At 58.3% G+C, this 57,301-nt stretch carries 51 protein-coding genes and 1 pseudogene (2 of these 52 cut by a window edge); 29 read left to right on the forward strand and 23 right to left on the reverse strand.

Translation table 11 applies throughout. The features are described from left to right. The 3 genes from AADW57_RS09090 to fmdA all read right to left on the reverse strand — a co-directional run. Window positions 1–84, reverse strand: the 5' end (the start) of a protein-coding gene (locus AADW57_RS09090; RefSeq protein ID WP_341666575.1) for a TonB-dependent siderophore receptor. The gene continues 2,208 nt to the left of window position 1, outside the view; the window shows 84 of its 2,292 coding nt (coding positions 1–84); the start codon lies at window positions 82–84; its stop codon lies beyond the left edge, outside the window. 173 nt (window positions 85–257) lie between these two features. Further along, a complete protein-coding gene (locus AADW57_RS09095) occupies window positions 258–545 on the reverse strand; it encodes an FmdB family zinc ribbon protein (protein ID WP_341666576.1) in 288 nt (95 codons plus the stop codon). A 54-nt stretch (window positions 546–599) separates the two neighbouring features. Continuing rightward, window positions 600–1,799, reverse strand: a complete 1,200-nt coding sequence (gene fmdA, locus AADW57_RS09100) for a formamidase (protein ID WP_341666577.1) — start codon at window positions 1,797–1,799, stop codon at window positions 600–602. A 410-nt stretch (window positions 1,800–2,209) separates the two neighbouring features. Here fmdA and AADW57_RS09105 point away from each other — a divergent pair, with 410 nt between their 5' ends. After that, window positions 2,210–2,386, forward strand: coding sequence for a hypothetical protein (locus AADW57_RS09105; RefSeq protein WP_341666578.1), 177 nt, complete (start codon window positions 2,210–2,212; stop codon window positions 2,384–2,386). 137 nt (window positions 2,387–2,523) lie between these two features. Continuing rightward, window positions 2,524–2,973 (forward strand): Hsp20/alpha crystallin family protein, encoded by a 450-nt coding sequence (locus AADW57_RS09110; RefSeq protein ID WP_341666579.1) that lies wholly within the window; start codon window positions 2,524–2,526, stop codon window positions 2,971–2,973. Window positions 2,974–3,090: 117 nt separating this feature from the next. Here AADW57_RS09110 and AADW57_RS09115 read toward each other — a convergent pair. From AADW57_RS09115 to AADW57_RS09125, 3 genes and pseudogenes are all read right to left on the reverse strand, one after another. Then, a pseudogene (locus tag AADW57_RS09115) lies at window positions 3,091–4,288 on the reverse strand (alpha-hydroxy acid oxidase). Window positions 4,289–4,615: 327 nt separating this feature from the next. Next, entirely contained in the window at window positions 4,616–5,245 is a 630-nt protein-coding gene (locus AADW57_RS09120) for a Bug family tripartite tricarboxylate transporter substrate binding protein (RefSeq protein ID WP_341666580.1), read from the reverse strand. Window positions 5,246–5,279: 34 nt separating this feature from the next. Then, window positions 5,280–5,645: a Bug family tripartite tricarboxylate transporter substrate binding protein gene (locus AADW57_RS09125; RefSeq protein WP_341666581.1), complete on the reverse strand. Its 366-nt coding sequence runs from the start codon at window positions 5,643–5,645 to the stop codon at window positions 5,280–5,282. Between the two features lie 230 nt (window positions 5,646–5,875). Between AADW57_RS09125 and AADW57_RS09130 the strand changes: the two genes are divergently transcribed. Further along, window positions 5,876–6,934 carry a DUF1176 domain-containing protein gene (locus AADW57_RS09130; RefSeq protein WP_341666582.1) on the forward strand — a complete coding sequence of 353 codons (1,059 nt, stop codon included), beginning with the start codon at window positions 5,876–5,878 and terminating at the stop codon, window positions 6,932–6,934. 77 nt (window positions 6,935–7,011) lie between these two features. Here the strand turns inward: AADW57_RS09130 and AADW57_RS09135 are convergent, their stop codons facing one another. Further along, window positions 7,012–7,941, reverse strand: a complete 930-nt coding sequence (locus AADW57_RS09135; RefSeq protein ID WP_341666583.1) for a YicC/YloC family endoribonuclease — start codon at window positions 7,939–7,941, stop codon at window positions 7,012–7,014. A 133-nt stretch (window positions 7,942–8,074) separates the two neighbouring features. On the opposite strand from AADW57_RS09135, the gene AADW57_RS09140 reads away from it, so the two are divergent. The 6 genes from AADW57_RS09140 (at window position 8,075) to glnA (ending at window position 16,184) form a co-directional block, all read left to right on the forward strand. Next, window positions 8,075–9,193, forward strand: coding sequence for a metallophosphoesterase family protein (locus AADW57_RS09140; protein WP_341666584.1), 1,119 nt, complete (start codon window positions 8,075–8,077; stop codon window positions 9,191–9,193). Then, window positions 9,183–11,804: an AAA family ATPase gene (locus tag AADW57_RS09145; RefSeq protein WP_341666585.1), complete on the forward strand. Its 2,622-nt coding sequence runs from the start codon at window positions 9,183–9,185 to the stop codon at window positions 11,802–11,804. The genes AADW57_RS09140 and AADW57_RS09145 overlap by 11 nt, the downstream gene beginning before the upstream one ends. Before the next feature lie 30 nt (window positions 11,805–11,834). Then, window positions 11,835–12,572, forward strand: a complete 738-nt coding sequence (gene rph, locus AADW57_RS09150) for a ribonuclease PH (RefSeq protein ID WP_341666586.1) — start codon at window positions 11,835–11,837, stop codon at window positions 12,570–12,572. Window positions 12,573–12,616: 44 nt separating this feature from the next. Beyond that, window positions 12,617–13,228, forward strand: a complete 612-nt coding sequence (gene rdgB, locus AADW57_RS09155) for an RdgB/HAM1 family non-canonical purine NTP pyrophosphatase (RefSeq protein ID WP_341666587.1) — start codon at window positions 12,617–12,619, stop codon at window positions 13,226–13,228. After that, window positions 13,225–14,448, forward strand: coding sequence for a radical SAM family heme chaperone HemW (gene hemW / locus AADW57_RS09160; protein ID WP_341666588.1), 1,224 nt, complete (start codon window positions 13,225–13,227; stop codon window positions 14,446–14,448). The genes rdgB and hemW overlap by 4 nt, the downstream gene beginning before the upstream one ends. 323 nt (window positions 14,449–14,771) lie before the next feature. After that, window positions 14,772–16,184: a type I glutamate--ammonia ligase gene (gene glnA, locus AADW57_RS09165; protein WP_341666589.1), complete on the forward strand. Its 1,413-nt coding sequence runs from the start codon at window positions 14,772–14,774 to the stop codon at window positions 16,182–16,184. A gap of 860 nt (window positions 16,185–17,044) precedes the next feature. Here the strand turns inward: glnA and AADW57_RS09170 are convergent. The 3 genes from AADW57_RS09170 to AADW57_RS09180 all read right to left on the reverse strand — a co-directional run bounded on the left by AADW57_RS09170 (window position 17,045) and on the right by AADW57_RS09180 (window position 20,653). Beyond that, entirely contained in the window at window positions 17,045–17,851 is an 807-nt protein-coding gene (locus tag AADW57_RS09170; protein ID WP_341666590.1) for an ABC transporter ATP-binding protein, read from the reverse strand. A 2-nt stretch (window positions 17,852–17,853) separates the two neighbouring features. Next, window positions 17,854–19,512, reverse strand: a complete 1,659-nt coding sequence (locus tag AADW57_RS09175; protein ID WP_341666591.1) for an ABC transporter permease — start codon at window positions 19,510–19,512, stop codon at window positions 17,854–17,856. Window positions 19,513–19,609: 97 nt separating this feature from the next. Next, window positions 19,610–20,653, reverse strand: a complete 1,044-nt coding sequence (locus AADW57_RS09180) for a Fe(3+) ABC transporter substrate-binding protein (protein ID WP_341669681.1) — start codon at window positions 20,651–20,653, stop codon at window positions 19,610–19,612. Window positions 20,654–20,976: 323 nt separating this feature from the next. Between AADW57_RS09180 and AADW57_RS09185 the strand changes: the two genes are divergently transcribed. The 6 genes from AADW57_RS09185 (at window position 20,977) to AADW57_RS09210 (ending at window position 27,324) form a co-directional block, all read left to right on the forward strand. Further along, window positions 20,977–21,753 (forward strand): ferredoxin--NADP reductase, encoded by a 777-nt coding sequence (locus AADW57_RS09185; protein WP_341666592.1) that lies wholly within the window; start codon window positions 20,977–20,979, stop codon window positions 21,751–21,753. A gap of 75 nt (window positions 21,754–21,828) precedes the next feature. Continuing rightward, window positions 21,829–22,215, forward strand: a complete 387-nt coding sequence (locus AADW57_RS09190) for a Rid family detoxifying hydrolase (RefSeq protein WP_341666593.1) — start codon at window positions 21,829–21,831, stop codon at window positions 22,213–22,215. 13 nt (window positions 22,216–22,228) lie between these two features. Beyond that, entirely contained in the window at window positions 22,229–24,310 is a 2,082-nt protein-coding gene (recG, locus tag AADW57_RS09195; protein WP_341666594.1) for an ATP-dependent DNA helicase RecG, read from the forward strand. A gap of 34 nt (window positions 24,311–24,344) precedes the next feature. After that, the gene (locus tag AADW57_RS09200) at window positions 24,345–25,310 is read left to right on the forward strand and encodes a LysR substrate-binding domain-containing protein (RefSeq protein WP_341666595.1); all 966 of its coding nucleotides are present in this window, start codon (window positions 24,345–24,347) and stop codon (window positions 25,308–25,310) included. 260 nt (window positions 25,311–25,570) lie between these two features. Next, window positions 25,571–26,068, forward strand: coding sequence for a Dps family protein (locus tag AADW57_RS09205; RefSeq protein WP_341669682.1), 498 nt, complete (start codon window positions 25,571–25,573; stop codon window positions 26,066–26,068). Between the two features lie 128 nt (window positions 26,069–26,196). After that, complete coding sequence (locus AADW57_RS09210) at window positions 26,197–27,324, forward strand: branched-chain amino acid ABC transporter substrate-binding protein (RefSeq protein ID WP_341666596.1); 1,128 nt, start codon at window positions 26,197–26,199, stop codon at window positions 27,322–27,324. A gap of 164 nt (window positions 27,325–27,488) precedes the next feature. On the opposite strand, the gene AADW57_RS09215 is transcribed toward AADW57_RS09210, so the two are convergent. The 4 genes from AADW57_RS09215 to ugpB form a co-directional block, all read right to left on the reverse strand. Continuing rightward, window positions 27,489–28,574 carry a sn-glycerol-3-phosphate import ATP-binding protein UgpC gene (locus tag AADW57_RS09215; protein WP_341666597.1) on the reverse strand — a complete coding sequence of 362 codons (1,086 nt, stop codon included), beginning with the start codon at window positions 28,572–28,574 and terminating at the stop codon, window positions 27,489–27,491. Window positions 28,575–28,592: 18 nt separating this feature from the next. After that, window positions 28,593–29,435, reverse strand: a complete 843-nt coding sequence (gene ugpE / locus AADW57_RS09220; RefSeq protein ID WP_341666598.1) for a sn-glycerol-3-phosphate ABC transporter permease UgpE — start codon at window positions 29,433–29,435, stop codon at window positions 28,593–28,595. A 21-nt stretch (window positions 29,436–29,456) separates the two neighbouring features. Then, entirely contained in the window at window positions 29,457–30,341 is an 885-nt protein-coding gene (ugpA, locus tag AADW57_RS09225) for a sn-glycerol-3-phosphate ABC transporter permease UgpA (RefSeq protein WP_341666599.1), read from the reverse strand. Window positions 30,342–30,519: 178 nt separating this feature from the next. Then, window positions 30,520–31,827, reverse strand: coding sequence for a sn-glycerol-3-phosphate ABC transporter substrate-binding protein UgpB (gene ugpB, locus AADW57_RS09230; protein WP_341666600.1), 1,308 nt, complete (start codon window positions 31,825–31,827; stop codon window positions 30,520–30,522). Between the two features lie 172 nt (window positions 31,828–31,999). Between ugpB and proC the strand changes: the two genes are divergently transcribed. The 6 genes from proC to AADW57_RS09260 all read left to right on the forward strand — a co-directional run bounded on the left by proC (window position 32,000) and on the right by AADW57_RS09260 (window position 38,564). Beyond that, window positions 32,000–32,842, forward strand: coding sequence for a pyrroline-5-carboxylate reductase (gene proC / locus AADW57_RS09235; protein ID WP_341666601.1), 843 nt, complete (start codon window positions 32,000–32,002; stop codon window positions 32,840–32,842). Window positions 32,843–33,721: 879 nt separating this feature from the next. After that, window positions 33,722–34,843 carry a high-affinity branched-chain amino acid ABC transporter substrate-binding protein gene (locus tag AADW57_RS09240; RefSeq protein ID WP_341666602.1) on the forward strand — a complete coding sequence of 374 codons (1,122 nt, stop codon included), beginning with the start codon at window positions 33,722–33,724 and terminating at the stop codon, window positions 34,841–34,843. Between the two features lie 105 nt (window positions 34,844–34,948). After that, the gene (gene livH / locus AADW57_RS09245) at window positions 34,949–35,878 is read left to right on the forward strand and encodes a high-affinity branched-chain amino acid ABC transporter permease LivH (protein WP_341666603.1); all 930 of its coding nucleotides are present in this window, start codon (window positions 34,949–34,951) and stop codon (window positions 35,876–35,878) included. Continuing rightward, window positions 35,878–37,101, forward strand: a complete 1,224-nt coding sequence (gene livM, locus AADW57_RS09250; protein ID WP_341666604.1) for a high-affinity branched-chain amino acid ABC transporter permease LivM — start codon at window positions 35,878–35,880, stop codon at window positions 37,099–37,101. Before livH ends, livM begins: the two co-directional genes overlap by 1 nt. Next, window positions 37,098–37,862 (forward strand): high-affinity branched-chain amino acid ABC transporter ATP-binding protein LivG, encoded by a 765-nt coding sequence (gene livG, locus AADW57_RS09255; RefSeq protein ID WP_341666605.1) that lies wholly within the window; start codon window positions 37,098–37,100, stop codon window positions 37,860–37,862. Before livM ends, livG begins: the two co-directional genes overlap by 4 nt. After that, window positions 37,863–38,564 (forward strand): ABC transporter ATP-binding protein, encoded by a 702-nt coding sequence (locus AADW57_RS09260; protein ID WP_341666606.1) that lies wholly within the window; start codon window positions 37,863–37,865, stop codon window positions 38,562–38,564. Between the two features lie 197 nt (window positions 38,565–38,761). Here the strand turns inward: AADW57_RS09260 and AADW57_RS09265 are convergent, their stop codons facing one another. Both AADW57_RS09265 and AADW57_RS09270 read right to left on the reverse strand, forming a co-directional pair. Then, window positions 38,762–39,376, reverse strand: coding sequence for a glutathione S-transferase family protein (locus tag AADW57_RS09265; protein ID WP_341666607.1), 615 nt, complete (start codon window positions 39,374–39,376; stop codon window positions 38,762–38,764). A gap of 60 nt (window positions 39,377–39,436) precedes the next feature. Further along, a complete protein-coding gene (locus tag AADW57_RS09270) occupies window positions 39,437–41,335 on the reverse strand; it encodes an alpha/beta hydrolase family protein (RefSeq protein ID WP_341669683.1) in 1,899 nt (632 codons plus the stop codon). A gap of 191 nt (window positions 41,336–41,526) precedes the next feature. Here AADW57_RS09270 and AADW57_RS09275 point away from each other — a divergent pair, with 191 nt between their 5' ends. Genes AADW57_RS09275 through AADW57_RS09305 form a run of 7 tightly spaced genes read left to right on the forward strand, consistent with a single transcriptional unit; the run spans window position 41,527 to window position 48,302 of the window. After that, complete coding sequence (locus AADW57_RS09275) at window positions 41,527–42,498, forward strand: D-2-hydroxyacid dehydrogenase (RefSeq protein WP_341666608.1); 972 nt, start codon at window positions 41,527–41,529, stop codon at window positions 42,496–42,498. A 3-nt stretch (window positions 42,499–42,501) separates the two neighbouring features. Further along, window positions 42,502–43,290, forward strand: coding sequence for an SDR family oxidoreductase (locus AADW57_RS09280; protein ID WP_341666609.1), 789 nt, complete (start codon window positions 42,502–42,504; stop codon window positions 43,288–43,290). Between the two features lie 11 nt (window positions 43,291–43,301). Further along, a complete protein-coding gene (locus AADW57_RS09285; protein WP_341666610.1) occupies window positions 43,302–44,345 on the forward strand; it encodes a type I glyceraldehyde-3-phosphate dehydrogenase in 1,044 nt (347 codons plus the stop codon). A 51-nt stretch (window positions 44,346–44,396) separates the two neighbouring features. Then, a complete protein-coding gene (fumC, locus tag AADW57_RS09290; RefSeq protein ID WP_341666611.1) occupies window positions 44,397–45,794 on the forward strand; it encodes a class II fumarate hydratase in 1,398 nt (465 codons plus the stop codon). A 38-nt stretch (window positions 45,795–45,832) separates the two neighbouring features. Continuing rightward, window positions 45,833–46,282: an NfeD family protein gene (locus tag AADW57_RS09295; protein ID WP_341666612.1), complete on the forward strand. Its 450-nt coding sequence runs from the start codon at window positions 45,833–45,835 to the stop codon at window positions 46,280–46,282. Between the two features lie 18 nt (window positions 46,283–46,300). Further along, a complete protein-coding gene (locus AADW57_RS09300; protein WP_341666613.1) occupies window positions 46,301–47,122 on the forward strand; it encodes a slipin family protein in 822 nt (273 codons plus the stop codon). A gap of 4 nt (window positions 47,123–47,126) precedes the next feature. Then, on the forward strand, window positions 47,127–48,302 hold the full coding sequence (locus AADW57_RS09305) for a PQQ-dependent sugar dehydrogenase (protein ID WP_341666614.1): 1,176 nt from the start codon (window positions 47,127–47,129) through the stop codon (window positions 48,300–48,302). Window positions 48,303–48,324: 22 nt separating this feature from the next. Here AADW57_RS09305 and AADW57_RS09310 read toward each other — a convergent pair whose 3' ends face one another. The 5 genes from AADW57_RS09310 to AADW57_RS09330 form a co-directional block, all read right to left on the reverse strand. Then, window positions 48,325–49,401 (reverse strand): FecCD family ABC transporter permease, encoded by a 1,077-nt coding sequence (locus AADW57_RS09310; RefSeq protein WP_341666615.1) that lies wholly within the window; start codon window positions 49,399–49,401, stop codon window positions 48,325–48,327. After that, a complete protein-coding gene (locus AADW57_RS09315; protein WP_341666616.1) occupies window positions 49,398–50,633 on the reverse strand; it encodes an ABC transporter substrate-binding protein in 1,236 nt (411 codons plus the stop codon). Before AADW57_RS09315 ends, AADW57_RS09310 begins: the two co-directional genes overlap by 4 nt. Beyond that, entirely contained in the window at window positions 50,630–51,634 is a 1,005-nt protein-coding gene (locus AADW57_RS09320) for an ABC transporter ATP-binding protein (protein ID WP_341666617.1), read from the reverse strand. Before AADW57_RS09320 ends, AADW57_RS09315 begins: the two co-directional genes overlap by 4 nt. Then, window positions 51,631–53,751, reverse strand: a complete 2,121-nt coding sequence (locus AADW57_RS09325; RefSeq protein ID WP_341666618.1) for a TonB-dependent siderophore receptor — start codon at window positions 53,749–53,751, stop codon at window positions 51,631–51,633. Before AADW57_RS09325 ends, AADW57_RS09320 begins: the two co-directional genes overlap by 4 nt. Window positions 53,752–54,079: 328 nt before the next feature. Further along, window positions 54,080–54,505 (reverse strand): universal stress protein, encoded by a 426-nt coding sequence (locus tag AADW57_RS09330; RefSeq protein ID WP_341666619.1) that lies wholly within the window; start codon window positions 54,503–54,505, stop codon window positions 54,080–54,082. Between the two features lie 253 nt (window positions 54,506–54,758). On the opposite strand from AADW57_RS09330, the gene AADW57_RS09335 reads away from it, so the two are divergent. Continuing rightward, complete coding sequence (locus tag AADW57_RS09335) at window positions 54,759–55,094, forward strand: c-type cytochrome (protein ID WP_341666620.1); 336 nt, start codon at window positions 54,759–54,761, stop codon at window positions 55,092–55,094. Window positions 55,095–55,612: 518 nt separating this feature from the next. Here AADW57_RS09335 and AADW57_RS09340 read toward each other — a convergent pair. Continuing rightward, window positions 55,613–56,857 (reverse strand): cyanate transporter, encoded by a 1,245-nt coding sequence (locus AADW57_RS09340; protein WP_341666621.1) that lies wholly within the window; start codon window positions 56,855–56,857, stop codon window positions 55,613–55,615. Between the two features lie 52 nt (window positions 56,858–56,909). Further along, a protein-coding gene (locus AADW57_RS09345) for an ankyrin repeat domain-containing protein (protein WP_341666622.1) crosses the window boundary here: on the reverse strand, window positions 56,910–57,301 show its 3' portion. Its footprint extends 283 nt past the window's final position; only the last 392 of its 675 coding nucleotides appear in the window; its start codon lies beyond the right edge, outside the window — the gene reads right to left on this strand; it ends in the stop codon at window positions 56,910–56,912.

The raw sequence follows: 57,301 nt of genomic DNA on the forward strand, positions 1-57,301 counted from the left end.
CCAGAGGGCTGCAGCGCCGCGTGTCAGGAGAGACAGACGGTTAGGCTTGAATCGCGCTGCAGCATACAGCAAGAAAGACGACATGAAACCACCTTGTTAATAATGAGATTGATTCTCGATTATAAACAGGGTTTTTTCATTTTGTTTCTTGAGGGCGGGCATTTTGACCCGAGGATCAATACCCGACAAACTGGATGCCTGGATGCCTGGATGCCTGGATGCCATCGGGTTGATCGCAGGCAATCCGACGAGCGGTGTTAGGCGCAGACGCTACAGCCTGGTCCCATACAGGTATGCAAGACAGAATTGCGACTGCTGGAGCGTGTGCCAGGGCCGGTGACGCGGGTGCCGGCCAGCGCTTGCTGGGGCGTCAAGGCGCGCGCAGGTCCATCTTTGCTGAACAGGCGGCGGGGTGCGCTCAGTTGCAGCAGCAAGGTGCCTTTCTGGCAGGACGGGCAGGGCTGTTCCTGGTTGCGGGCGGCGATGCTGCGCAATTGGCTGCTGCGTGTCAGGCAATGATTGCAAAGGTAGTCGTACAAAGGCATAAGACAATCCGGATGAAACAGGCAACAGGGCCGGGTAGTCCGGCCTTGTTGCGTTTAGGACAATGTGCAGCGCGTGCCGGGACGACCGAACTGAGCGGCTTGATTGAGCGCGCCCTGCGGCAGGATGTCCGTGTCGAAGATGCCGGTAGGCAGGGCTAACGAGGCCGAGCTGTTGGGCAGATCCACCACGCCACCGTAACGGCCTTCGACTGGCGCGGCCGTCAGCAGCATATAGGCCTGGGCGCGGGACAATTCTGTGACCCGCGTGATGTAGTCAATGGCCGCCAGACAAGCCTGACGATACGCAACAGTGGAGTCCAGATAGTAGTTGACACTGTCCTCGACGCTGATGCCGGTAAAGTGTAGCCATTGGTCGTAACGTGGATCGTGACGGCCGGGCACGTAAATAGGGGCGGTCAGATTGTATTTGGCCATGCCGCCCTTGATCAGATCAAAACCCAGGTGCGCCGCGCCATCCATCTCGATAGCACCGCAAAACGAGATTTCGCCATCGCCTTGCGAGAAGTGCAGATCCCCCATGGACAGGCCTGCGCCTTTTACATAGACCGGGAAATAGATGCGTGAACCGATAGTCAGGTTCTTGATGTCCAGGTTGCCGCCGTGTTCGCGCGGCGGGACGGTGCGGGCGGCTTCGGCGGCCATGCGATCAAACTCGGGGCCTTGTACGCCGCGCAGTACGGCGGTCCGGGCGTCGGGCGGGTTGGCATGGCCTTTGGGAACCAGCAATGCTTCGCGGCGGTTCCATTCGCGCAGCAGATCGTGCGAAGGCAGGGTGCCGATCAGGCCAGGGTGCATCATGCCAGCAATACGCACGCCCGGAATATGGCGCGAGGTGGCGTACACGCCATGCAGGTCCCAAATGGCTTTGTCGGCCTCTGGAAAATGCTCGGCCAGAAATCCACCGCCGTTTTCCTTGGCAAAAATACCCGAAAACCCGACCGGGGTAATACAGCGAATGTCCAGCAGGTCCACCACCAGAATATCGCCTGGTTCGGCACCCTCGACATGAATGGGACCGGTCAGCGGGTGGGCGCGTGTCAGGTCCACATCGCGCACATCATTGGCGCTGTCGGTGTTCTTGATCTGCGCATCCAGAAAGTCCAGACATTCCAGGATCATTTCCTCGCCAGGTTTTACGCTGGTCAGGTCGGGGATATCGGGGTGCCAGCGGTTGTGGCCGATTTCGGCCTGTTCGGCCAGAGGCGCGCCCGGTTTGATTTTGATGTGCTGCATGTGTTCTCCTGATTATTGTTGCTGGGTCTAGCTGCACGATCACGTCGTATTGACGTTGCAAAACACGTTACACGAGGCCTTGTGGAGGGTCAAAATAAAGCGATGACGCTTGGTTTAAGTATTAATAATTTGGAAATTATCAATTCCTTTATGGGCCAATGGTTTATAAGCTAAGTAAAAAAATAAAAATCAGAATAAAACCTTTGTCCAGAGGATAAATCCCAAGTCGATTCCTGTTTTTTCAGCAACATTAGAGCTTAGGGTCTGCATATGAAAATTCGCATATTCACTGTTCGGAGACATTACCGTAACCCACGCTCAAACTGCGGGCCGCGCACCTGCGCCGCGCCCTGAATACGAAAATCTGAGCCTGGGGCCCAATCTGCCGTACCCGGCTTAAAAGCCGTTGTGTGGTGACTTTCGGCGGCCTGATCCTGATTGCCCTGAACCTTCTGTTCAACCATCTGCGGGCCGGCAATCCCGATCAACCTGGACCAGACCGTAGCGCCGCCGCGCATGGGGGCTGTGGGCGAGTTTCCGACTTGGCCGGCATCGCCAAACGATACGCCCAGGACCTGTCCATATAGGGCAAGCCCTTGATGTATCGGGATTGTCTTGAAATATTCTGCTTGGGCGTCATATGCTTTTCTGGAGGCGGATAGAGCCCGACGCTTTCACTGTCTGAACTCAGGGCTTGGCATCAATGGCAAATAGGAGATGAGCAATGGCAAATAATCTGACCCGCTTCAATCCGTTTGGCGAGCTGGCAGGATTGGACGCGTTTCGTGATTTTGAAGATATGTTCCGGCGCATGCCGGTCGTCGGATCACTGGCCGGGCAAGGCGCGCAAAGTATTCGCTTGGATGTGCACGAAGATGACCAGGCCTATCAGGTCACGGCCGATATACCCGGCGTTGACAAGGAAGATGTGCATGTCACGGTGGATGGTAACGTCGTATCCATCCGTGTAGAGACGCGGCGCAAACACGAAGAAAAGCAGGGTGAAACCGTGCTGCGCAGTGAACGCTACTACGGCGTGCAAACGCGCAGCTTCAGTCTGGCGCATGACATCGACGATGCCCAAGCCCAGGCCAAGTGTGAAAACGGCGTGCTGGAGCTGACTCTGCCCAAGAAGAAAGGCGGTGCCGGCGCTAAAAAGCTGGAAATCCGTTGATGGGTGTTTGTTTGTGGAAACCGCGCCGAAAGGCGCGGTTGTCGCCATGACTTTGTTTTTGTGACCGACCTGTCTGTTGACGTATTTGTAATGAGCCAGTTGTCCGCCATGCCGGTTTCATGCAGCCCGTAAATTTGAAACATGCCGCACCAGGGTATCGTCCAACTCATCCAGTCGGTTGATTCCCAGCAGTGCCATGTTCCGATGTATCTCCGTTTGCAAGATCCGAATGGCGTGATTGACGCCGGACGCGCCATCGGCGGCGGCCGCGTAATTGAAGGGGCGGCCCGCGAATACGCATTTTGCCCCTAGCGATAAGGCCTTCAATACATCGCTGCCTCGGCGAATGCCGCTATCCATCATGACAACAAGGTCAGGCACGGCCTTGACGATCTCGGGTAAGACCTGCAGGGGTGATGCGGAGCCGTCGATCTGACGGCCTCCGTGGTTGGACGATGATGCCGTCAACTCCTGCATCACGAGCCAGGACCGCATCTTGCCAACGCATCAATCCTTTAACAATCAGCGTGCCTTTCCAGATGTCTCGGACCTGCCGGACATGGCTCCAGTCAAAATGATCTTGGGCCTGGAAATCACGTTCTGCCGTAGACGACAGAATGGCATTACCACGTTCGGCACGCCAATTCTCGAAATGCGGCATGCCGTGGCGCAGCACGGTGCGCGCAAATGTGCCTAAGAGCCAGCGAGGGTGGCTGATGCCGTCCCAGGCCAGACGCGCGCTGGGTCGCAGCGGGGAACTGAAACCATTGCGCAAATAGGCTTCGGGGTTAACTTTGACCGGAAGGTCAACAGTCAGCACCAGGGTCTTGAAGCCTGCTGCGCTGATGCGTGCCATGAGCGCATCAACACGGGCAGTGTCGCCAGGCATATACGCCTGAAACCAGGTTTGTGGAGCCGCGCGAGCCACGTCCTCCATCGGAATGAGTGATGCACCACTCATAATGGCTGGAATATTGGCCTGTGCTGCCGCGCGGGCCAGCAAGATGTCTCCTCGATAGGCCCACATGGCACAAAGGCCAACGGGCGAGATACCGAACGGGGAATCAAATGTCTGGCCAAACAGTTCGATGGTTTGTGTGCGCTGTGAAACACCTGCCAGCATGCGAGGCACAATCATGTACTCATTGAATGCGGCGCGATTGTGCGTCAGTGAAACCTCATCCTCCGCTCCGTTATAAATATAGCTAAATAATTGGCGCGGCAGTTTTTTACGAGCCAGCCGCTCAAAATCGTTTAACGAGTAAATTTTTTTTAGTAGACGAGACGGCTTTGAGTAAGTCACGATGAGATCCATTTTTTACTGTTCCCTCGCAAGCAATGTGCGTGAGGCCTGTAAATTGAAGCAGTACATGCGCCCGCACAGCCAGGTTCACCATAACCAAGTGCTGCCGCGCCAGCCTCTGGGCAGGTCACCAAGACTGCGCAAGTAGGTGAGACGGATGAATCGACTCGCAGCGATTGTCCGGATGAACGGACGCCGGTACAGGCGAAGGTAGTATGCGCAGCACCGTGGGCTGCTGCACATACACGAGCCCATGTAAAAACTCGCAAGGGTAATTGGGAGCGATTGACGTAAGGCAACAGGCCGGGTGGCGGACTGTTAGCGTTCATGCAAGGCTGTCTAGTTATTTACCTTGATATTCGCTTTGCGAATAAGCGCAGCCCATTTGGCGATCTTGGCCTTTTGGAAGGTGGCCAGCTCTTCGGGGCCTGCCCCGGAGATGGTCATGCCCATACCCTTGAGGCGATCTTGGGCAGCGGGTTTTTGCATGGCGGCGTGCAAGACCGTGTACAGCTTATCAACGATAGCTTGGGGCGTTCCAGCCGGCACATAGACAGCCTGCCACGATACGACTTCGTAGTCTTTCAGTCCAAGGTCTTTCAGTGGTTTGATATTTGGAAGCGCCTCGGAAGGCGTGCTGGAGGTAATGGCCAAGGCGCGCAAGCGTCCCGATTCGACCAAGGGGACAGCAGAGGTCAGGTTATCGAACAGGATGTCTATGTCGCCGGCCACTAAGGCTTGTAGCGCCGGCGCACTGCCTTTGTAAGGGATATGCAGCATCTGGCTGCCGATGGTATCCGTGAAAAGGGCTCCTGCCAGATGGTGGGATGAACCAACACCGGCAGACCCGTACGTGACGCCATCCTGCTTTTCCCGTGCTTTAGCGATCAAGTCGTCTACCGATTTGATCGTGCTGTCTGCACGCACCAATAGCACATTTGGAACCGACGCCGTCATGATGACAGGCATGAACGAGGTCAAGGGGTCGTAGCCGATATTAGGGTCAGAGACTGACGTTGACGGCTTGGGAGCTGATTGAGCCGCCCAACAATGTATATCCGTCCGGTTTGGCCCGGGATGCATAAGCTGCGCCTAAACTTCCGCCCATGCCGGGCTTGTTTTCTACGACCACAGGCACGCCCAGATCTGCGCCGATGGCTTGCGCATAGGTGCGGCCCACAATGTCTGTTGAACCGCCCGGGGAGAAGGGCACGACGTAAGTGATTGGCTTGTTGGGCCAGTTTTCAGTTGCATTGGCGGGTGTGGTGGAGACTATGCCGAATGTAAAGGCGGCTGCGAGTGAAAGCAGGAATGATTTTTCTGTGGTTTTCATTAAATGGTGCTCCTCATTTTGTGTTGTTGTATCCATAACCCGGCATCTTCCTTTTGGGTAAGGGCAATTCCGGTTGGCGATCACGGCTATGTTCTGAAAAATAGAATGCATAGAAGCCGACTGCTTCTTTTGGCCGTGATGAAGATCATCTTAGCATTAACTTAACATGTTAATCAATTTGTTGTCTTATGCGATTGCAGTTAGCCTGGCTAAAATACTGACAAATAAGCCGTAAGCCATAAATAACAATAGGAAGCAGAGCGCATATGAAACGACAGAAACGATCTTGCAGCACGTTCTTGTCAGTCCCGGCAAGCTGTGTGTTGCTGGCGATGTCGATGGGAAGTGCGGCGGCGCAAAGTGCTGCGGCGACATTTTCCCATAAGGACTGGGACCTGATCTGCGACAACACACTGACCTGCCGTGCGGCAGGCTATGCCAAGGACGGAGTGGATAAGGGCGCAACGGTGTTGCTGACGCGCCAGGCGGGCAGGGATACGCCGGTGATGAATCGCGTCATGCTGGCTCATTACGATGACGGAGCAGGGCAGAGAGCGTCTCCTCCGGATCTGCTTATTGCCGGCCGTACCGCCGGCCCTTTGGCTTTCGCGGGGGATGACTCCTGGCAGATGAATGATGCTCAAGCGGCCCGGTTTCTTGCCGCACTGAAAAAAGACGCGCCGGTTTCTTTCCGTGAAAATGGTAGCGATTTTTCGGTGTCCGGGGCAGGCTCCAGCGCCGTACTGTTGAAAATGGATGATGTGCAGGGGCGGGTGAACACGCCCGGAGCCATTCTGCGTAAAGGCGCTAACAAGGAGTCCTCGGTAAAAATGCCGGTTGCCGCGCCGGTCATTCATCGCGCTGCCGTAACGGATAAAGCCTTGCGGCCGATGACGACACAAGAGGCGGCCGTGCTAAGAGCGCCGATTCTACGGGTGCTGGCGGCTGATCAAGATCAAGTGTGCACCGAGGACAGACTGGCAGAGCCTTGGGAAGTCGCGCAGCTTAATGACAATACGCTGCTGGTCAGCGCGCCTTGCTGGTTGGCTGCGTATAACGGCGGGAGTGCCTATTTTGTCATTAATAAACATATGCGGTCTGCGCCGGTGCTAGTCAGTGACAGCGGTAATGATTACGAGAACGGGAAAATTTCATCCGCTATGAAGGGGCGCGGTCTGGGAGACTGCTGGAGCCATCAGGAATGGGTATGGAACGGAGCCGAATTTGTCGAAAGCGCGCGGGGTGATACCGGGCGCTGCATGGCGATTCGCGCGGGCGGCGCGTGGGATATACCGGAGTATGTCAGTCAGGTGCGTGAACCCTAACTATGCAAAACATAGCATATCTGCCTACGCGCCTTGTGTTCGCTCTACCCAACAAGTGCGATGGGTAGGGATCGCGATCACTCGATATTCTGCGTTTGTTCCCGCAGTTGCTCGATCAGCAGTTTCAGGTCGATAGACGCACGGGTGACGTCTACGCTGCCGGCTTTGGAGCCCAGGGTGTTGGCTTCGCGGTTCATTTCCTGGAACAGGAAGTCCAGGCGTTTGCCGGTGCTGCCTTGGCGGGCGCCTTTGCGCTTGTCATCGCCGACTTGGCCGGACAGGATCAATTGCAGCTCGCTCAGGTGCGAGCGCAGGCGGGCCAGTTCTTCGGCCACGTCGATGCGCAGCGAGAAGGTGGAGGCTTCCTGGGCGATGCGCGCCGACAGTTCTGCGCCGGAGATCAGGGCAAAACCGTCGGGGCTGGCTTGTTGCAGGGCATCGCGCAAGCGAGTGGCTATCTTGTTTTGTTGTTCGGCCAGGATGTCGGGCATGTGTGCATGAACTTGCTCCACCAGGGCGGCCATGTCCTGGCTAATGGCCTGCATGACCTGAGCCAGGCGCTGTCCTTCGCGCTCGCGGGTGGCGCGCAAGTCCACCAGGGCCGCCTCGCAGGCTTGCTGGATCATGGGCAGCCATAGCGCGGGGTCCATGTCCGAGGCGTTGCCGTTCTGGTTGCTGAGCAGGGTATGCAGCTCGGGGGCCGGCAGATCCGGGATGTGGGCGCGGGCGGTCTGCAGCATTTGGGCCGCGCGCAATACGGCGTCCATGTCCAGGCTGCGTTGCTGTTCGAGACCGGCTCGTGCAAAGTTGACCCGTACATCCAGCTTGCCGCGCTGCACGCCCTGGGCAAGCTGCTCGCGCAGCAGGTTCTCGGCAAAACGCAATTCGTCGGGCAGGCGCAGGCTCACATCCAGAAAACGGTTGTTGACACTGCGCATTTCAATGCTGATGGAGCCTGCTTCGGACTCGGCTTTGGCACTGCCAAATGCAGTCATGCTACGGATCATTGTTCGGCCACTTTGCGAAATAGAAGAAACAGGGCATTGTACTCCCCAGCCGTGCCCGGTCGTGCCCACTAGCGTCATCAAACTTCGATACACTGCTTGGTTTAAAGACGAGGCGGTTTTTAGGAAGCACGGCATGATCAGACTCTTGCACACGGCGGACTGGCAGATTGGGCGGAACTACGCGCGTTTTGCGCTGGAGGACGCAGCGGCGCTGGCCGATGCGCGTTTTCTGGCGATTGAGACGATTGCGCAATTAGCGGTTCAGGAACAGGCCGATGTCATTGTGGTGGCAGGCGATGTGTTCGATTCGCAGACCCTCAGTGATCGCAGTCTGCGGCGCGCCTTCAATGCCATGGCCGGTTTTACCGGGCCCTGGGTCCTGTTGCCCGGCAATCACGATGCCGCCCTGAGTGAAAGCGTCTGGACGCGCGCGCGGCGGCTGGGCTGCGTCCCCGAGCAAGTGCATATCGTGGATAAGCCCGATCCCCTGGAGCTGGCATCGCTGCGTTTGACTATTTTGCCTGCGCCGCTGACCCAGCGGCAGACCTATCACGACCTGACGGCCTGGTTCGATCAGGCATCCAGTCCGGCCGACCATGTACGTGTGGGGCTGGCGCACGGCAGCATCAGCGGTTTGCTGGAGCATATCGACAGCCATAATCAGATAGACCAGGACCGTGCGACCCATGCCCGCCTGGATTACCTGGCGCTGGGCGACTGGCACGGCACCCTGAAAGTGAACGATCGCTGCTATTACAGTGGTACCCCCGAGCCTGACCGATTTAGGAACAACGATTCCGGTCAGGTCGTACTGGTCGAGCTTGACGGCCCTGGTGCCTTGCCGGTGCTGCGTATCGTGCCCACGGCCCGCCATGCCTGGTTCAGCCTAGCGCATGAGTTGTCCGACGATATGGATCTGGATGTGCTGGAACAGGCGCTGGCGAACGTGCCCGAACAAAGCGTGGTGGAATTGGTGCTGGACGGGCAATTGAGTCTGTCCGGTTTTGAGCGTCTGAACACCGTGCTGGGCCAGGCGGAAGCGCGTTGCCGGGCCTGGAGTTGTCAGCAGGATAATCTGCGCCTTGCGCCTACCGAGGCCGATTTACAGGCGCTGCAGGCCGATGGCTATTTGCGGGCTGCCGTCGAGCAATTGCAGAAGTTGCGAACAGATACGCAGGACCCGGCGGCGCAGGACGCACTGCTGATCCTGGCATCTTTGCTGCGCGACAAGGGAGACCGCCATGCACATTAAGTCGTTGCGGGTCGAACAGTTCAAGCGATTCCGGCAGCCGGTCTTGCTGGACAAGCTCAAGACCGGTTTGAATATCATCAGCGCGCCCAACGAGTCGGGCAAAAGCACACTGGCACAGGCCTTGCGCACGGTGTTTTTCGAGCGTTACTCCACCAGCAGCCTGAACGAGATCTTGCCCTGGGGCGATTCGTCCGCAGCGCCGGAGATCGAGGTGGAGTTTTGCATGAACGACCAGGATATGCGGTTGAGCAAGCGTTTTTTCAAACGCAAGCGTTGCGACCTGCAAATAGGACGTACGCAGTTGGACAACGACGAGGCCGAGCAGTATCTGGCCGAGCACATGGGTTTTGATTATGCGACGCGCGGCGGCAGTCAGGCGCGCAATTGGGGTGTGCCTGGCTTGTTGTGGATAGAGCAAGGGCAGGGGCAGGAATTGCGGACGGCGGTGCAGCACGCAGGCAATACACTGCAACAAGCCCTTGGGGCCGATATGGCTGATTTGACCAGCGCCGACGGCGATTATGTGCTCGATCAGGCCCAGCAACAACTGGATCAGTATGTGACGCAGGCTAAAGGAGAGCCGCGTGGGGTCTGGCTGGCTGCTAGACGTGAGCACGAAGACATTCAGGCCGAACTGACCCGTCTGCAGTCCGAGCTGCAGCAGTACCAGCAATGGGTAGACCAACTGGCGCAGGCGCGCCGCCAGGTGGCGGACAGCGAGCGTGAAAAGCCCTGGGAGCGTTTGCGTGGGCAGATGCGTGCCGCCCAGACCCAGTTGCAACAGGCGCGCGATCTTCAGGCCCGCTCTTTGGAGCTGGTGCGACAACTGGACATGTTGCACGAGCGCGAGCGTCTGTATCAGCAAGCGGCAGAACAAGATGGACTCCTGGATACACAGCGCATCGAACGCCTGGCGCAGGCGCAATCTTTGTCCGGGCAATTGGAGCAGGCCCGTCAAGGTTTGGTGACGCTGGAGGCGACGCTACAGCAGGTTCGCCGTCAGAAAGAACTGCTTCAGCGCGAACAAGAGCATGCCCGCGCCTGGTTGCAGTGGGAACGCGAACAGGCCGCGCATGCCACGGCTCAACAACAGGTGCGTCAGTATCAGGACCAGTTGGATGAACTGACCCGACACGAGGCCGAATTGGCCCAATGCAGCGCCGCCGTGCTGCAATTGCGTATCAACGATCCGGTGCTGGCGGCCTTGCGCCAAAGCAGTCAGCAGGTACAGCGCCTGCAGCATCAGCTCGATGCCGTGGCCACGGAGTTGCATATCGATCTTGTGCCGGATGCACGTATACAGGTCGAAGGCACCGAGATTTCCGGACAGGCTCATCTGCACCTGAGCGAAGCCACCCAGGTCATGTTGCCCGGCATGGGTATGTTGCGCATCGTGCCTGGCGGCAAGGACCTAAACGGGCTGGCGCAAAAACTGGAGCAGGCGCAGCGCGACTTGCGCAACGCCTTGCAAGAGCAAGGAGCCGGTAGCCTGGACGAGCTGGAGCAGCGCCGCGAACAAAGCCGCCAGTATGAGCACCGCGAGAATGTGTTGCGAGCCGCGATGCGGGCGCTGGCCCCCAAGGGGCGGGCGCACTTACAGGGGCTGTTGACCTCGGCGCAGCAAAGCAGCCCGCCGGCGCAGCCGCAAGGCCAGGCTCCGCAGGGGCTGGACTTGGATCAACAGATACGTGAAGCTGACCTGGCCGAGCAGCAATGGCAGGCATTGGATGCGCAATGGCGTCAAGCCCGGGAGGACTTGGCGACCTTGACGGCCAAGTATGAACAGGCGCAAGCCGAAGCCCAGCGCATCGAGCGCCAATGGAGCGATCCACAGCGCCGCAGCGCTCAGCAGGAACGAGAGCAACAATGGAACCTTCTGCGAAACCAACGCGGGCAATTGCAACACGATCAGCAGGTGCTAAGTGCCCAATTGGAAAACTTATCAGTCACTATCCTGGAGCAGGATGTAGACCGCTTTGAGCGCAGCGCGCAGCAACAGGAACAGGCTTACGCCCAGGCGCGGGTTGCGGTGCAGTTGGTGCAGACCAAGCTGGAAACCCAGGGCGCGCAGGGCCTGGAAGAGCAGATTGCCGATGCAAAAGTACGTTTGACGGACAGCGAACGACGTTGCGCGGGCTACGAACGGCGCGTAGCCGCCTTGCGTTTGCTGGTACAGGTGCTGCGCGAACAGCGCCGTGCCTTGACCGAGCAATTGCATAAGCCGTTGCAAAAGCACATTAACCACTATTTGCGCCTGCTGCTGGGCAAGGCGTCGGTCGAACTGGACGAGTATCTGACGCCGCGTTGGTTGCAGCGCGATGGCAGCGAGTTGGCAGCCGACGATATCGATGGTTTAAGCTTTGGCGCGCGCGAGCAGATCGGCCTGATCGCTCGGCTGGCGTATGCTGATCTGTTGCAGCAGGCTGGCCGGCCCACCTTATTGATGCTGGACGACGTGTTGGTGCATAGCGATCCGGAGCGTCTGCAGGCCATGAAACGCATCATCAACGATGCCGCCCAGCGGCATCAGATTTTGCTGTTTACCTGTCAGGCGGACAAATGGCTGGACATGGGCGTGCCGCTGCGTCCGGTGCCGCAGGGCGTACAATAGCGCTTTCGATTTATCGTCTGGAGCCTTGCCTTGTCTCAGTCCGTCCCCGTTGCACGTCAGAGCGGTCGCCGCGCCGATCAGTGCCGTCCTGTGGAATTTCTGACCGGATTCACCCGCCATGCCGAAGGTTCGGTGCTGATTCGCATGGGCGATACGCATGTCCTGTGCAATGCCAGCGTGCTGGACAAAGTCCCCCCGTTCCTGAAAGGCAAGGGGCAGGGCTGGGTAACCGCCGAATACGGCATGTTGCCGCGCTCTACTCATACACGCTCGGACCGCGAAGCGGCACGTGGCAAGCAGAGCGGGCGCACGCAGGAAATCCAGCGTCTGATCGGGCGCAGCCTGCGCGCCGTCTTTGACCTGACTGCATTAGGTGAACGTACCTTGCAGATCGATTGCGATGTTATTCAGGCCGACGGCGGCACCCGCTGCGCCAGCATTACCGGTGCCTGGGTGGCGGCCAGTCTGGCAGTGCGCACCTTGCAGCAGCAGGGCTTGCTGCAGGGCAGTCCCATCCGCGACCAGTTGGCCGCCGTGTCCGTCGGTTTAAGCAATGGCACGCCCGTGCTGGATCTGGATTACGAAGAAGATTCGGCCTGCGGCGTCGATATGAATATCGTTATGACCGGCAGTGGTCAGTTGGTGGAGGTGCAGGGTACAGCCGAAGGACAGACGTTTGATCGAGCCGCGCTGAACAATCTGCTGGACTTGGCTGAAAACGGGCTGCGTCAATTGATGTCCGCTCAGCGCCAGGCACTGGGCCTGTAATCCATTTTTTCGATTCCGGGCACCATGCTGCCCATGGATACACCATGAATGCAGAACACAAAAACGTAGTCCTGGCTTCCAACAATGCAGGCAAGCTCAAGGAGTTTTCCGCCATTCTGGCTAGCGCCGGTCTGACTATGGTGCCGCAGGGACAGTTGGACATTCCTGAGGCCCAAGAGCCATTCGGCACCTTCGTGGAAAATGCCCTGGCCAAGGCCCGTCACGCCAGCCGCTTGAGCGGCCTGCCTGCGCTGGCCGACGATTCGGGTTTATGCGTGCGCGTGTTGGACGGTGCGCCGGGCGTGTATTCGGCCCGTTTCGCGGCCATGGAGCAGGGTGGCGAGAAATCGGATAGCGCCAATAATGCCTTGCTGGTCCGCCGTCTGCAGGGCCAGAGCGACCGGCGTGCCTGTTATGTTGCTGTCTTGGTGTACGTGCGCCATGCCGATGACCCGCGCCCCATTATTGCGGAAGGGGTCTGGGAGGGCGAAATCGTGGATCAACCGCAGGGCGAACATGGCTTCGGTTACGATCCGCATTTTTATATCCCACAGTTTCAGCAAACGGCAGCGCAACTGGCACCTGAAATCAAGAATCAGCACAGCCACCGGGGTCGCGCCCTGCAAAGCCTGCTGCGCAAGCTCGAACAGGCATGAGTACCTTGCAAGATCTATCGCCTTCTGTGCGCATCCGGCCAGGAGCCGGGCCGGCCACATTGCTGCCCAGTCTGCCGCCGCTGTCGGTCTATGTGCATGTGCCGTGGTGCGTGCGCAAATGCCCGTATTGCGACTTCAACTCTCACGCCGCCCCTGCGCAACTGCCGGAAGAAGACTATCTAAGCGCCTTGCAAGCCGATCTCGAACAGAATTTGCCCCTGATATGGGGACGACAGGTCATTTCTGTCTTCATAGGCGGAGGCACACCCAGCCTGTTGTCTGCATCGGCCTTGGATCGCATGTTGGCCTTGTTGCGGGCGTACTTGAATCTATTGCCCGATGCCGAAATTACGTTGGAAGCCAATCCCGGTACGGCGGAGGCACAGCGTTTTTTGGACTATGCGCGTAGCGGGATCAACCGGATCTCGCTGGGAGTGCAAAGTTTTGATGACCAGGCACTGAAGGCCTTGGGCCGCGTTCACGACGGGCAACAGGCGCGTCAGGCCATAGACATGGCCATGAAAGCCGTGGACCGTGTGAATCTGGATCTGATGTACGCCTTGCCGGGCCAAAGTCCGACACAATCCGAGCAGGACATACTGCAGGCCATGTCCTTTGGCACCGAACATCTGTCGCTTTACCATCTGACCCTAGAGCCCAACACCGTCTTTGCCAAATACCCTCCCGTCCTGCCCGACGATGACGACAGCGCTGCCATGCAGGACAGGCTGATCGAGCTGACCGCCGCCCAAGGCTGGCATCAGTACGAGATTTCCGCCTATGCCAAGCGTGGCGGCCATAGTCGCCACAATCTGAATTATTGGGAATTTGGCGATTACTTGGGCATAGGGCCGGGCGCGCACGGCAAGCTGTCTTTTCATGATCGCATCATACGCACGGCTACGGTGCGCAATCCGGTTTCCTGGATGGAAGCGGCACCCCGTCGCGATGGCAGCCATTATGCCCGGCACGAACGCGTCAGCGCTGCGGATTTGCCCTTCGAATTCATGCTTAATGCCTTACGGTTAAAGGATGGTGTGCCAGCTAATTATTTTCAGGAACGCACTGGCGTGCCGCTGGCCCGGATACTGCCTGTTTTGCGGCGCAGCATCGACAAAGGTTTGCTGGCGGCAGATCCTGTGCGTATCCGCGCCAGCGATCTGGGATGGCGTTTCCTGAATGATCTTCAAGAGGCATTTCTGCCAGACGAGCTGGCTTAACGGCGGTTGGCTGTTTGATCGTCGTCTGGGCAGGAAAACAACAAATTCTGTTTTGTTCTGTGACAAATTGACGGTAAACTACGAGTTGACGCTTTAGACAAGAAATACTCAGTTAAGGTCATTTTTTTATTGTGCAGTTGCACAATTGCTCTACAATTAATTTCAGGTAAAGCCAGTGTCACAATTCTCATATCCGAGTGGACCACACAAAGAAGGGCGGGGCCTGCCGGGGATGCGTACACCGGATTTACCACAGCGGGTCAGACCACGACCCGCCGTGAACCCCCACACCTTTTGTTAACGTCATTGACGCTGGAGTCAACATGTCCACCCCTGAAGATGTTCTGAAGATCATAGCTGAACGCGACATTGCGTTTGTGGACTTCCGTTTTACGGATACCCTAGGCCGCGAACACCACCTGACCACGCCTGCCCACGCAGTTGACGAAGACCGTTTCGAGTCCGGCGTGGCTTTCGATGGCTCCTCGCTGCCCGGCTGGAAAGGCATCGAAGCATCGGACATGTTGCTCATTCCGGACGCCAAGACGGCTCGCATGGACCCGTTCCGCGAAGAGCCCACGCTGATTTTGACGTGTGATGTAGTCGAGCCTTCCGACCTGAAAGGCTACGACCGCGACCCTCGTTCCCTGGCCAAACGCGCCGAAGCGTATCTGCGCTCCAGCGGTCTGGGCGACACCGCGTACTTCGGTCCCGAGCCCGAGTTTTTTGTGTTCGACGGCATTACCTGGAACGACGACATGTCGGGCAGCTTCGTGAAGATCCGTTCCGAAGAAGCGCCTTGGTCGCGTGGTGTGGACATCAACGGCAACAATTTGGGCCATCGCCCTGGCATCAAGGGTGGTTACGTGCCTGTTTCGCCTGTGGATTCGTTCTCGGATCTGCGCTCGGAAATGTGTTTGCTGCTGGAGCAGCAGGGCGTTCCAGTGGAAATCCACCACCACGAAGTGGCCGCTCCTGGTCAGTTGGAAATCGGTACGCGCTTCTCGACCCTGGTCGAACGAGCCGACTGGAACCAGATCATGAAGTACACCATCCACAACGTGGCCCATGTGTACGGCAAGACGGCGACATTCATGCCCAAGCCCGTAGTCGGCGACAACGGTTCGGGCATGCACGTGCACCAGTCTATCTGGAAGGACGGCCAAAACTTGTTCGCAGGCAATGAATATGCCGGTCTGTCAGAGTTTGCACTGTTCTATATCGGCGGCATCATCAAGCACGCCCGTGCATTGAACGCCATTACCAACCCCACGACCAACTCGTACAAGCGTCTGGTTCCACACTTTGAAGCCCCGGTCAAGCTGGCTTATTCGGCCCGCAACCGTTCGGCCTCGATTCGCATTCCGTACGTCAGCAATCCCAAAGCCCGCCGTGTGGAAGCCCGCTTCCCCGATCCAATGGCCAATCCATATCTGGCGTTCTCGGCTTTGATGATGGCGGGTCTGGACGGTGTGCAGAACAAGATTCACCCTGGCGACGCTGCCGACAAGAATCTGTACGATCTGCCGCCCGAAGAAGACGCAAAGATCCCAACCGTTTGCGCCTCGCTGGAACAAGCGGTGGAGGCCTTGGATAAGGACCGCGAGTTCCTGACCCGTGGCGGTGTGTTCAGCAACGAAATGCTCGATGCCTTCATCGAACTGAAACAAGCCGAAATCACCCGTCTGCGCATGGTGCCGCATCCGGTTGAGTTCGACATGTACTACAGTCTGTAAAACAGGTTTTGCGCCGACTTGTTGTCGACGCGGTCCTGAAAAAAAGCGGCTTCACGGCCGCTTTTTTTTAGCTTCTTCGAAGAATTCCGAGAGCCAGTTTACTCAGTCGATGAGGAACTGGTTTTTTTAAGACGCCATTCAAGGCGCAGTACGCTCGGACAGGGCTGATGGCTTGCCGGCGCTGCGCGCCGGTGCCCTGGTCGGGGCGCATGGCCGGGCGCGTCGTTAACTCCGGCGGGTTGCTTGTCCGCCGGACAAGCAACAAGCGCCGCCGTCAAACAGAACGACGCTTGCCCCCCGTCCCCACGCCCCGCCTGCGGCAAGCCATCCGACCCGCCCCGTCCGAGCGTACTGCGCCTTGAACGGCTCAAAACACCGATGACATCGCCCCGGCTATACATAGCAATACCCAACAGACCATTGAGCGTATAGCTGAAATCTTGTGCGGTGTACGTGGACGTCCTGTCATGTGGGCCAAACACATCGGTGCTGTTCTCGCCAGGCCAGCCATAGCGGGCCGGCGGGCGAGTCAGGGCCTTCGCCGCAGGCGGGATGCCGGGGCGGGAGGCAAGGGGCGTGCTGTTCGAGCAGGACGCGTGTGATTCGTCCCGTGGACGAATCACCCTGCGAGTTCACGCTCCGCCCGCCCCGGTATCCCGACCAGGGAACCCGCGCACAGCGCGGGCGAAGGACCCAGCCAGGCCGGTCTGCTATGGCTGGCCTGGCGAGAACCCGAGGTTCTCTCTGCTTGGCCTAAACGGCCCAAGCAATACGAAGGAATCCCCGAAATTTCTCGAAGAACTTTTTTATTGCATCGCTAACCTTCGTGGGCGAAAAAATGGCCAATCCGGCGTGGGTCTTTAATGATGCAAGACCGGTTCGGTTGTTTGGCCGCCGCGCAGAAAGGCCTGGGCGCGTTGGGCCATAATGGCTTCGCGGCGTATGAAGTCGGCCACGAACTCGTTAACCGGATGGTGGTGTAGACCGTAGGGCGTGTCCCACTGGATGATTTTGCCCGACTGCATGACACCGATCCGATCGGCAATGGCAAAAGCCTCGGCCTGATTGTGAGTGACCAGGATGGCGGTAATGCCGGTTGCTCTCAGGATATCGCGCACTTCAAAAGCCAGGCGTTCGCGTGTGTCGACATCCAGATTGGAAAACGGTTCGTCCAATAGCAGCAAGGAGGGCTTAGGAGCCAGTGCCCGCGCCAAGGCCACGCGCTGTTGCTGGCCGCCAGAAAGTTCGTGCGGATAGCGTTGGGCCAAGCGCTCCAGGTCTACCAGTTCCAGCATGTCGAGCACTCGCGCCTGGCGTTCGGTTTTGTCCCATTTGCGCAGTCCGAACGCCACGTTCTTTTCGACCGTCAGGTGAGGGAAAAGGGCATAGTCCTGAAACATCATGCCGACCCGGCGATGTTCGGGCGCAACCTGCTGGTGGGGGCTGGAGAGTAGTTGTTGATCCAGTAGAATCCGGCCTTCACGCAAAGGTTCGAAGCCGGCTATAGCCCGCAGAACCGTGGTCTTGCCGCAGCCGGAGGCTCCTAGCAAGCAGCCGATTTCGCCTTGAGGCAGTTGCAGGTTCAGGTGATCCACCACAGGGCGGAATCCTTCGGAAGTGTCGTAGGCCAGAGTAATGGCCTGCAAGTCCAGAAAAGCAGTAGTCATGATCAGCGTCGGCTTTGCGCCGTCAGTTGGGTGCGCGCCAGCAGGATAACGGGAATCAGTCCGGCCAGCACAATGGCCAAGGCAGCGACAGCACCTTCTTCATAGGTGCCACGCGCGGCTTCAGCATACAGCCAGGTGGCCAGGGTATCGAAATTCATGGGACGCAGCAGCAATGTGGCAGGCAACTCTTTCATGGCATCCACGAAGATCAGCAGCGCGGCCGCGCCCATAGCGGGTCGCAGCAAAGGCAGGTGTACGCGGCGCAGGGTGCCGGCTGGGCTTTCGCCCAACAGGCGCGATGCCTGTTCCAATGATGCGGGAATACGGGCCAGGCCGGCATCCAGACCGCCTACGGAAATGGCCAGAAAACGCAGGGTATAGGCTAGTACCAAGGCCAAAGTAGAACCCATCAGCACCAATCCGCCGGTGTCCAGGCCCAGCCAGGACTGGACGCGATTGTAAAAAGAGTCGAACAGAACCAGCGGTGTCAACAAACCGATGGCCAGCACCGTGCCGGGAATGGCATAGCCCAGGCTGCTGATGCCGGCTAGTATTCGTGCCATGCGGGGTTTATGGCCGTGGCGCACCGCACGCGCCGACCAGGCCACCACCAATCCGCACAGCAAGGTGGCGACGGTCGCCAGAGCGGCAATGTGTACGGTATTCCAGGCGCTGGCCAGTAATTGTTCGGATACGGCTCCGGCCTGCGCCAGATGGGTGATGGTTTCGTTCAAGAGGTACAGCGAAGGCGCTATAAAGCCAATCAGGACCGGCGCTACCCCCAGGGATAGCGCCAGCCAACAGGCTGGCCCGCGCAGGCGGGTCGGACGTATGGATTCGGAGCGCTGATTGCCGGCGTAGGCTTGCCGGCGGCGGCCGTAGCGTTCGATGGTGATCAGCGTAGCGACGATGACCAGCATGGAGACGGCAATCTGCGCCGCACCTGCAAGATCGGAGCGCGTCACCCAAGTCGTGTAAATGGAGACGGTCAGGGTTTGCACACCCAAAAATTCGGATGCGCCGATATCGTTGAGTGTTTCCAGCAAGGCCAGGCTGACGCCCACGGCGATGGCGGGCCGGGCCATCGGCAGCACGACACGGAAAAATACGCTGCGGCCCGATTCACCCATGATGCGGGCGGCTTCGAGCAGGCTGGCCGATTGGGTGGCGAACATGGCGCGCGTGCTGAGATACACATACGGATACAGCACAAAGCCCAACAAAAAAATAGCACCGCCCAAGGAGCGCAGATCGGGCAGGCGAAATTCGCGTGGACTGCTGTAGCCCAAGAGATCACGGATCAGCGACTGTATCGGACCGATGGGATGGAGCAGATCCAGGTAGGCAAAGGCCACGATATACGTGGGCACAGCCAGGGGCAGGAGCAAGGCCCATTGCAGCACGCGTCGGCCGGGGAATTCGTAGGCGGTGATCAGCCAGGCCGAGCCTACGCCCAGGCAGCTGACCAGCACGCCCACGCCCAGAAGAAGCAGGATTGTATTGCGCAGTGCGCCGGGCAAAACAAACTGGAGCAGGTGAGACCAATGCCCGGTGTTGCCACCCAGGGCATGGGCAAACAAGGTAATGACTGGAGCGGCCGCCACGAGGGCGACCAGCACAGCGGCCACTTGCCAGAGGGGCAGTCGGCGAAAAAAAGACATGATGGAAAGCTGCTGGATTTCAGGCGCCTGAATGCGCGGCGACCGCCGCCCCGAAATATCGAGGCCGGCGGTCGCGGAAAAAGAACCGGAAGTAGAGTTAGTTGTCGAAGCCAACTTTATCAACCAACTCGCTGGCTTGCTTGCGATGCTTGGCGATTTCGGCCAGAGGCAGCGGGTCTACCTTCAAGGGGCCGAAACTGGCCACGACAGGGTCCAGCTCGACGCCGGCGCGCACCGGGTATTCGTAGTTGGCCTTGGCGTACAGGCTTTGCGCCTTGTCGGAGACCAGATATTCGAGCAGCTTGACCGCATTGTCCTTGTTGGGCGCATGCTTGGCCACGGCGGCACCGGAGATGTTCACGTGCGTGCCCTGGCTTTTCTCGCTGGCGAAGGTAGGACGAATCACCTTGATGGCTTCGCCCCATTTGTGGGCGTCCGAGCCAGGCTCGGCATTTTTCATGCGGCCTACGTAGTAAGCGTTGGCAATGCCGATATCGCAGATGCCGCCAAGGATGTCGCGCGCGACATCGCGGTCGCCGCCGGCGGCCTTGCGACCCAGGTTATCTTTGACGCCGCGCAGCCATTTTTCGGTCGCTTCGGCACCGTCGTGCGCAATCATGGCCGCGACCAGAGCGGTATTGTAGGGGTGCTGGCCCGAGCGAATGCAGACTTTGCCTTTCCATTTTGGATCGGCCAGGTTTTCGTAGGTAATGCTTTTGATATCGACGTCTTTGGCGACGTAGGCCACGCGATCACGCAGCGACAGCGAGAACCACTGGTTGTCCGTACCGCGCAGGTTGGCCGGGATGGCGCTGGTCAAGGCTTCGGACTGGACAGGCTGGGTAACGCCGGCTTCGACCAGATCCAGCAAGTTGCCGATATCCACGGTCATCAGCACATCGGCGGGCGATTTGCCGCCTTCGGTCTTGACGCGTTCGATCAGGCCATCCTTGACGAACACTGTATTGACCTTGACGCCGGTGTCCTTGCTGAAGGTTTCCAGCAGGGGAGTAATCAAGCCGGGTTCGCGGGTGGTGTACAGATTGACCTCGCCAGAGGCCACGGCTGCCATGGACATGCCCCCCAGACCGGACAACACCAAAGCGTGGATCAGGGAACGGGTGGATGGCTTGAAACGCATCATGATAAGAACTCCGGAGTTCTGGGTAAATCGGTGAAACAGCACGAATGGGAATGATTATCAAACAGATACGCAAAGGTAGCAGTTTCTTAGCCAACTCACAATAGAGAAATGATGGAAAAACGCAAATTGCGAGTCAGGCAAAATAGGGGCAGCCGGGTCGAAAACAGGCGGCTCCTTGGGGGTGGGGAAAATGATGGTAAATCCTGATTGCGATCAAGGCCTTTGTTTGACCGGGCATGAATTTGCCTGGCGATCTGAGTACAATGCAAAGGTTTCGCACCATTTCTCGGGATATCCCGGTCTTTAATACCGACACTACCATGGCAGCTTTCAATACCGAACGAGTGCTAAGCGTCCATCACTGGAACGACACGCTGTTTTCTTTCACCACGACCCGTGACGCCGCGTTGCGCTTTCATAATGGCCATTTCGTCATGATAGGTCTGGAAGTGGAAGGCAAGCCTTTGATGCGAGCCTACAGCATCGCCAGCGCCAATTACGAGGAAAACCTGGAATTTCTCAGCATCAAGGTGCAGGACGGCCCGCTGACTTCCCGGCTGCAGCACCTGAAAGAAGGCGACAGCATCCTGGTTAGCCGCAAACCCGTTGGCACGCTGGTCATCGACGATCTGCGCCAAGGCCGCAATCTGTTTTTGTTCGGCACCGGCACCGGCCTGGCTCCCTTCATGAGCATCATCAAGGACCCCGATACTTACGAGCGCTTCGAAAAAGTGGTTTTGGTACATGGTGTGCGCTTTGTCAGCGAACTGGCCTATTCGGATTTCATTCAGAACGAATTGCCAAACAACGAATATTTTGGCGAGATCGTGCGCGAGAAATTGCTGTACTACCCCACGGTCACGCGCGAAGCTTTCCGCAATACGGGCCGTATCACCGAACTGATCGAATCGGGCAAGCTGTGTCAGGATCTGGGAATCGAGGCCTTGGACCCCGCGCACGATAGGGCCATGCTGTGCGGCAGCCCCGCTATGCTGGCCGATATCAGCGCCATGCTCGATAGCCGCGGTTTTACGGTGTCGCCCGGCGTGGGCCAGCCCGGCGACTATGTGATCGAGCGTGCGTTTGTCGAAAAATAATTGGAACGGCGGCTGTTAATTTTAGCTATAGCCGCTTAAACTCTGATAGTAAACCACTCATCAGAGGTTCTTATCATGAGCAAGCAAGTCGTCTTTACCGATGCCGCTCCCGCCGCCGTAGGCCCGTATTCCCAGGCTATCATTGCCTCCGGCGGCAAGACAGTCTATCTGTCTGGTCAGATCGGCCTGGAGCCGGCCACGGGCGAATTGGTGTCGGAAAATTTCGAAGGGCAGGTGCGTCAAGCGTTTGCCAATCTGGAAGCCGTTGTACAGGAAGCCGGCGGCTCCCTGAGCGACATCGTCAAGTTGACGCTTTTCCTGACCGACCTGAGCAAATTCGCCAGCGCCAACGGCATTATGGCCGAATTGATCCCCCAGCCGTTTCCGGCACGCTCCACCATAGGCGTAGCCAGTCTGCCCAAGGGTGCGCAGTTCGAGGTCGAGGCCATTTTGCACCTCTGATGGCCCGGCGCTCATGATCGCAGATCGGCCTGCCAAGCAGGCCAAGCGGCCTTCGCCCCGCAAGGCCGTCTCCGTGGAGCAAAAGTTCGCCAAGCTGGGACTGCGCGAGCCGGCCGATTTCGTAGTGCATTTGCCGATACGCTACGAAGACGAAACCCAGGTCGAACCGATTGCCCATCTGTATCCCGGCAAGATGGCCCAGATCGAAGGCCACATTCTTAGTACAGACGTGCAGGCCCGTCCCCGCGCCCAGTTGCACGCCCGTATTGCCGACGATAGCGGACAGTTGGCATTGCGCTGGTTGAATTTTTATCCCAGCCAGCTCAAGCAGTTGCAGGCCGGCAAGCCATTGCGGGTGCGCGGCGAAGTGCGTCAGGGCTTTCATGGCCTGGAAATGGTGCATCCCAAAGTGTCGGCTGCCGGAGCGCCGCTGGCGCGGGCCTTGACGCCGGTGTATCCCACCACAGATGGGCTGACCCAGGCCCAACTGCGCAAGGCGATTGCCCATGCGCTGGATCATGCCGATCTGCATGACACCTTGCCCCAAGATGTACTAGACCAGCAGCAATTGATGCCTTTTGCGCAGGCGATACGCTTGCTGCATTATCCGCCGCCTGAATTGAGCTACGACGATCTGTTCGAGCGCGGCCATCCGGCCTGGAACCGCATTAAATTCGATGAATTGCTGGCGCAACAGTTGTCGCTGGCACAGGCGCGCGCAGCCCGCCGAGCACAGCGCGCCGCACCTTTGCGACAGCACGATTCGGAGCTGGCACAGGCATTGCTGGCTGGTCTGCCGTTTGCCCTGACTGGAGCACAACAGCGTGCCGTGGCCCAGATCGCTCAGGATATGACGCGCTCTTACCCCATGCATCGTCTGTTGCAGGGGGATGTGGGCAGCGGCAAGACGATTGTGGCTGCTTTGGCAGCGGTCCAGGCCATCGCCAGCGGTTTTCAGGTGGCCCTGATGGCACCCACCGAAATTCTGGCCGAACAACATTATCTAAAAATGCGCGGTTGGCTGGAGCCATTGGGCGTGCAGTTGGCCTGGTTGACCGGCAGTTTAGGCGTGAAAGCGCGGCGTCAGGCTTACGAATCGATTGCGTCGGGGCAGGCCGCGTTGGTCGTCGGCACGCAAGCGTTGATTCAAGATCAGGTCGGCTTTAAGCGTCTGGGCCTGGTCATTCTGGATGAGCAACACCGTTTTGGCGTGGGTCAGCGTCTGGAGTTGAATCGCAAGGGCGACACGGTGGATGAGCAGGGCCGCGCCTATATCCCTCATCAGCTCAATATGAGCGCCACCCCCATTCCGCGCACGCTGGCCATGGCTTTTTTTGCTGATCTGGATGTATCGGCTATCGATGAGCTGCCGCCGGGGCGCAGTCCTGTCATCACCAAACTGGCCGCCGACGGGCGGCGCGATGAAATCATGGCCCGTGTCCGGGCCGAAGTCGCCCAGGGCAGGCAGGCGTATTGGGTGTGTCCTTTGGTCGAAGAAAGCGAAGCCTTGCAACTGCAAACCGCTGTCGATACCCATGCCGCGCTGGTTCAAGCCCTGGCTCCGCTGAGAGTGGGCCTGATTCATGGCCGCCTGCCGTCAGTCGACAAGGCTCAGGTCATGGACGCATTTCGTGGCGGTGAGCTGGATGTCCTGGTAGCCACCACCGTCATCGAGGTAGGGGTGGATGTGCCCAATGCCTCGCTGATGGTCATCGAGCATGCCGAGCGTTTTGGATTGGCCCAGCTGCATCAGTTGCGCGGACGGGTAGGGCGTGGCCAGGTGCAGTCGGTTTGCGTGCTGTTGTATCAGACACCGCTGTCGGCGGTGGCGCGCCAGCGTCTGCGCGCCATGTACGAAACCAATGACGGCTTTGAGATCGCCCGCCGTGATCTGGAGCAACGGGGACCGGGCGAATTCATGGGCATGCGCCAGTCCGGCCAGGCGGTGCTGCGTTTTGCCAGCTTGGAGTCGGACGAGGAATTGATAGAACGGGCTCAGGAGCTGGCCGCCGATTTCAGCCGCCGCTATCCCGATCACGCGCAGGCCCATATGCAACGCTGGATGAAGGGCCGCGAAGAATTGCTGCGCAGCTGATGCTGCCCACACATTGTTTGAACAAGGAATTGCCATGACATTGACCGAGCTGAAGTACATCGTGGCCGTCGCGCGCGAGCGCCACTTCGGCCGCGCCGCCGAAGCCTGCTTCGTCAGCCAGCCGACTTTGTCGGTGGCGATCAAGAAGCTGGAAGACGAGCTGGGCGTAGTCATTTTCGAGCGTGGTGGGACCGAAGTAGGCATTACGCCCATAGGTCTGCGCATCGTTGCGCAGGCCCAGAAAGTGTTGGAGGAGGGGGCCAATCTGCGCGAAATCGCCCGCCAGGGCCATGACCCCTTGGCCGGTCCCTTGCGCGTAGGCATTATCTATACTGTGGCACCGTATCTGCTGCCGCGCCTGGTGCCCAAACAAATTGAATTGACGCCGCAGATGCCCTTGCTGTTGCAGGAAAACTTTACCGTGCGCTTGCTGGAGCTGCTGCGTCAGGGTGAAATTGATTGCGCCATCGTGGCCTTGCCCTTGCCCGAAACGGGCTTGATGATACGCGAGTTGTACGACGAGCCGTTTGTCGTGGCCGTGCCGCACGACCATCCCTGGCGCACGCGTAAGGACATAGATCCCGAGGAACTGAAAGAGCAAACCATGCTGTTGCTGGGGGCTGGCCATTGCTTTCGTGATCAGGTCTTGGGCGTGTGCCCGGAGCTGTCGCGGTTTTCAGCCTCCAGTGAAGGCATCCAGCGTACCTTTGAAGGGTCTTCGCTAGAAACCATACGGCATATGGTGGCAACCGGCATAGGCGTGACGGTGTTGCCGGCCAGTTCCCTGTCCTCGCCGGGGCAGGCGACCGATCTGCTGGCCTATGTGCCGTTTCGTAAACCTGTACCGGATCGGCGCGTGGCTCTGATCTGGCGTAAGAGTTTTCCCCGCACCTCGGCCATCGATGCATTGACCCGTGGCATCATGGAAAGTGGCCTGGCCGGTGTGAACTATCTGAAGGTCGAGTACAGCGGCAGTTTTCCTTACCCCGAATTAGCGTGAACGGCATGCAGTGCATGTTATTCTGCCCAGGTATTATTTAGCCCTCTGTTCAACAGGAGTCCATTATGGCAAAAGCCGTGAAAACAGTGAGTAAATCCGTCAAGGCGTCCAAGGCCGCCGAGGCCAAGACCACCGAAACCAATACAGCTGCAGCCCCGGCTGAAGCCAAGCCCGTCGTGGCTAAGGCACCCGTTAAAAAGGCTCCTGCCAAAAAGGCGGCTAAAGCACCCGCCAAGGCACCAGCCAAAGCCGCCGTCAAGCTGGCCAAGCCAGCGGCCGGCAGCAGCGTCCTGAACATCGATATCGGCATTTCGTCCAACGACCGTGCCGCCGTCGCCCAGGAACTGTCCAAGGTATTGGCCGATTCGTACACGGTCTATCTGATGACGCACAATTTCCACTGGAACGTCACAGGCCCCATGTTCAAGACGCTGCATGAACTGTTCATGACCCAGTACACCGAACTGTGGCAGGCGCTGGACGATATTGCTGAACGCATTCGCGCTGTCGGCCATTATGCGCCCGGCACCTACGCCGAATTCCAGAAGCTGTCCTCCATCGCCGAGCCGACCTCCGTACCCAACGCCACGACCATGATCGAATTGCTGGTCAAAGGCAACGAAGCACTGGCCCGCACCGCCCGTGCCGCCTTTGATCGCGCCGACAAGGCCGATGATCAGCCCACGGCTGATCTGCTGACCCAGCGTTTGGACGTTCATGAGAAAAACGCCTGGATGCTGCGCAGCCTGCTGCAGTAATGCAGGTGGCTAATAGGATGCCTGCTATCGCGGGCATCCTATAGAAAACCCTGATTTGACGGATACAGGAGGGCATGCGCCGCAGTTATCGGTGTATGCTCTCTTGCACATTCACGGAGGTGTTTTCTATGAAAATTCGTTTTACTCCTGTTGCAGCGGCCATGAGCCTGGCAACGGGTCTGCTCTTGTCCGGTGCCGCCCATGCCGATACCATCCGCATTGCGATTGCCGGTCCATTCACGGGCGCAGTCACCCAATACGGCGAAATGGTCAAGCAAGGCGTGGATACCGCCATCGAACAGATCAATGCCGCCGGTGGCGTGCTGGGCAAACAGCTCGAAGCCGTTACCGTGGACGATGCCTGCGAACCCAAGCAAGGCCCTGTGGTGGCTAACCGTATCGTCAATGACAAAATTCACTACGTCGTGGGCCACGTGTGCTCCGGCGCAACCATTGCCGCCACCGATATTTACAATAACGAAGGCGTATTGATGGTTACCCCTTCGGCTACCGCGCCTGCGGTTACCGACGGCAAAAACTACGAGATGATCCTGCGCACCATCGGCCGTGACGACCAGCAAGGTCCGGCTGCCGCCAAGTTCATTCTGGAACAGATCAAACCCAAGAACGTCGCCATTTTGCATGACAAGCAGTCCTACGGTCAGGGCATTGCCTCGTCCGTGCGCTCGGAATTGCAGAAGGCCGGCACCAATGTATCGATTTTCGAGGGCATTAATGCTGGTGACAGCGATTACTCCGCCGTCATCACCAAGCTGAAGTCCTCCGGCGCGGATTTTGTCTATTTCGGTGGCTACCACCCTGAAATGGGCCTGCTGCTGCGTCAGGCAGCCGAGCAAGGCTTGACCGCCAAGTTTATGGGCCCTGAAGGCTCGGGCAACCCCGATATTAACGCCATTGCCGGCAAGGCCGTCGAAGGTATGTTGCTGACTTTGCCAGCCGACTTCACCCAGGACCCGGACAACCAGGCCGTGGTCAAGGCGTTCAAGGACAAAAAGCGCGATGCCAGCGGTGCCTTCCAGTTGACCGCTTATGCCGCCACGCAAGCCATTGCCGAAGGCATCAAGGGTGCCGGCGCAGACGATCCGGTCAAGGTGGCCGAATACTTGCATGCCAACAGCGTCAAGACGCCTATCGGTACCATCAGCTGGAACAAGCAGGGCGACTTGAACGAGTTCAAGTTTGATGTCTTTACCTGGCACGCCGACGGCAGCAAATCGGTCTACGGTAGCAAGTAAAAGACGCTGTACGGATTCGTTCCGCTGAAAAAAACCGGCTCAGTGCGAACTGGCCGGTTTTTTTTTGAGCGTTTGCTGGATGATCGGGGGGGGGTGGACGGATCTATGCTTGCGGGTACTACGCAGGCAGACACAAGCCTTTCGCAAGGCGCATGCGGGGTGTATCAGTCCTGAATGCGCCTTCCCGTATCGCGGTCGAACCAGTGCAGCGGATGAGGCGGCTGGTGGCCGATCTGTATGGTTTCACCCAGTTGGATAGGGTATTGACGAGTCTGTTCGACCGGGCAGCGCACCACCAGATGGTAGTCGCCGTGGACCAGGTGCAGCAATTGCTCGGAGCCTAGAATTTCCACCATTTCTACCTGTGTGGTCAGGCCGGGCGCATGCAGGCGGATGTGCTCTGGCCGTATGCCCAGAAACACCTTGCGGCCTCGCACGCCGGGCGGCACCAGTTCAGTGCCAAACTGCAGGGGCTGATTGTCGTCGTCCAGAATCTGGCCTTGCTGGGTGACATGGACGGGCAGCAGATTCATGGGTGGGGAGCCGATGAAGCTGGCTACAAATACCGAGGCTGGTTTGTCAAAGACTTCGGCGGGTGTGCCGATCTGCTCGGGAACGCCCTGATTCATGACGATCATGCGCTGGGCCAGTGTCATGGCCTCGACCTGATCGTGCGTTACGTATAGGCTGGTGGTGCGCAGGCGTTGGTGCAGCTTCTGGATTTCCAGTCGCATTTGCACGCGCAGCTTGGCATCCAGATTGGACAGGGGCTCGTCGAACAAAAACACCTTGGGTTCGCGCACGATGGCTCGGCCCATGGCCACGCGTTGGCGCTGGCCGCCCGACAACTGGGCGGGACGCCGCTCCAGCAACGGACCCAGTTCCAGAATGGCGGCAGCGGCATCGACGCGCTGCTTGATCTCGGCTTTGGAGAATTTCCGGATCTTCAGACCATAGGCCATATTGTCGAACACCGACATATGGGGATATAGGGCGTAATTTTGAAAAACCATGGCGATGTCGCGTTCGGCCGGTTCCAGCTCGTTCACGACTTTGCCGTCGATCTGAATTTGACCGTCGGTGACGGACTCCAGACCGGCGACCATGCGCATCAGTGTAGACTTGCCGCAGCCTGACGGGCCGACGATCACGACAAATTCGCCATCTTGTATATCCATCGAGATGCCGTGGATAACGGCGACGCCGTTAGGGTAGGTTTTCTTGACGTCTTGAAAACGTAAGGTAGCCATTCAGTTGAACCTTGAGATTTACTTTTCGGAGTCGATCAGACCTTTGACGAACCACTTTTGCATCAGCATGACGACAAAAGCAGGGGGCAGCATGGCCAGCAGGGCAGTGGCCATGACCAGATTCCATTGCGTGACGCTGTCCCCGCCCGAGATCATGCGTTTGATGCCCACTACGATGGGGTACATGTCTTCGTGGGTAGTAATGATCAGCGGCCATAGGTATTGGTTCCAACCGTAGATGAACTGGATGACGAACAAGGCAGCAATACTGGTCTTGGACAGCGGCAGCAGAACATCCTTGAAAAAGCGCATGGGACCGGCTCCGTCGATACGGGCGGCCTCGATCAGTTCATCAGGCACGGTCAGGAAAAACTGGCGGAACAAGAACGTGGCTGTGGCCGATGCGATCAGGGGCAGGATCAGGCCGCTGTAGCTGTCCAGCAGGTTCAGGTCGGCCACGACCTTGTAGGTAGGCATGATGCGTACTTCCACCGGCAGCATCAGGGTGATGAAAATCATCCAGAAAAACAGCATGCGAAACGGAAAGCGGAAGTACACCACGGCAAAGGCCGACAGCATGGAAATGGCGATCTTGCCCAGAGCGATGCCCAGCGCCATGACGGTGCTGACGATCAGCATGCGGCCCACGGCGGGCGTATTGATGGCTCCGCCGCTCAGCACTGCGGTGTAGTTTTCGATGAAGTGCGAACCGGGCAGCAGCGACATGGGCGCGCGCGCCACTTCCGCCGTGGTCTGGGTGGAAGCCACAAAGGTAATGTACAGAGGCAGGGCAATGATGATCACGCCCAGGATCAGGACCAGGTGCGTGATGAAATCGAGAATGGGGCGACGTTCAATCATGACGGTTTTCCTTGGCGCTCGTCAGGAGTAATTGACCTTGCGGTCGATGTAGCGGAACTGAACGACGGTCAGAACGATGACGATCGCCATGAGCACCACGGATTGGGCAGCCGAAGAACCGATGTCCAGGGCCCGGAAGCCGGTATTGAATACGCGGTAGACCAAGATGGAGGTGGCCTCGCCCGGTCCGCCCTGGGTCATGATGTCGATGATGGCGAAGGTGTCAAAGAAGGCGTAGATGACGTTGACCACCAGCAGAAAGAAGGTGGTGGGCGAGAGCAGCGGAAAGACAATGCTCCAGAAACGTCGCGCAGGGCTGGCTCCGTCGATGGCGGCCGCTTCGATCAGTGAGCGCGGAATGGCTTGCAAGCCGGCCAGGAAAAACAGGAAGTTATAGGAAATCTGTTTCCAGACCGACGCCATGACCACCAGCAACATGGCATCGTTGCCGTCCAGCCGTGGATTCCAGGCAAAACCCATTTCGACCAGAAACACAGCCACGATGCCGACCGAGGGCGAGAACATGAACAGCCACAGGACTCCGGCCACGGCGGTGGCAACGGCGTACGGCCAGATCAGCAAGGTGCGGTAGGCCAGCGCGCCGCGCACGACCCGATTGGCCAGCACGGCCAGCAGCAGCGATACGGCCAGGCCCACGACGGCTACTGCAATGGAAAAAATGGTCGTGGTCTTGAACGAGGCCAGATATTGTTCGTTGCCAAATAACTCGTAGAAATTATCCAGGCCCACGAATTGCGAGGACAGGCCAAAAGGATCTTCAAGATGAAAAGCTTGCCAAAGCGCTTGGCTGGCCGGCAGAAAAAAGAAGATCACCGTAATGATCAGTTGCGGGGCCAGCAGCAGATAGGGAAGCGTCTTGTGACGAAAGACGACACGTTTTTCCATGAGATATCAGGGCAGTGGGGTGGTCTGCACGCAAAGCGGGCGGGCCGGAAACAGAAAACAGAAAAGCGCACGAACCGAAAGCCTGTCGCTGGGCGTCTGTCTTGCTTGCCGCAAGAAAACAGGCCCGGGCTGTGGGTTCATGCGCTCGATTGTAAACCACCCGCCGAGGCGGGGAGGCTTACTTCACGCTCTTTTCAAAGCGCTCCAGCAACTCGTTGCCACGGCTTTGCATGGCTTTCAGGCCTTCTTCGGGCGTGACTTTGCCGGCAAAGATCTGCTCCATCAGGCCATCTTCGATATCGCGGATCTGGGGCAGGGAGCCCAGACGGATACCGCGCGAGTTGTCCGTGGTCGCAGCATCAAGCTGCTTGACGGCCACATCGGCACCGACGTTCTTGTCGTAATAGCCCGATTCTTTGGTCTTGGCAAAGCCGGCCGTGGTTACAGGCACATAACCGGTGTTCTGGTGCCAGGCGGCGGCCTGTTCGGGGCTGGAGATGAACTTGAAGAACTGGGTGATGCCTTTGTAGGTCTCGTCAGACTTTTTGGCAAATACCCACAGCGAAGCGCCGCCGATGATCGAGTTCTGCGGTGCGCCCTGCACATCGCTGTAGTAGGGCAGGCTGCTGGTGCCGAACTGAAATTCCCCGGTTTTGATGATATTGGCGCGGTTGCCGCTGGAACCGGTGAACATGCCACATTTGCCCGAGGTGAACAGGGCATTGGCCGTATCGCCACGCCCGCCGTAGGTAAAGGTGCCGTCCTTGGCCATGTCGGCCAGGAAGGTCATGTGCTTAGCGAACAGTGGGTTGTCCAGCTGCAGACGGGCGCTGGGACCGCCAAAGCCGTTGTTCTGGCTGGCGTAGGGAATGTTGTGCCAGGCGGCGAAGTTCTCCAGCAAAATCCACGATGGCCAGGACGAGGTATAGCCGCATTCCAGGCCGGCTGCACGCAGTTTTTTAGCGGCGGCTTGGACGTCTTGCCATGTCTTGGGTGGGGATTCGGGGTCCAGGCCGGCTTTCTGGAAGGCATCTTTGTTGTAGTACAGCACCGGCGTGGAGCTGTTGAACGGCATGGAAATCAGCTTGCCTTCGTTGGACGAGTAGTAGCCGGCGACGGCACCCAGAAAGTCCTTGGGGTTAATAGGGTCGCCTGCTTTTTCGGACATTTCCTGCACGGGCTGGATGGCACCCTTGGCCGCCATCATGGTAGCTGTGCCCACTTCAAACACTTGCAGAATATCCGGGGCGTTGCCGGCACGGAACGCGGCAATGCCAGCGTTCATGGATTCGCCATATGCACCTTTGTAGGATGGTTTGACTTGATAGTCGGATTGCGATTTGTTGAAATCGTCGACCAGCGCGTTGACGCGTTCACCCAGCGCCCCTTCCATGGAATGCCAGAACTGAATTTCCGTGGCGGCCTGCGCCGTGCCAATGGAAGCGATCAGCCCGGCCAGGGACAGCGCAAATAGTTTCGTTCGCATCGAACATTCTCCTGTATAAAAGGTACCGCTAGTATGTAGCAGTCATCGGGGGCCAAGTTTATGACTTGTATATGACAATCGCGTGAATGTACCTACTGGATGTGTGAGGGTCAATGACGACTTACCCGCAACCGCGCTCGGCAGCAGGGCGACCGGTGCCTATAATGGAGAAATGATGAATCCACATGAAACCCCCTTCAAGCTGGCGTTTATCGGTGCCGGCAATATGGCCAGCGCGCTGGCGGCCGGCCTGATCGGCAAACGCTGCGGCGGCCCGGACGTTCTGGCTATAGATATACACCCGCCTGCTCTGCAATCCTGGGCGCAGCAAGGCGTACACACGGCCACTGAGCCCGGTCCGGCACTTGCTGGCCAGCGCATCTGGGTGTTCGCAGTCAAGCCGCAGGTCATGAAAGAAACCGTGCTGGCCTGCAAGCCCTATCTGCAAGACGATACGCTGGTCATCAGTGTAGCGGCAGGCATTCCGGCGACGGCCATTTCCGAATGGCTGGGCCAGCCCGGCGCGCCGTTCACCCGGGTCATACGTTGTATGCCTAATACGCCGGCCTTTATCGGCTGCGGTATTACAGGATTGATGGCCCTGGATCAGGTGGACGAGGCCGACAAGGCGATTGCCAAGCAGTTGCTGGGATCGGTGGGCGAGGTTATCTGGGTTCAGGACGATGCTGCTATCGACGCTGTTACCGCCTTGTCGGGCAGCGGCCCGGCATATGTATTTCTGTTCCTGGAAGCCTTGATCCAGGGCGGAATACAGCAAGGCTTGTCCCCCGAGCAGTCGCGTCAGCTTGCCCTGGCGACGCTGAACGGGGCGACTCAGTTGGCAACCTTGTCTCCCGAGCCCCCATCTGTCCTGCGCGAACGGGTCACCTCCAAGGGCGGCACGACAGCCGCTGCCTTGAACGTACTGGGGCAGGGCGATTTTCCGGCGTTGGTGCAAAAAGCCGTGGCCGCTGCCCGAGAGCGCGCCGCCGAACTGGCTCGCGAATTTTCCTGAGCCGTTTGCTCCCAATAAAATAGGCCCGGTCTTGAGCCGCAATGCCAGTCTGCTAAATGCCGACTGGCATTTTTTTGCTTCTTCGAGAAAGGTCGGGGATTCCTTCGTATTGGGCGGGCCGTTTGGGCCAAGCGCAGAGAATCTCGGGTTCTCGCCAGGCCGGCCACAGCGGGTCGGCTTGGCGAGAATTACACCGATGTGCTTGGCCCAAACGGCGGGACGTCCGCGTACGCTGTCCAACATATCCGCTATCCGCTGAATGTTCTGTTTGGCATGAATACGTATAGCTGGGGCTATGCCGTCGGTGTTTCGAGCCGTTCAAGGCGCGGCATGCTCGGGCGGGGCGGGTCGGATGGCTTGCCTTAGGCGGGGCGTGGGGACGGGGTGCAAGCGTCGTTCTGTTTGACGGCGGCGCTTGTTACTTGTCCGGCGGACAAGTAACCCGCCGGAGTTAACGACGCGCCCGGCGCTGCGCCCCGACCAGGGTACCGGCGCGTAGCGCCGGCAAGGCATCAGCCCTGTCCGAGCATGCCGCGCCTTGAATGGCGTCTTCAAAAAATCAGTTCCTCATCAACCAGGTAAAGAGGCGCTCGGAATTCTTCGAAAAACCCGATTTTTGCCTCAATCTGCCGGCTCAAAGTTAGTGGGCTGGTAAAAATCGACGCATTGCCAGGGAAATTCAAAGCGTGCGCAGACTATGGCGGTTTTCTCCCTGGGCGTTATAGCCCTAGCGCAGTAGGGCTTATCCGAAGTGACAGCATTTGTTGCACTCCGCCACAATGATTGCGCCTGACGCACAGGATCGGAAAATCCTGGAATCAGCGCCCTTATTGTTCAACGTGACTGCCGGTGCGCAACCGGCTTCGGGAGACAGCAGGTATGAAACTCACTCTACGCCTTACCCCCGGCCTTGCTGCCCTGGCCACCATCCTGGCCATGGGCACTGCCTCCGCCGCAGAAACGATCAAGATCGGCATTCCGCAGCCCATGACAGGACCGGCCACCCAATACGGTGACCAGATCCAGGCGGGGGCCCTGACCGCGATCGACGCCATCAATGCAGCGGGCGGTGTCAAAGGCAAAAAGCTGGAAGCCTTGCTGATCGATGATGCCTGCGAGCCCAAGCAGGCCGTGCCTGCGGCCAACCGCGTGGTCAATTCAGGTGCTAAGTTTGCCGTGGCTCATGCCTGCTCGGGCACGACCGTACCTGCTGTCAACGTCTATGAACAAGAAGGTATAGTGGCCATTACTCCCGGCGCAACATCCCCGCTGGTCACCGATACGATCAAGCCACATTATTTTTTCCGAACCATAGGTCGTGACGACCAGCAAGGGCCGTTTGCCGCCGACTATATTGCTAATGTCCTCAAGCCCAAGACCATTGCCGTCTTGCACGATAAGCAAACTTATGGCTCCGGCGTGGCGACTCAGGTACGAGATGCCCTGCAGAAAAAAGGGATGAATATCGTAATGTTCGAGGGCATTAACGTGGGCGATAGCGATTATTCCGCCGTCATCACCAAGCTCAAGGGCGAAAACCCCGATCTGATTTATTTCGGCGGCTACCATGCCGAGCTGGGCTTGCTGCTGCGTCAGGCGCGCGAACAAGGGATGAAGAATCAGTTCATGGGGCCTGAAGGCGTTGCCAACCGCGATCTGGTGGCCATTGCCGGTCCGGCCGTCGAGGGTTTGCTGGTGACCTTGCCTACCGATTTCACCAAAATGCCCGGCAACGAAAAAGTGATGGAGAATTTCAAGACCTATAAGCGCAATCCGAACGGAGCCTTTACTTTCCCGGCCTATGCTGCTGTGCAGATCATCGCCAAAACCATCGATACCGTCGGTGAAGATTCGGCCAAAGCAGCCGATTATATGCATGCTAATTCGTTCGACACCGCCATTGGCAAGGTAGAATACGACGCCAAGGGCGACTTGAAACATTTCGAGTTTGCCGTCTTCAAGTGGGACAAGGACGGTAATTTCGAGTTGATCAACAGGTAAATCCGGATTGCGATGCCCCCGCTCGACACCAGGACGGGGGCATTGCTATTGGGTGCCCATAAAGTGTGAAAACAATAACGACGGACTCAACGGAAGCAAAATAGCATGTCTGACTTACTCCCTCAGATCGTGCAGCAGCTGTTCAACGGATTATCGTTGGGCGCTATTTATGCATTGATCGCCATCGGCTACACAATGGTCTATGGCATTATCGGTATGATCAATTTCGCGCATGGCGAAATTTATATGATCGGCGCCTATGTGGGCCTGGTTACCTTGACCGCCATCGGCGTGGGCTCGGGACTGCCGATCTGGCTCATTATCCTGATCATGTTGCTGGTTGCCATGCTGGTGACGGCGGTGTATGGATATGCCATCGAGAAAGTGGCTTATGCGCCGCTGCGCGGCAGCCCGCGTCTGGTGCCGCTGATTTCGGCCATCGGTATGTCCATTTTCCTGCAGAACTGGGTGGCCCTGGGACAGGGCGCGCGCGATATGGCCGTGCCTACGCTGCTGACCGGCTCGTTCCAGTTCACGCTGGGCTCGGATGGTTTTACGATTACCGCGCCGTATTCGCGCGTGATGATTATTGTGGTCACCGTCGTGCTTATGATCATGCTCAGCGTCTACATCAAGTATTCGCGTCTGGGGCGTGCGTCGCGGGCCTGTTCGCAGGATCTGCGCATGGCCAATCTGTTGGGCATCGACACCAATAAGATCATTTCTTTTACCTTCATCATCGGTGCCATGCTGGCTGCCGTGGGCGGGGTGCTGATTGCGACCGCCATCGGCAAGCTGAACCCGTTCATTGGCTTTATTGCCGGCATCAAGGCCTTTACCGCTGCGGTGCTGGGCGGCATAGGCAGCATTCCCGGAGCCATGCTGGGCGGGGTGCTGCTGGGCTTGGCCGAAACTTTTGCCGCCGCCTTCATTTCGTCGCAGTACAAGGACATCGTGGCCTTTTTGCTGCTGGTATTCATCCTGCTGTTCCGTCCAACGGGCCTGCTGGGCAAACCCGAGGTGGAGAAAGTCTGATGGTCCATCGTTTCAGCAACGCTTTTATTGCCGCCGTTCTGGCGGGCATCATCGTCGCGCCGATTTTCGGCTTCCAGATCGTGCGGGCAGGGATGGATACCCATCTGGAATCGGACTGGCACATGATTCTGATTGGCATGGGTATCGTGTTTCTGGCCCAGCTGGTGCGGCCCAGCCTGAAAATCGGCAAAAGCCGGGAAAGCCGCTGGACATTACCCCAGCTTAGTACCCAATCCAAGAAAATCATTCTGTATCTGGTGGTGGCCGGTGCCGTGGTCTGGCCTTTTTTCAGCGGCCGCGCCCAGGTGGACATTGCCACCTTGGTGCTGATTTACGTCATGTTGGGCCTGGGGCTGAACATTGTCGTGGGTTTTGCCGGTCTGCTGGATCTGGGTTTTGTGGGTTTTTACGCCGTGGGCGCATATACCTACGCCTTGCTGTATCACTATGCAGGCTGGGGTTTCTGGGAAGCCTTGCCGCTGGCCGGCGGCATGGCGGCACTGTTTGGTTTTTTGCTTGGGTTTCCGGTACTGCGCCTGCGTGGCGATTACCTGGCCATTGTGACCTTGGGTTTTGGCGAGATCATCCGCCTGTTGCTCATCAATCTGTATACCGTCACCGGCGGCCCCGACGGTATCTCCGGTATCCCCAAGCCTACGGTATTCGGTTTCCCCATGGCGCGCCGCGCACCGGAAGGGCAGACTACGTTCCATGATCTGATGGGCTGGTCATTCAGCAATCAGGATGTGGTGGTCTATTTGTACCTGATGGCTCTGGCCCTGGCGCTGGTGACTTTGTTTGTATCCAGCCGCGTTGTACGCATGCCCATAGGCCGAGCCTGGGAGGCCTTGCGCGAGGACGAAATAGCTTGTCGATCCCTAGGTCTGAATCCCACTACGATCAAACTGTCCGCCTTTACGATGGGGGCCATGTTTGCTGGTTTTGGCGGTGCCTTTTTCGCCGCCCGCCAGGGTTTGGTCAACCCCGAGTCCTTTACCTTTATCGAGTCGGCTCTGATCCTGGCTATTGTGGTGCTGGGTGGCATGGGCTCGCAGATCGGCGTCATCCTGGCGGCCATCGTGCTGACGGTGGTGCCCGAGCTGGCCCGCGAGTTTGCGGAGTACCGCATGTTGATATTTGGCATCGTGATGGTGGTCATGATGGTGTGGCGTCCGCAAGGGCTGCTGCCCGTGAAACGGCCTCACGTGGAGTTGCGCGCATGAGTTCATTGTTGAGTGTTTCGGGGCTGTGCATGCGCTTTGGCGGCCTGCTGGCCGTGGATAATGTCGGTTTCGAGGTGGGCAAGGACGAAGTCTTTGCCATCATTGGCCCTAACGGCGCGGGCAAGACAACTGTATTTAACTGTGTCGGCGGTTTTTATAAACCATCCGCAGGCACTGTGTTGTTGAATGGTCAGCCCATCCATGGCCTGGCCAGCCACAAGGTGGCTCAGAAAGGCCTGGTGCGTACGTTCCAGAATGTGCGCTTGTTCAAGAAACTGACTGTGCTGGAAAACCTGCTGGTCGCCCAGCATCAGCAGCTTAACGCCGGTTTTCTGTCGGGTCTGCTCAATCTGGGCAAATATCGCCGCTCGGAAAAACAGGCCAAGGAGCGTGCTGCGCATTGGCTCGATTTCATGGGTCTGTCCGATATGGCCAATCGCGAAGCGGGCAATCTGGCCTATGGTCACCAGCGACGTCTGGAAATTGCCCGCTGCATGATTACTCAGCCGCGCCTGTTGATGTTGGACGAGCCGGCCGCCGGCTTGAATCCCCAGGAAAAACAGGATCTGCAGCACTTGATCGACCAGTTGCGCCGCGAGTTCGATGTCGCCGTGCTGCTGATCGAGCATGACATGAGTCTTGTCATGGGCGTGTCGGACCGCATTCTGGTCATGGAATACGGCAAGCCCATCGCCACCGGCAAGCCGGACGAGGTGCGCAACGATCCGCGCGTCATCAAAGCCTATCTGGGGGAAGAATAAGTGCTGAAGCTGGATTCTGTATCTACCCACTACGGTGCCATCCAGGCCTTGGATCAGGTCAGTGTGGAAGTCAACAAGGGCGAGATCGTTACTCTGATCGGTGCCAATGGTGCCGGCAAGACAACATTGCTGATGACGGTGTGCGGTTCGCCGCGTGCCAGCAGCGGCACTATTACATTCAACGGCGAGGACATCACACAGGCCGACACGCACCGCATCATGCGCAAGGGCATTGCCATCTCACCCGAAGGGCGGCGCGTGTTTTCTGACCTGACGGTGTCCGAAAACCTGAAAATGGGCGGTTTTTTTCTGAATCGCAGCCAGATCGAAGAAGGGGAAGCCCATGTCTACGAACTGTTTCCGCGCTTGAAAGAGCGTGCTGCCCAGCGCGCCGGCACCATGTCCGGCGGCGAACAGCAGATGCTGGCTATAGGCCGGGCGCTGATGACGCGGCCTTCGCTGCTGTTGCTGGACGAGCCTACTCTGGGTCTGGCACCGCTGATCATCGCGCAGATCTTCGATATTATCCGCACCATCCGCGAGGACGGCGTCACTGTTTTCCTGGTCGAGCAAAACGCCAACAAAGCCTTGCAAGTGGCCGACCGGGGCTACGTGCTGGAAACCGGGCGTGTGGTCATGCAGGACACCGGTGCGAATCTGTTGGCCAATCCGGATATCCGAAAGGCCTATTTAGGCGCATAAAGCCGAAAGTCTGCTTGCCTGTCCTGTGTATTCAGGCAGACCAGTCGTTGTGTAGGTCGTGCACCATTTAACCAGAGCGGACGTGTATGTCCGCTCTGGTTTTTTTATGGATAGTGGCTATCGGGACAGATTCGGCAGACACCGCGGTGTGTGTGCCTGCCGTTGGCCTGGGGAGGCTGTTTCCTTATCCCAGCGGCTTACTCCTTGCTCAAGCCTTCGGCCCGCAGCGCCGCCTGCACGGCGGGGTCCTGTTCCATGCGCGTGAAAAAAGCGTTCAGGTGCGTTTGGCCGGACAGGTCTATTTTCATGATGTGTGCCCAGCGCATCACCACGTACAGGTAGGCATCGGCAACCGAACGGGTTCCGGTCAGCCAGGGCCTGTCGGCCAGTTGCTGGTCGGCCAGGCTGAAAAGCTTCTGGATGATTTCCCCGGTCTTGGCGCGTACTTCGGCCTGGGTGGCTTCTTGGTCGGCATAACGCTGTACGCCGAACATGACACCGAAGTTGCGATGGATGTCGGCGTTGACAAAGGCCAGCCATCGGCGGGTTTGGGCACGTTCTTGCAAAGTCTTGCCCAGCAGATTGGCTTCAGGGTTCTTTTCTGCCAGATATTCCAGGATGGCCGAACTCTGGGTCAGCGTCATGCCCTCGTCTTGCAGAACGGGCACGGCACCCAGCGGATTCATGGCCAGAAAGGCCGGCTGTTTAAGTTCGTCTCGGCTGACAGCGTGGATGTCGTAGGGCTTGCCTATCCATTCCAGGGCAATGTGGCAGGCCAGAGGGCAAGCGCCGGGCAGGTAGTACAGTTTCATCGGATTCCTCGTTGACGATACGTGGGTAAAGGATGGCGCAGCGCACTGCGCCATTCAAGACTAAGGAAGTGAGGGTTTCAGGTGCTGGGCCAGAAACTGCTCCATCTGTTCGTAGAACTCGAATTTGTTTTCGTCGTTCAGAAAACCGTGGCCTTCGTTGTCCTTGACCATGTATTGGACTTGAACACCGCGCTCTTGAAGGGCCTGCACCATTTGGTCGCTTTCGGCTTTGTTGACGCGTGGGTCGTGCGCGCCTTGGGCAATAAACAGCGGAGTGACGATCTTGTCGGCATGCAGGGCAGGGGAGTTAGCCTCCAGTCTGGCCTTGTCCTTGACCGGATCGCCCACCATGGCATGCATCTTGAGCAAGAACGGTTTCCAATAAGGAGGAATGGTGTTCATGAAGGTCAGCAAATTGGATACGCCCACATAATCCACCGCAGCGGCATACAGTTGCGGGGTCTTGACGATACCGGCCAGCGTCGCATAGCCACCATAGCTGGCACCATAAATGGCGACACGTTTGGGGTCGGCTATTTTTTGGTCGATCAGCCAATGCACGCCGTCGGTAATATCGTCTTGCATGGCCAGGCCCCATTGACCGAAACCGGCTTCCCAGAAGTGTCTGCCGTAGCCGGTGGAGCTGCGGAAATTGATTTGCAGCACGGCATAGCCGCGGTTGGCCAGAAACTGCACTTCAGGATTGAAGCCCCAGTAATCGCGTGCCCAGGGTCCGCCATGCGGGTTGATTACCACAGGCAAGTTCTGGGCCGGACGGCCCTGTGGCAAGGTCAGGTAACCGTGTATGGTCAGTCCGTCGCGGGCCTTGAACTGAATGGGCTGCATGGGGGCCATATCGCTTTCGGGCAGGGCGGTATTGATATCGGCCAGCTTGTGCAAGGTGTTGCTGTCGGCATCGTACAGATAGCGTGACCCGGATGTGCGATCGTTATAGCTGGCGACGATGAACTTTTTTTCGTCGCGGGTGATGTCCTGCCAGGTGACTTCGTAGCCAGGCAGTTGGCGCGCAATGGCCTCGTGGATCTTGGCGCTGACCGGGTCGAAGAAATGATGGCCGGGCTTGTCGGTGTGGAAATCGGCTGATGTCAGCACTTTACGCAGGCGGGAGAAGCCGGCCCCCATCAAATCGTGCTCGGGTAATTCGTAGATGCGTTCTTCCAGGTCGGGGGTGTCGGGGTCGATCAGCACCAGCGCCTGGGTGTCGCGACCGCGATTGCTCAGGGCGTAGAAACGGCGATTGTCCGCATGAAAGAACAGTGGCGAGACTTCGGTGCGGAAATCGGTCCGGATCAGGCTGCGGAAAGGCTCGTCCGCGCTGGCGCGGTAGCGCAGCTCGGTATCCACGCCTACCGATGCCGTGGCCAGACGCACCTGGCCCTGGTGGTCGGTACTCCAGCCCAGCACATCGCCGGGGTTTTGCGCCGCCAAGGCGCTGTGGCCCGTATGGACATTGACCTTATAGATATCGAAAACTTCGGGGTTGCGGCCATTGTGCGCGATCAGCACGTGGTCCGGATCATCGGGCAGATCGTCCTGCACATCGGCCCGCACACCGGCCAGCGGCGTCAGGTCGGTGGCTTTGCCGGTGCTGACGTTGACGGCGATCACGTGGTAGTTTTCGTCGCCGTTCACGTCTTTGGCGTACAGAACCGTATCGTCGCCTTTCCAGAAGTACTGGGCGATATCGCGCTGGCTTTCCGATGTAATCCGGCGCGGTTCGCCGACCGGTTCGCTGCCCTTGAGCGCTTGGACAAAAATATTCTGGCGTGCCGGCTGGCCATCGATCTGTGCCGGCTCCATGAAACCGATCAGACGGCCATGATCCGACAGGCGAAAACCGCTACGCTTGGGATTCTGGAAAAAATCCCGGATGTCATAGTGACGCGGCACGGCTTCAGTGGCAGCGGCGGTATCGGGCACGATGGCCTGCGCGCTCATCGAGAACAGTAAGGACAAAAGCATGGACAAATACCCTTTTGAAAGCAGGTGGTTCTGGGCAAGACGACGGACAAGGCCCGCTCAATCACATTACTATATCGGATGACGATACGGCCCACGCAAAATACGTGAGCGCACATTGTGCCATTGAGCCAGCAGCATGCGCCGGCTCTGCCCGACCAAGGATGTTCATGATCACACCGACTCGCCTTGTTTTTCTTGACCGCGACACGCTGGCGGACAGCGTCGCGCTCAAGCCCTTGCCTTTTGCGCATCAGCTACAGGTGTACGACCGCACCCGACCGGAACAAGTCAGCGAACGCATCGCCGCGGCAGACATTGTGATCAGCAACAAGGTGGCGCTGCGGCGCGAACACCTGCAACAGGCTCCGAATCTGAAGTTGATCGCGCTGGCAGCCACCGGCAGCGACAATGTCGATCTGACGGCGGCACGCGAATATGGCGTGACGGTCAGCAATATTCGGAATTACGCGATCAATAGCGTGCCCGAGCATGTATTTGCCCTGATCTTCGCGCTGCGCCGCAATATCACGGCGTATCGGCAGTCCGTCCAGCAAGGGCGCTGGCAACAGGCCGATCAGTTTTGCTATTTTGACTATCCCATCCGCGATCTGGCCGGCTCTACCTTGGGCTTGATCGGTTCCGGGTCGCTGGGTCAGGCCGTGGCCCGCCTGGGCAGGGCGCTGGGCATGAAGGTGATCTTTGCCCAGCGGCGCGGCCAGAGCGGCACAAACGATGACCCGGATCGCCTGCCGTTCGAGCAGGTGCTGGAACAGGCCGATGTGCTGTCCTTGCATTGCCCCTTGACCCCGGACACGCAGAATCTGCTGGGCCTGGAACAATTTCAGCGCATGGCGGCGCGCCGTCCCTTGCTGATCAATACCGCCCGTGGCGGCCTGATCGACAATCAGGCCTTGGAACAGGCTCTGCGCAAGGGCTGGCTGGGTGGAGCGGGTATTGATGTCTGCACCCCTGAACCTCCCCCGGCCGATCACATTCTGATGCGCCTGCTGGACTTGCCCAACTACATTCTGACCCCGCACATTGCCTGGGCCAGCGAACAGGCCATGCAGACCTTGGCCGATCAGTTGATCGACAATATCGTCGCCTTTCAAGGCGGTTCTCCGCGTAACGTGCTGTAAACCATGTCGTCTTTAGCTACGTATCAAGCCGACTTCTCCCTGGCGGGGCGCTGCGCCCTGATCACCGGCTCCTCCGCCGGTCTGGGGCTGGAAATCGCCCGCGCCTATGCGGCCCACGGTGCCCGCATCATTCTGAATGGCCGCGATGCGCAAAAACTTCAGCTTCTGGCCGAATCCTTGCGCTCCCAGGGCGCGCAGGTCGATCTATGGCCGCAGGATCTGGGCGATCTGCCCGCTTTGGATGCGTCTTATGACGCGCTGTGCAAGCGGGTGGGCACGCCTGATATTTTGGTCAACAACGTAGGCATACGCTTGCGCAGCCGACTGCAGGATGCGGCGTGGGACCAGATTGAACAGTTGTTGCACGTGGATTTGCTGGCTACGCTTAAACTGTCCAAGTTAGCTGCCCAGGCCATGCTGGCCGCGCAGACCCAAGCCGGGCGCATCATTACCCTGACTTCTATCGCCGGCCCGCTGGCCCGGCCGGGCGATGCGATTTATCCGGTCGCCAAGCAGGGGCTCTCCGGCCTGGTGCGTTCGTTGGCCGTGGAGTTTGGCGGACAAGGCATTACCAGCAATGGCATTGCCCCTGGAACCTTCGCCACCGAAAGCAACGCCGCGCTGGCTCAAGACCCGGTAAAAGGCCCTTTGGTGGTGGGCCGCAATCCGCTGGCCCGTTGGGCGCGTCCGGACGAAATCCGGGCCGCCGCGGTTTTTCTGGCCTCGCCGGCCGCCTCCTACGTCAATGGCCACATCGTGGTCGTGGACGGTGGTTTCTCTATTACTTTCTGATGCCCGCCTGCATGTCTTTGTCCCGTCCCATCCGTATCGCCATCAATGGTTATGGTCGCATTGGCCGCTGCGTGCTGCGCGCCATCCACGAATCGCCGCGCCGCGCGGATTTCGAGCTTGTCGCCATCAACGAGCCGGCCGATATCGCGGCAATGGCCTATCTGACCCGGTTCGATTCCACCCATGGCGTCTTTCCGGGCACGGTCGAACATGACGCGGAGCACCTGATCGTGGCCGGCAGACCTATTCGTGTCTTGCACCAGACCCGGCCTGATGCCGTGGACTGGGCGGGGCTCAAGCTGGATATGTTGATCGAATGCAGTGGGGCCTACGGCGACCGGGCGCAGTTGCAGACTTTTCTGGACGCAGGCTGCCCGCGTGTGCTGGTATCCAATCCGGCCCACAGTGCTCACGATGTGGACTTTACCGCCGTGCTGGGCATTAATGACGATCAATTGCTGGGGTCGGAGCGCATCATCTCGAACGCGTCCTGCACGACCAACGCCATTATTCCGGTCCTGGCCCAACTGGACGAGGTCTTTGGCATACGGCACGCCTTTTTAAGTACCTTGCATTCGGTCATGAATGACCAGCCCATGATCGATGGCTACCACAGCCACGATCTGCGCCGTACCCGTTCGGCGCTGCAATCCATGATTCCCGTCTCCACCGGCCTGGCCCAGGGCGTGGAACGCCTGCTGCCGCAACTGGCAGGCAAGGTTCAGGCCAAATCCATACGCGTGCCCATCCTGAATGTGTCCGCGATTGATCTGATGGTCAATCTGCAGCGCGACACCAGTCAGCAGGAAATCAACGATGTGTTCCGTCGCGCCGCGCAGCGCTGGCCCGGCATACTGGATTATTCCGAACAGCCGCACGCCTCGATAGACTTCAACCACAATCCGCATTCCGGGATTGTCGACGGCACCCAGACACGCACTAATGGCGATGGTCTGGTCAATATGCTGGTGTGGTTCGACAATGAATGGGGATTTTCCAACCGACTTCTGGATATTGCCTGTGTGTGGGCCTCGCGCTTTGTGCGCGAGGCCTGAACCGCCCCTTGTTACCCTGGGGTGGTGTCGTTTACTTACAAGGAACACGTTATGAGCACGATACGCGTTGAGCACGATTCCATGGGCCCCATCGATGTACCCGCCCAGCATTACTGGGGCGCGCAGACCCAGCGCTCCATCCAGAATTTCCCTATTGGGCGCGACCGTTTCCAGTGGGGTCGCAGCATGATAGAGGCGCTGGGCATCCTGAAAAAATCCGCCGCCCTGGCCAATCAGGAACTGGGCGAGTTGCCGGACGAACTGGCTGCCTTCATCGTGGCGGCGGCCGACGAGGTCATTGCCGGGCGCTGGGACAGCGAATTCCCCCTGGTCGTGTTCCAGACCGGCTCGGGCACGCAAAGCAATATGAATGCCAACGAGGTCATCGCCAACCGCGCCATCGAGCTGGCCGGCGGCGAACTGGGCAGCAAGCGCCCCGTGCACCCCAACGATCACGTCAATCGTGGCCAGTCCTCCAACGATACCTTTCCCACCGCCATGTATATTGCCGTGGCGCTGGAATGCCGTCGTCGCCTGCTGCCCGATGTGCGCCAGTTGCGCGATACGCTGGATCTGAAGGCTGAGCAGTTCGACATTATCGTCAAGACCGGTCGCACCCATTTGCAGGATGCCACGCCCATTACCCTGGGGCAGGAAATCGGTGCCTGGGTGGCGCAGATCGACTTTGCCCTGGATACCGTGGATACGGCGCTGCAAGGCATTTACCAGCTTGCCATAGGCGGCACGGCGGTTGGCACGGGTCTGAATGCCCATCCGCAGTTCGGTGCGCGCGCGGCGGCACATATTGCCCAACAGACGGGACTGCCGTTCGAGTCGGCCGCCAATAAGTTCTTTGCCTTGTCGGCGCACGATGCCCTGGTCAATCTGTCGGCGGCGCTGCGCACGCTGGCCGGTGCCCTGATGAAAATGGCCAACGATGTGCGCTGGCTGGCCAGCGGTCCGCGTTGCGGCATTGGTGAACTGCAGATTCCGGAAAACGAGCCCGGTTCGTCAATTATGCCGGGCAAGGTCAACCCTACGCAGTGCGAGGCCATGACCATGGTCGCGGTGCAGGTTTACGGCAACGATGCTGCCGTGGCCTTTGCCGGCAGCCAGGGAAATTTCCAGCTCAATGTCTACAAGCCGGTCATGGTGCATAATGTGCTCGAGAGCATCGCGCTGATCAGCGATGCCTGCCTGGCTTTCGACGAGCATTGCGCGCGCGGCTTGGAGCCTGTTATGGAACGAATCCAGCACAATCTGGATCAAAACCTTATGCTGGTCACCGCCCTGAACCGGCATATCGGTTACGACAAAGCGGCCGCCATCGCCAAAAAAGCCCACCACGAAGGGCTGACTCTGCGCGAATCGGCCCTGCAGTCGGGTCATCTTAGCGCCGAGCAATACGATCAATGGATTGTTCCGCTGGATATGACACACCCAGGCTGATCGCCTGATCCTCAGGGCCGCAGACCAAGGAGGACGCCATGGACTATCAATGGCTGGCCTATTTATCCTTCGCTCTGGCCCTGGCGGCTCTGTTGGCCGAAGTCAGCCTGGGCGGCACCGGCGCGTTAAGCATTGTTGCCGCTTTGGCCGGGTTCAACGGTATTGCGCTGCTGTGGGTGGACAATACCGAATTGCTCACCTACAGCTCGACCGCTTTTATGGTTTTAGTGGCGGCCTTGTTGCTGTTGCTGGTGCTGACCGTGTGGCTGGCCTGGCGCTTGTTGCGACGCCGTTCTGTAACGGGCCGGGCGGCATTGCTGGGTTCCGTTGGCGAAGTTCTGGCCGTGGACCGGCTTGGGCAAGGATACGCCCTGATACAGGGCGAACGCTGGCATTTTGAAAGCAACGACGCGCTGCAACCGGGCCAGCGTGTGGAAGTCATTGCCGTGCAGGGTCTGACCCTTAAAGTCCAACGCCTGCGCCCCTGAGCCTGCAAGGAGAACCGTATGTTTTATTACGATGCCAATCTGGGCTATATCCTGATCCTGTTCCTGGTCTTTGTGGTGCTGATCAAATCGGTGCGCGTGTTGCGCGAATACCAACGCGCCGTGGTATTTACGCTGGGCCGTTTTACGGCTGTGCGCGGCCCCGGCCTGATTTTGGTCATTCCTTTCCTGCAGCAGATCGTGCGGGTGGATTTGCGCGTGGTCACCATGGATGTGCCGGCGCAGGACGTGATCTCGCGCGATAACATTTCCGTGAAGGTCAATGCTGTGCTGTACTTTAAGGTGGTTGCGCCGGAAAAGGCGATTATTCAGGTTGAAAACTATCTGAACGCCACCAGCCAGTTGGCGCAGACTACCTTGCGTGCCGTGCTGGGCAAGCACGAACTGGACGATATGCTGTCCGAGCGGGAAAAGCTGAATCTGGACATACAGCGTATTCTGGACGAGCAGACCGACTCCTGGGGCATTAAAGTCACCAATGTCGAAATCAAGCATATCGATCTGAACGACACAATGGTACGCGCCATTGCCCGCCAGGCCGAGGCCGAACGCGAACGACGCGCCAAGGTCATCCATGCCGACGGCGAGCGGCAGGCGGCTGAAGCCTTGCGCGAGGCCGCGCATGTGTTGTCCACCCAGCCTAGCGCCATGCAATTGCGCTATCTGCAAACCCTGACGCAGATTGCAGGCGATAAAAGCAACACCATCGTCTTTCCGTTGCCGGTGGACTTGCTCAAAGGCTTGATGGGCATGCAAGAACCCAGTTCCCGGGCCGATGCACGCCATCCGCAAGACCTGGACCCTCCGATTAATCCTTCCTAGTTTTATGATTACAAGAAGAAATTTCAGTATTAAATGTGCGCTGACCGGTTTGCTGCTGGGCTTGTCTCAGCTGGTGCCGGTCAGTGCCCTGGCGCAAGCGGTGCCAGCCGTCGTCGGCCCCGCTGTATCGACCGAGGTGCTGGCTTCGGGCCTGGAACATCCTTGGTCCCTGGCCTTTTTGCCGCGCAATGCGGGCATTCTGATTACCGAACGCCCGGGCCGTCTGCGCCTGTGGACCGCTGACAAAGGTTTGTCTGAACCGATTGCAGGCCTACCCAAGGTACACGCTGTAGGGCAGGGGGGCTTGTTGGATGTGCTGCTGGCCCCCGATTTTTTCCGCAGCCGGCGTATTTATTTGGCCTATGCGGAGCGGCGCGACAAGCAGGTGTCCGCAACGACGGTAGGCTATGGCGTGCTCTCGTCTGATCGGACGCGCATCGACGCTTTCCGGCCTATCTTTCGCCAGGAGCCGGCGTTGTCTACAGGCTTGCATTATGGCGCGCGCATGGCTTTTGACCCGGGCGGACGTGACCTGTACATCGCGCTAGGCGAAAATAATCAGCGTCTGGCGGCCCAGCAACTGGACCATCTGCAAGGCAAAGTGGTGCGGCTGCGGCCCGACGGCTCGGTCCCCAGAGACAATCCTTTGCGCAGCAATCGTCAGGCCAGGGCCGAAATCTGGAGCTATGGCCATCGTAATCCGCAAGGCATGGCCTGGAATCCCTGGACTCAAGAATTATGGGTGGCCGAACATGGCCCGCAGGGCGGGGACGAGCTCAACCGTATCCAGCGCGGTGCCAATTATGGCTGGCCTCTGGCCACACATGGCATCAATTACAATGGGCAGCCCATCCCAGAGGCGCAGGCCAGCGCAATGGCCGGCTTGACCGAACCTTTTCATTACTGGCCCGTGTCCCCGGCCATCAGCGGACTGGCGTTCTACGACCATGATCAGGTGCCGGCCTGGCGACACAGTGTTTTTGTCGGCGCGCTGAAAGAACAGGCCTTGATCCGTTTGCAACTGGACGAGGAGGACGGCCATGTGCTGGGAGAAGAGCGCCTGCTGCACAATCTGGGCGCACGTATTCGTGATGTGCGCGTGGGTCCAGATGGATTTCTGTATGTCCTGACCGATGAGCCGCAAGGGCAATTGTTGCGTGTGCGGGCCCGATCACGTTAAGGCTGTCCGGAGCGTGGTGTTCTTAATCTGCATCCACGCGGTGGTCGGAGCGCAATAGTACATACAAGGCGATCGGAGCTCCCACCAGTCCAATGACAGCGTTAAGGTGCAGGACGTGGCGGCTCCAGGGCAGATGAACCACCAGGTCGGCGGCTAACCCTAAAGCCGCACCAATGAGCCCGGCCGCAGGCAGCAAGACACGATGGTTGGCAGAGCGCACTGCGGCACGTGCCAGTTGGGCGCTGACCAGTCCTAAAAAGGCAACCGGTCCGCAAAAGGCCGATACCAGGCCGCAGAGCCATGCTGCCGCAAATAGACCACCCCGCTTGGCCAGGGTGACGTTGACTCCCAGAGAGCCAGCATAACGTTCACCCAGCAGTAAGGCATTCAGTGGCTTAATCAGCACCACGCTGCCCAGCAGTCCTGCCGCAAGACCGGGTATCAGAATCATCAACTGCTGCCGAGTGGCCCCCGCAAAACTGGCGTCGTCCCATACTTTGAAGGCCCGTGCCTGGGTTTCATCAATAAAATGCATCAGCACGCTGATCAGCCCCACAGCAAGGTAGCCCAGCATCAGCCCTACAATCAACAGGGTGACCACGCCGATGCGGCGTGACAATAACGCGAGCACGGACAAGACCAGGGCCGACCCGGCAATGGCCGCGATAGCAGCGCCGATGTCCCCGAATACGCCCAGACGCAGCAGTACGGTATTTCCTGCAACCGCCGCGAAGGTAACGAGCAGGGCGGTGCCCAGGCGAGCGCCATGCACAATACTCAGTACGAACGGATCTGCCAAAGGATTACGAAACAAGGTCTGCAGGATCAGCCCCGCAACGCCTAGGGCGGCTCCAGAAAACAGCGCATTGAGTGTGCGAGGCATGCGAAAACCTACGACGATGTCGGCCCAGGCGGGATTGTCCACGGGAACACCGCCGATCAGAGATTGCCAGACAGCGGGCAGGGGGATGGCGATCGCCCCGATTGACAATTCGGCCATCAGTAAAATGGCAATAGCGGATACGAGTGCCCCAAAGAGCACGATGTGCCGCAGTGGGGCGCGGGCAAGCTTGGGCATAGGGGATGCAACGGGGGTCATGGCAGCTTCCGGATAAATCGCAATTCGTCGTCCTTTAGGGCGAGCCGTTCAGGGTGCAGGGCCGAGATGGCTTCTGCCAACTGTATATGGGGTGTGGTCATAGACTGGTCGTGAAAGGGATAGACCCAGGCACCCGAATAGCCACGATCCCAGGCGTAGACCTGCCGTGTTATGGCGGGCTGGAATGCGCCGTGCAAGGCGTTGGAGGCAATCAAAGATTGCACGCTGCGTTGCCCGCCCAATGTGCCTAACCAACGATTCGCTTGCGCGGCATGTGCGTAGACTTTTTCAATGGGCAGGTAGATCAGGCTGCTGGTTTGACCATCGGCCAGGACATAGTGTCCGCCGGCATCATGAATCAATTGGGCGCTGTGGTTATGTGAGCCGTGGGTTTCAAACACGTCCCGTCCAGCGGCAAAACCGGTCATGACAGAGGGGCGGTGCTCGACATTGCTCACCAAAGCCTGCCATTGGCGGTACTGTTGTTCGATCTGTTCAAATTTCTGCTCGGCCACCGCCTCGCGGTTGGCCATGACGGCCAGCAGCTTGATCCATTCCGCCCGCCCTAATGGATGCGTTTCGTGATGGTCCGCCTGTGCAATGGCGCGAACTCCTAATTCCCATAGCCGGGGGTGCAGGTTGCCCGCCGGATACGCCGAATAAAAGCTGAGGTACACATCCGGCCGTACGGCCATGACTTGTTCAATTGTGGCGTGGCCATGCCCCCACATGTCATGCACCAGTCCCAGGGCCACCCGTTCGCGAATCGAAGCGACCGATATGCTGCGTGTGTTTTCGGCTCCGTACAGACGATCCACCAGCCCGAGTTCATCCAGCGCGCCCAGCATGGCAGAATTGCCCGTGACCAACCGCTGAATCGGGACCAGCACTACCGGCGTATGGGGTCGATGTTTGGGTATGGGAGTTCCGCACTGGACGAATAGGTATTCCAGAACCTCGCCCTTGGCGACGCTGGGGGTGAATCGAACCCGCTTATAGTGCAGGCCATACTCGATCTGCAATTGAGTGGAGTGCCGGAATTGGGTTTTTTCGGGGAAATAGTCCACGTCCGGCCGATAGTCGGCCACGCAAGCGGAGTCCAAGTTCCGTGCCGGTGGCTGGCCGCCCAGCGCGCGCGCTGGCCACGGTATTTTCGCCTCTGGCGCAATCGGCATGCATCCGGCCATGCACAGCATCAGCCCGATTGCAAATACGGCGTAGCGTGCTTTCATGATGGCACGGCGACGTTGTGATGAGCGGCCGGGCGATGACGCAGATAGTCCACCAGAGGGCCTAACGTATGAAATTGAACCGTAGGAAGGTTCGGAGCGTGGACGACATACCCGGCATCCTGGACGCGTACAGCGGTATCGGCATCGTGGCTGATGCGATAGCCCGCCCGCTGCAATGCGCGCCGCGCCCATACCCATGCCATGCCCTCGCCTTCCAGGCGAATTGGCGGGCCACCCTCGCGCCCCATACGCAATTGGCCGCTTTCCAGGTCAAAAGCCAGTCCTTCAGAAGCGAACGCGCTGGCTAATTGACCATGCAAGGCCAGGTCTTCGGGCGCGCCGACGTGCATGGTGCGCTGGCCATCGATCAGCCAAAGTGTATCCGCATAGCGCAGCGCCAATTCCAGGTCGTGTGTCGACAAGAGAATGGCCAGTTGGCGTCGACGTGACAAGTCCAGGAGTAACTGCATGATTTCGATGCGGCGCGGCAGGTCCAGAAATGCCGTGGCCTCGTCCAAGACTAAGACGTCGGTGTGTTGCGCAAGCGCGCGGGCGATCATGATCCGTTGGCGTTCGCCGTCCGACATGTGCGATATGCGTCGTTCAGCCAGCGCAAGGGCTCCGGTCTGTTCCAATGCGTGTTGAACATGGGCCTGATCCGTTGCATGCAGTTTTGCGCTCCATCCTATGTGTGGGTAGCGGCCCAGTTGAACCAGTTCGCGCCCGCTCATTGGCGATGCCGTCATCTTTTCTGTCAAGACAACGGCCAAGCGTTGCGCCCGTTCCACGGCGGATAAGGCCGTGATGGTCTGGCAACCCAGGCAAACCTTACCGGAAAGAGTCTCTTGCATGCCGCAGAGTGTACGGATCAGTGTGGATTTTCCGACCCCATTTGCGCCAATCAAACACACAAAATCCCCTGGCTGCAGATCGATACTGACAGGCCCCAACAAGGGGCGGCCCGCGTATCCGGCGACGAGCTCGTGTGCGCTAAGACTCATTGGAATGCTAAGCCCAGAGTGGCATAGATGCTGCGCGGCGCGCCCGGATAGCTGGGTACAAAGGCACCACCTGACTCGTAGTATCGGCGATTGCTTAAATTTTGGACCATCAATTGGAATTTGTGGCGGCGGGCGGGGCCAAAGCGGTAAATCGCGTTCGCATCCCAGCGTATAAACGAAGGCAGTTCAAAGCTATTGGCGGTATCGGCTTGGCGTGCGTCTACATAGGTTGCCCCTAGCCCCAGGCTCCAGCCACTGGCGGCACCGGCCAGGTCGTAACTGCTCCAGAAACTGGCGCTGCGCCGGGGGGCATTGGTCAGTTGTTTGCCGACCATCGCCGGATCGCTGTCTTGGGTGATCTGGGCATTCATGTGCGAATAGCTGGCCAACAAACGCCATTGGGCGCTGATGGAGAAAGGGACATCAATTTCCCAGCCACGGCTGCGCTGTTCGCCTACCTGAATGACATAGCTAAAATCCTGGGGGTCGGCAACGACACCGTTGGTTCGACGAATATCAAACAGGGCGATTGTGGGCTCTAGACGTCCGTCCAGCAGGCTGAATTTGGCACCCAGTTCCATTTGTTCGCCGCGCGATGGTTTGGGCAAACCGCCGTTGCGCAACATGCCCGTGGAGGGCTCGGTCAGGAAGGAACGGGCCCAACTGCTATAAAGGGAAACTGTCTCATGGGGTGTCCAGGTCAAGCCAATACGCGGCGAGAATGCCCGATCGGTGCGTGCCAGTTCCGACTGGACAGGCAAATACTGCGACAGGGCCTTGCTGCGGGACTGGTCGTAACGTCCCCCCAGCAAGACACGCCATTGCTTGTTAAGCTCAATTTCATTTTGCAGATACAAGCCGAAACTCGTGCTGCGGTAGCGCGAGGCGTCATACGGTGTGAGCGGACCTGTTGCGATCCCATGGCGCGGATTGTACAAACTGATAGGCAGGTTGACGGGGAAGCCGGACTGATTGGCGTACGCATCGGCGGTGTAATCCCATTCGTCCTGATTCACATCGGCACCGATCAATATCCGGTGGCCGACTGAGCCGGTCTGGATGCGTCGCGACACTTCGGCCATGATGGTCGTATCAGTTTGCTTGTCGCGGCTATGCTGCTTGCGACGGTTAACCTGGGGGTCGGCCATGTTTGCGCCACTAATCGGACGAAAACCATAGGGATACCAGTGTGCGTCCGACTTGGCCCAGGACGCCAGGATGCCAGAATGTAATTGCCAGCCATTCTCAAACTGATGATCAAGCACCAAGGAAACCAGGGCGCTTTCGGTCAACAGGCGTGCGTCGCGTTCCGCATAGTTGTTCTCGATCGGTACGTCCAGAAAAAGCGGGCTGTTGCCGAAACCACGGTCAAACGACGATTTCTTACGGCCGAGTTCCGCTTCAAAGGTCAAGCGCGTTTGTGGCGATAAGTTCCATTGCAGCACCGGAGAGACAAATAAAGAATCGCCATGCACAAAATCGCGAAAGCTCTGTGTGCGCTGTGTCGATCCGGTGATGCGATAGCCAAGTGTTTCATTCAGGGGGCCGGACATGTCAAAGGTTGTCCGGTAAAAATCGTGGCTGCCGGCCGTCAGCTCGATCTGCGTTTCTTGCTGTTCCAGCGGTTTTTTCGTGACCAGATTGACGACTCCACCGGGCTCGAACCGGCCATACAGCGTGGAGACCGGCCCTTTAAGCACTTCGATCTGTTCGATATTGACCAGTTCATCGACGGGGATAAACACGCTGCGGCGAAAGCCATTTTTTAAATTGGCCGAGGTGACAAAGCCGCGCAGTCTGAAGCGGTCGTTGCTGCCCCCCCAGCCCACTTGTGGCGTCAGGCCCGGTACGGTCCGCACGGCTTCACCCAAGGTCGTGACGCCGCGATCCTCGATTAATTCACGGGTTACGGTTTGGACGGTAAACGGTGTCTCTTTACTGAGCGTGTCTGTTTTATTGGCGCTTGGGGCCAGCGCATCGCGATACACCCGTTCGCGGACACCGCTGATGGTAACAGCCTCTAAGTGTTGGACGCTGTGCTCCTGTGCGGTAAGGGAGCCGGGAACAGTAAAAAGTAGACTGCCGGAAAAAAGATAGCCGATAGCAGGGCGATTCAAGAGACAACCTTTCTAGAGAATACCCCGTCGTGCGCAGTTAGCACACGACGGGGCGGATACGTGTAAGCACGTATTTATTAAGGCGGCGTAGTGTCCCCCTGTGGGATAAGGGGACAGAGCGTAACGCGGTTTTTATGCCAAAAATGTTATGTTATATCATAACTATTATATCGAGTAACTATCCTGATACAGCAAGCCTGGAAGGCGCGGGCGTTATGGGCCACGACACCAGGGGCGATGCAAGCGGGTGCTGCCCTAAGCACAAGCAAAAAAAACCGGCCCAGACATCGTGTGATGTCTGGGCCGGTTTAGGGCCGAAGCAGGCTGTTTATTTAATCAGCGTAACAGGCACATGCACCAGGCTAAGTACTTTGGTGGTGACCGAACCGAGCACCAAGCCGGGCAGGGCGCTCAGGCCTCGGGTACCCATGACGATGTGGTCCACATTATTGCGCTCGGCATATTCTTTGATGGTTTGAGCGGCATTGCCGGCAATGATGTTTTCTTTGACGCGCAAGGATTTGTCGGCCAGAACGGAACGAGCTGGGATCAGGGCATTGTTACCTTCGTCCTGATAGTAGGCTTGCAGCACGTCGTCAGAGAAAAAGCGCTTGACGTTGCCCGACACGACTGGCGTAGGCGCGGCCAGCAGATGCAAGGTGGCGTCCGGGTTGTGCGCGATCATGGCGGCGGCGGCCTGCACGGCACGGGTGGAGGCGTCGGAGCCATCGACGGGGACGAGAACATTCAGCATAGATACCTCTTGATTGGTGTTTGGCTATTGAAGTCTGAAGCACTTTGTTCTTGTATGAACAGTACCGAATAAGCAAACGGATATGCTTGATCGACATCAAGGCATACAGTTATTTACGTAAAGCTGTTCTATCATACCCGTATGATCACTCAGTGAATGCCACATGAACACGCTTTATGTGGAGAATGACGCAGGTGCAGCATTCACACGGACATTGTTTCGGTCCTGCGCCTGTTTTACAAGGGAGTACCCAATGAAATTGAAACACCTGTTGGCCTGTACCTCGCTTGCGGCCGTCGGATTCGGCGCGCAAGCGGCCGAACCCACATTTGACTCGGTCAAGGACGTGCTGACCAAGAATGCCTGTCTGGCCTGTCACGCAGTGGATAAAAAAGTGGTCGGCCCAGCCTACCAGGAAGTCGCCGAAAAACGCAAAGGCGACCCTGCCAATGCCGCCCTGATTGCCCAGCATATCCGTCAGGGCAGCAAAGATGTCTACGGCCCTATGCCCATGCCGCCCAACCCCGGCATTTCGGACGACGACATTCAAAAAGTCGTTGCCTGGATCATGGCCGGCGCTAAACAGTAAGCGCCCCCCAGATACCCGAACGGACACCGCCTGGTGTCCGTTTTTTTGTGCCAACAAATTTCGTGCAATCGTGTTTTCCGGCTGACCGCGTCAGCTTGCATATTGTTTAGATAAAATTAATTTTCCGCTATGTGAGCCATAGCCGAATTTCCTTTATGGTCTGCGCAATAAAAAGGCCTAATGGTTGTAAAGCTTCCTTGCAGTACGTTTATAAATCTACGGAAGGTGTACTGGTCAGGATACCGGGGCGGACGGGGCGTGAACTCGCAGAGTGCTTGGTCCAAACGGCGGAACGTTTGCGTACGCCGTACAAAGGATCAACCATCCGCTGAATGTTCTGTCTGGCATGAAGGCGCATAGCCGGGGCTATGTCATCGGTGTTTTGAGTTGCTCAAGTCATCAGCCCTGTCCGAACCTGCTGCGCCTTGAATGGTGTCTTCAAACACCCAGTTTCTCATCGACCGGGGCAATTGGCTTTCGGGATTCGTTGAAGAACCTTTTTTTGTGGCTCCACTGTTTTAAGCGGGCAGGTCTGCATCTGCCCGCGCAGCGCCGGCACGCATGACACGCGGGTAGTCCGACGGCTTGAAACGCCAGGCAAGCAAGGCCACACACACAACCAAACCACCGTGCAACAGCCAGGCCGCATTGAAATCGCCGCTGATTTCGAACAACCAGGCGCTGATCATGGGAAACAGGGCGGCAATCGGAAAGCCACCGCCTTGCATCAGGGCGCTGAGCGTGCCAGCGCGGGCTGCATCTGGAAAGTGATCCAGGGCCACCAGCAGCACCAGCGAAAAACAACCACCCAGACCGATGCCGATAATAACCCCCCAGAGATAAGGGGCCGTATCAGGTAAGTATGCAAAAGCGGCAAATCCAGCCAACTGAAACGCGAGCGCCAGCCAGATCCAGGGGCGTCTATCCTTGTTGCGCGCGGCCAGAGTGGGCATCAAAAAAGCGGCCACCGCCTGCGCTACCGACAGCAAGGCCACCAGTGCGCCGCTGGCTGCCGTGGTCCAGCCGTGGCCTTGGTAAAACGTAGCCAGCCAAGTCACCAACGAGGCATAGCCGCCGTTGATCAAGCCAAAACACAGCATCAAAGTCCATGTCCGTGGGCGGCGCAACAGATCCAGCGAAGGCAGGGAGCCGGTCACACCACGACCGCTACGCGGTACGACTTTCCAGGCGATCCACATGGCAATGCCGATGGGCAGCGCCCAAAAGGCCAAGGCTATACGCCAACTGTCCGCCATTTCGCTGATCAGTGGGGTAATTTGCGCACCCAAGGCACCACCGCCCATCAGGGTCGCCGAATACACACCTGTCACTTGCGCGGTGTGGGCTGGAAACTGCGCTTTGATAATACCGGGCATGACGGCTTGCAGCATCGCCACGCCGGCACCGCATAGCAAGGCCGTGGCGATCAGGCTGGCTCCGTTGGGCACGGCCCAGCGCAGCGCACAGCCTAAACACAGTATCAGCAGCGACACCATGACTACCTGGCGTATCGACAGGGTCTTTCGGATCGAGGGCATGTAAAAAGCCCCCAAACCCATAACCATCATCGGCAACAGAGTCAACCAGGCCATATTGGCCAAGGCCATGTCCAGGCCATCGGAGACAGCGCGCGCCAAGGTGCCGCTAGAGGTCAGGAAAGGGCGCAAGTTCAGGCCGACCAGTATGACGAACGCCAACCAGAGCCCCTGGCCGCGATGTAAACGGGAGGCCCGAGGATGGTCGGTTACAGCAGGATCATTCATGCGGATTTGTTCAGTGGGCTGAATAAAGATAATACTTTACACCCTTTCCTGTTTAAGGCTTGGCACCTGCCTGTTCCAAAATTGCCGCTGTTTCGTGCTGATTGCGTTGGCGCGCCAGTGTTAACGGTCGCACGCCCTGACCATCGGGCAGATTCACATCGGCACCGCCTGCAATCAAATCCCGCACCACTTGCTGGTGATCTGGGCCGCCATCGGACAGCACAATGGCTTCGTGCAAAGCCGTCCAGCCCAGACGGTTGACATGGTTAGGGTCTACGCCCGCCCTGAGCAGTTCTTGCACCACCTGAACATAGCCGTGCTCGGCGGCAGGAATCAGCGCAGTGCCCCGGTATCGGTTAACACTGCGCAGGTCGGCACCATGTTGCAAGGTCAAACGCAGAATTTCCAACCGGCCTTGCGCCCCAGCCACCAGATAAGGTGTGT

The organism is Alcaligenes sp. SDU_A2 (assembly GCF_038237375.1).
Taxonomy (GTDB): Bacteria; Pseudomonadota; Gammaproteobacteria; order Burkholderiales; family Burkholderiaceae_B; genus Alcaligenes.

Bases quoted from the DNA above. Each gene is read 5' to 3' on its own strand.
- AADW57_RS09120 (WP_341666580.1), bottom strand. From the start codon at position 5,245: ATGCCTGTCATCATGACGGCGTCGGTTCCAAATGTGCTATTGGTGCGT.
- recG (WP_341666594.1), top strand. From the start codon at position 22,229: ATGATCGCAGATCGGCCTGCCAAGCAGGCCAAGCGGCCTTCGCCCCGC.
- AADW57_RS09200 (WP_341666595.1), top strand. From the start codon at position 24,345: ATGACATTGACCGAGCTGAAGTACATCGTGGCCGTCGCGCGCGAGCGC.
- livG (WP_341666605.1), top strand. From the start codon at position 37,098: ATGAGTTCATTGTTGAGTGTTTCGGGGCTGTGCATGCGCTTTGGCGGC.
- AADW57_RS09110 (WP_341666579.1), top strand. From the start codon at position 2,524: ATGGCAAATAATCTGACCCGCTTCAATCCGTTTGGCGAGCTGGCAGGA.
- AADW57_RS09095 (WP_341666576.1), bottom strand. From the start codon at position 545: ATGCCTTTGTACGACTACCTTTGCAATCATTGCCTGACACGCAGCAGC.
- hemW (WP_341666588.1), top strand. From the start codon at position 13,225: ATGAGTACCTTGCAAGATCTATCGCCTTCTGTGCGCATCCGGCCAGGA.
- AADW57_RS09240 (WP_341666602.1), top strand. From the start codon at position 33,722: ATGAAACTCACTCTACGCCTTACCCCCGGCCTTGCTGCCCTGGCCACC.
- AADW57_RS09305 (WP_341666614.1), top strand. From the start codon at position 47,127: ATGATTACAAGAAGAAATTTCAGTATTAAATGTGCGCTGACCGGTTTG.
- livH (WP_341666603.1), top strand. From the start codon at position 34,949: ATGTCTGACTTACTCCCTCAGATCGTGCAGCAGCTGTTCAACGGATTA.
- fmdA (WP_341666577.1), bottom strand. From the start codon at position 1,799: ATGCAGCACATCAAAATCAAACCGGGCGCGCCTCTGGCCGAACAGGCC.
- AADW57_RS09270 (WP_341669683.1), bottom strand. From the start codon at position 41,335: ATGAGCGCGCAGGCCATCGTGCCCGATACCGCCGCTGCCACTGAAGCC.
- ugpA (WP_341666599.1), bottom strand. From the start codon at position 30,341: ATGGAAAAACGTGTCGTCTTTCGTCACAAGACGCTTCCCTATCTGCTG.
- AADW57_RS09180 (WP_341669681.1), bottom strand. From the start codon at position 20,653: ATGCGTTTCAAGCCATCCACCCGTTCCCTGATCCACGCTTTGGTGTTG.
- AADW57_RS09215 (WP_341666597.1), bottom strand. From the start codon at position 28,574: ATGGCTACCTTACGTTTTCAAGACGTCAAGAAAACCTACCCTAACGGC.
- livM (WP_341666604.1), top strand. From the start codon at position 35,878: ATGGTCCATCGTTTCAGCAACGCTTTTATTGCCGCCGTTCTGGCGGGC.
- fumC (WP_341666611.1), top strand. From the start codon at position 44,397: ATGAGCACGATACGCGTTGAGCACGATTCCATGGGCCCCATCGATGTA.
- AADW57_RS09125 (WP_341666581.1), bottom strand. From the start codon at position 5,645: ATGGATACAACAACACAAAATGAGGAGCACCATTTAATGAAAACCACA.
- AADW57_RS09140 (WP_341666584.1), top strand. From the start codon at position 8,075: ATGATCAGACTCTTGCACACGGCGGACTGGCAGATTGGGCGGAACTAC.
- AADW57_RS09210 (WP_341666596.1), top strand. From the start codon at position 26,197: ATGAAAATTCGTTTTACTCCTGTTGCAGCGGCCATGAGCCTGGCAACG.
- proC (WP_341666601.1), top strand. From the start codon at position 32,000: ATGATGAATCCACATGAAACCCCCTTCAAGCTGGCGTTTATCGGTGCC.
- AADW57_RS09135 (WP_341666583.1), bottom strand. From the start codon at position 7,941: ATGATCCGTAGCATGACTGCATTTGGCAGTGCCAAAGCCGAGTCCGAA.
- AADW57_RS09190 (WP_341666593.1), top strand. From the start codon at position 21,829: ATGAGCAAGCAAGTCGTCTTTACCGATGCCGCTCCCGCCGCCGTAGGC.
- AADW57_RS09315 (WP_341666616.1), bottom strand. From the start codon at position 50,633: ATGAAAGCACGCTACGCCGTATTTGCAATCGGGCTGATGCTGTGCATG.
- AADW57_RS09310 (WP_341666615.1), bottom strand. From the start codon at position 49,401: ATGACCCCCGTTGCATCCCCTATGCCCAAGCTTGCCCGCGCCCCACTG.
- AADW57_RS09265 (WP_341666607.1), bottom strand. From the start codon at position 39,376: ATGAAACTGTACTACCTGCCCGGCGCTTGCCCTCTGGCCTGCCACATT.
- AADW57_RS09145 (WP_341666585.1), top strand. From the start codon at position 9,183: ATGCACATTAAGTCGTTGCGGGTCGAACAGTTCAAGCGATTCCGGCAG.
- glnA (WP_341666589.1), top strand. From the start codon at position 14,772: ATGTCCACCCCTGAAGATGTTCTGAAGATCATAGCTGAACGCGACATT.
- AADW57_RS09295 (WP_341666612.1), top strand. From the start codon at position 45,833: ATGGACTATCAATGGCTGGCCTATTTATCCTTCGCTCTGGCCCTGGCG.
- AADW57_RS09340 (WP_341666621.1), bottom strand. From the start codon at position 56,857: ATGAATGATCCTGCTGTAACCGACCATCCTCGGGCCTCCCGTTTACAT.
- AADW57_RS09185 (WP_341666592.1), top strand. From the start codon at position 20,977: ATGGCAGCTTTCAATACCGAACGAGTGCTAAGCGTCCATCACTGGAAC.
- AADW57_RS09330 (WP_341666619.1), bottom strand. From the start codon at position 54,505: ATGCTGAATGTTCTCGTCCCCGTCGATGGCTCCGACGCCTCCACCCGT.
- AADW57_RS09170 (WP_341666590.1), bottom strand. From the start codon at position 17,851: ATGACTACTGCTTTTCTGGACTTGCAGGCCATTACTCTGGCCTACGAC.
- AADW57_RS09300 (WP_341666613.1), top strand. From the start codon at position 46,301: ATGTTTTATTACGATGCCAATCTGGGCTATATCCTGATCCTGTTCCTG.
- ugpB (WP_341666600.1), bottom strand. From the start codon at position 31,827: ATGCGAACGAAACTATTTGCGCTGTCCCTGGCCGGGCTGATCGCTTCC.
- rdgB (WP_341666587.1), top strand. From the start codon at position 12,617: ATGAATGCAGAACACAAAAACGTAGTCCTGGCTTCCAACAATGCAGGC.
- ugpE (WP_341666598.1), bottom strand. From the start codon at position 29,435: ATGATTGAACGTCGCCCCATTCTCGATTTCATCACGCACCTGGTCCTG.
- AADW57_RS09335 (WP_341666620.1), top strand. From the start codon at position 54,759: ATGAAATTGAAACACCTGTTGGCCTGTACCTCGCTTGCGGCCGTCGGA.
- AADW57_RS09285 (WP_341666610.1), top strand. From the start codon at position 43,302: ATGTCTTTGTCCCGTCCCATCCGTATCGCCATCAATGGTTATGGTCGC.
- AADW57_RS09275 (WP_341666608.1), top strand. From the start codon at position 41,527: ATGATCACACCGACTCGCCTTGTTTTTCTTGACCGCGACACGCTGGCG.
- AADW57_RS09280 (WP_341666609.1), top strand. From the start codon at position 42,502: ATGTCGTCTTTAGCTACGTATCAAGCCGACTTCTCCCTGGCGGGGCGC.
- AADW57_RS09130 (WP_341666582.1), top strand. From the start codon at position 5,876: ATGAAACGACAGAAACGATCTTGCAGCACGTTCTTGTCAGTCCCGGCA.
- AADW57_RS09175 (WP_341666591.1), bottom strand. From the start codon at position 19,512: ATGTCTTTTTTTCGCCGACTGCCCCTCTGGCAAGTGGCCGCTGTGCTG.
- AADW57_RS09320 (WP_341666617.1), bottom strand. From the start codon at position 51,634: ATGAGTCTTAGCGCACACGAGCTCGTCGCCGGATACGCGGGCCGCCCC.